This window comes from Pseudoalteromonas sp. McH1-7 (genome assembly GCF_013366255.1).
Taxonomy (GTDB): domain Bacteria; phylum Pseudomonadota; class Gammaproteobacteria; order Enterobacterales; family Alteromonadaceae; genus Pseudoalteromonas; species Pseudoalteromonas peptidolytica.
The window spans coordinates 1-57,671 of sequence record NZ_JABWPQ010000032.1 but is presented as its reverse complement, the minus strand read 5'-3'; the positions used below and the strand labels follow the sequence as shown (position 1 = coordinate 57,671).

General features: G+C 43.9%; 54 protein-coding genes. 22 read left to right on the top strand and 32 right to left on the bottom strand.

What is annotated here, in order from left to right; translation table 11 throughout:
- Window positions 1-131 precede the first annotated feature (131 nt).
- On the bottom strand, window positions 132-278 hold the full coding sequence (locus HUZ36_RS19295; RefSeq protein WP_170178652.1) for a hypothetical protein: 147 nt from the start codon (window positions 276-278) through the stop codon (window positions 132-134).
- A 285-nt stretch (window positions 279-563) separates the two neighbouring features.
- On the opposite strand from HUZ36_RS19295, the gene HUZ36_RS19290 reads away from it, so the two are divergent.
- Window positions 564-1,406, top strand: coding sequence for a diacylglycerol/lipid kinase family protein (locus HUZ36_RS19290; protein WP_125253590.1), 843 nt, complete (start codon window positions 564-566; stop codon window positions 1,404-1,406).
- Window positions 1,407-1,447: 41 nt separating this feature from the next.
- Here the strand turns inward: HUZ36_RS19290 and HUZ36_RS19285 are convergent, their stop codons facing one another.
- The gene (locus HUZ36_RS19285; protein WP_125253591.1) at window positions 1,448-2,362 is read right to left on the bottom strand and encodes a DMT family transporter; all 915 of its coding nucleotides are present in this window, start codon (window positions 2,360-2,362) and stop codon (window positions 1,448-1,450) included.
- A 108-nt stretch (window positions 2,363-2,470) separates the two neighbouring features.
- Here HUZ36_RS19285 and HUZ36_RS19280 point away from each other — a divergent pair, with 108 nt between their 5' ends.
- A complete protein-coding gene (locus HUZ36_RS19280) occupies window positions 2,471-3,946 on the top strand; it encodes an aminotransferase-like domain-containing protein (protein WP_176033734.1) in 1,476 nt (491 codons plus the stop codon).
- On the opposite strand, the gene HUZ36_RS19275 is transcribed toward HUZ36_RS19280, so the two are convergent.
- On the bottom strand, window positions 3,939-4,724 hold the full coding sequence (locus HUZ36_RS19275; protein WP_176033733.1) for a DUF2884 family protein: 786 nt from the start codon (window positions 4,722-4,724) through the stop codon (window positions 3,939-3,941). The genes HUZ36_RS19280 and HUZ36_RS19275 overlap by 8 nt on opposite strands.
- A 287-nt stretch (window positions 4,725-5,011) precedes the next feature.
- Between HUZ36_RS19275 and HUZ36_RS19270 the strand changes: the two genes are divergently transcribed.
- Window positions 5,012-5,197, top strand: a complete 186-nt coding sequence (locus tag HUZ36_RS19270) for a PA3496 family putative envelope integrity protein (RefSeq protein WP_010604204.1) — start codon at window positions 5,012-5,014, stop codon at window positions 5,195-5,197.
- A gap of 152 nt (window positions 5,198-5,349) precedes the next feature.
- On the opposite strand, the gene HUZ36_RS19265 is transcribed toward HUZ36_RS19270, so the two are convergent.
- From HUZ36_RS19265 to HUZ36_RS19255, 3 genes are all read right to left on the bottom strand, one after another.
- Window positions 5,350-5,796, bottom strand: a complete 447-nt coding sequence (locus HUZ36_RS19265; protein WP_176033732.1) for a c-type cytochrome — start codon at window positions 5,794-5,796, stop codon at window positions 5,350-5,352.
- Window positions 5,797-5,889: 93 nt separating this feature from the next.
- Entirely contained in the window at window positions 5,890-6,354 is a 465-nt protein-coding gene (locus HUZ36_RS19260; protein ID WP_125253595.1) for a DUF2721 domain-containing protein, read from the bottom strand.
- A gap of 12 nt (window positions 6,355-6,366) precedes the next feature.
- Entirely contained in the window at window positions 6,367-6,873 is a 507-nt protein-coding gene (locus tag HUZ36_RS19255; RefSeq protein WP_125253596.1) for a TlpA family protein disulfide reductase, read from the bottom strand.
- Between the two features lie 120 nt (window positions 6,874-6,993).
- On the opposite strand from HUZ36_RS19255, the gene HUZ36_RS19250 reads away from it, so the two are divergent.
- Window positions 6,994-7,422 (top strand): YqaA family protein, encoded by a 429-nt coding sequence (locus tag HUZ36_RS19250; protein WP_176033731.1) that lies wholly within the window; start codon window positions 6,994-6,996, stop codon window positions 7,420-7,422.
- A gap of 21 nt (window positions 7,423-7,443) precedes the next feature.
- Here the strand turns inward: HUZ36_RS19250 and folX are convergent, their stop codons facing one another.
- The 6 genes from folX to HUZ36_RS19220 all read right to left on the bottom strand — a co-directional run bounded on the left by folX (window position 7,444) and on the right by HUZ36_RS19220 (window position 14,143).
- A complete protein-coding gene (folX, locus tag HUZ36_RS19245) occupies window positions 7,444-7,812 on the bottom strand; it encodes a dihydroneopterin triphosphate 2'-epimerase (RefSeq protein WP_176033730.1) in 369 nt (122 codons plus the stop codon).
- 7 nt (window positions 7,813-7,819) lie between these two features.
- The gene (gene folE, locus HUZ36_RS19240) at window positions 7,820-8,374 is read right to left on the bottom strand and encodes a GTP cyclohydrolase I FolE (RefSeq protein WP_125253598.1); all 555 of its coding nucleotides are present in this window, start codon (window positions 8,372-8,374) and stop codon (window positions 7,820-7,822) included.
- 6 nt (window positions 8,375-8,380) lie between these two features.
- Window positions 8,381-9,097, bottom strand: coding sequence for a dihydromonapterin reductase (gene folM, locus HUZ36_RS19235; protein ID WP_176033729.1), 717 nt, complete (start codon window positions 9,095-9,097; stop codon window positions 8,381-8,383).
- Between the two features lie 80 nt (window positions 9,098-9,177).
- Window positions 9,178-10,014, bottom strand: a complete 837-nt coding sequence (gene nadE, locus HUZ36_RS19230; protein ID WP_176033728.1) for an ammonia-dependent NAD(+) synthetase — start codon at window positions 10,012-10,014, stop codon at window positions 9,178-9,180.
- Window positions 10,015-10,075: 61 nt separating this feature from the next.
- Window positions 10,076-10,705 (bottom strand): YceH family protein, encoded by a 630-nt coding sequence (locus HUZ36_RS19225; protein WP_125253601.1) that lies wholly within the window; start codon window positions 10,703-10,705, stop codon window positions 10,076-10,078.
- A gap of 87 nt (window positions 10,706-10,792) precedes the next feature.
- Window positions 10,793-14,143 carry an ATP-binding protein gene (locus HUZ36_RS19220; protein WP_176033727.1) on the bottom strand — a complete coding sequence of 1,117 codons (3,351 nt, stop codon included), beginning with the start codon at window positions 14,141-14,143 and terminating at the stop codon, window positions 10,793-10,795.
- A 182-nt stretch (window positions 14,144-14,325) separates the two neighbouring features.
- Here HUZ36_RS19220 and HUZ36_RS19215 point away from each other — a divergent pair, with 182 nt between their 5' ends.
- A complete protein-coding gene (locus tag HUZ36_RS19215) occupies window positions 14,326-16,611 on the top strand; it encodes a penicillin acylase family protein (protein WP_176033726.1) in 2,286 nt (761 codons plus the stop codon).
- A gap of 37 nt (window positions 16,612-16,648) precedes the next feature.
- Here the strand turns inward: HUZ36_RS19215 and HUZ36_RS19210 are convergent, their stop codons facing one another.
- The gene (locus tag HUZ36_RS19210) at window positions 16,649-17,716 is read right to left on the bottom strand and encodes a GGDEF domain-containing protein (protein WP_176033725.1); all 1,068 of its coding nucleotides are present in this window, start codon (window positions 17,714-17,716) and stop codon (window positions 16,649-16,651) included.
- 157 nt (window positions 17,717-17,873) lie between these two features.
- On the opposite strand from HUZ36_RS19210, the gene HUZ36_RS19205 reads away from it, so the two are divergent.
- Together HUZ36_RS19205 and HUZ36_RS19200 are read left to right on the top strand one after the other, a co-directional pair.
- Entirely contained in the window at window positions 17,874-19,400 is a 1,527-nt protein-coding gene (locus HUZ36_RS19205) for a carbon-nitrogen hydrolase family protein (RefSeq protein ID WP_125253605.1), read from the top strand.
- A gap of 2 nt (window positions 19,401-19,402) precedes the next feature.
- The gene (locus tag HUZ36_RS19200; RefSeq protein ID WP_128731190.1) at window positions 19,403-19,717 is read left to right on the top strand and encodes a DMT family transporter; all 315 of its coding nucleotides are present in this window, start codon (window positions 19,403-19,405) and stop codon (window positions 19,715-19,717) included.
- On the opposite strand, the gene HUZ36_RS19195 is transcribed toward HUZ36_RS19200, so the two are convergent.
- Window positions 19,704-20,573: an EamA family transporter gene (locus tag HUZ36_RS19195; protein WP_176033724.1), complete on the bottom strand. Its 870-nt coding sequence runs from the start codon at window positions 20,571-20,573 to the stop codon at window positions 19,704-19,706. The two genes, HUZ36_RS19200 and HUZ36_RS19195, sit on opposite strands and share 14 nt — an antisense overlap.
- 318 nt (window positions 20,574-20,891) lie before the next feature.
- On the opposite strand from HUZ36_RS19195, the gene HUZ36_RS19190 reads away from it, so the two are divergent.
- Window positions 20,892-21,278, top strand: coding sequence for an MAPEG family protein (locus HUZ36_RS19190; RefSeq protein WP_125253608.1), 387 nt, complete (start codon window positions 20,892-20,894; stop codon window positions 21,276-21,278).
- On the opposite strand, the gene HUZ36_RS19185 is transcribed toward HUZ36_RS19190, so the two are convergent.
- Window positions 21,256-21,966 (bottom strand): pseudouridine synthase, encoded by a 711-nt coding sequence (locus HUZ36_RS19185; RefSeq protein WP_176033745.1) that lies wholly within the window; start codon window positions 21,964-21,966, stop codon window positions 21,256-21,258. The two genes, HUZ36_RS19190 and HUZ36_RS19185, sit on opposite strands and share 23 nt — an antisense overlap.
- Window positions 21,967-22,043: 77 nt before the next feature.
- Between HUZ36_RS19185 and HUZ36_RS19180 the strand changes: the two genes are divergently transcribed.
- Window positions 22,044-22,349, top strand: coding sequence for a DUF6482 family protein (locus HUZ36_RS19180; protein ID WP_128731192.1), 306 nt, complete (start codon window positions 22,044-22,046; stop codon window positions 22,347-22,349).
- 19 nt (window positions 22,350-22,368) lie between these two features.
- Here HUZ36_RS19180 and HUZ36_RS19175 read toward each other — a convergent pair whose 3' ends face one another.
- Window positions 22,369-23,250: a dTDP-4-dehydrorhamnose reductase family protein gene (locus HUZ36_RS19175; RefSeq protein WP_176033723.1), complete on the bottom strand. Its 882-nt coding sequence runs from the start codon at window positions 23,248-23,250 to the stop codon at window positions 22,369-22,371.
- A gap of 115 nt (window positions 23,251-23,365) precedes the next feature.
- On the opposite strand from HUZ36_RS19175, the gene HUZ36_RS19170 reads away from it, so the two are divergent.
- Window positions 23,366-24,700 (top strand): hypothetical protein, encoded by a 1,335-nt coding sequence (locus tag HUZ36_RS19170; protein WP_176033722.1) that lies wholly within the window; start codon window positions 23,366-23,368, stop codon window positions 24,698-24,700.
- Between the two features lie 33 nt (window positions 24,701-24,733).
- Here the strand turns inward: HUZ36_RS19170 and HUZ36_RS19165 are convergent, their stop codons facing one another.
- The 7 genes from HUZ36_RS19165 to lptM form a co-directional block, all read right to left on the bottom strand.
- A complete protein-coding gene (locus HUZ36_RS19165; RefSeq protein ID WP_176033721.1) occupies window positions 24,734-26,245 on the bottom strand; it encodes a peptide MFS transporter in 1,512 nt (503 codons plus the stop codon).
- An 83-nt stretch (window positions 26,246-26,328) separates the two neighbouring features.
- Window positions 26,329-27,030, bottom strand: coding sequence for an HAD-IA family hydrolase (locus tag HUZ36_RS19160; protein WP_176033720.1), 702 nt, complete (start codon window positions 27,028-27,030; stop codon window positions 26,329-26,331).
- Between the two features lie 2 nt (window positions 27,031-27,032).
- The gene (gene xerC, locus HUZ36_RS19155; RefSeq protein ID WP_176033719.1) at window positions 27,033-27,956 is read right to left on the bottom strand and encodes a tyrosine recombinase XerC; all 924 of its coding nucleotides are present in this window, start codon (window positions 27,954-27,956) and stop codon (window positions 27,033-27,035) included.
- Window positions 27,953-28,576, bottom strand: a complete 624-nt coding sequence (locus HUZ36_RS19150; RefSeq protein ID WP_147389220.1) for a DUF484 family protein — start codon at window positions 28,574-28,576, stop codon at window positions 27,953-27,955. Before HUZ36_RS19150 ends, xerC begins: the two co-directional genes overlap by 4 nt.
- The gene (gene dapF, locus HUZ36_RS19145; protein ID WP_125253616.1) at window positions 28,573-29,403 is read right to left on the bottom strand and encodes a diaminopimelate epimerase; all 831 of its coding nucleotides are present in this window, start codon (window positions 29,401-29,403) and stop codon (window positions 28,573-28,575) included. Before dapF ends, HUZ36_RS19150 begins: the two co-directional genes overlap by 4 nt.
- A 127-nt stretch (window positions 29,404-29,530) precedes the next feature.
- Window positions 29,531-30,784, bottom strand: a complete 1,254-nt coding sequence (gene lysA / locus HUZ36_RS19140) for a diaminopimelate decarboxylase (RefSeq protein ID WP_176033718.1) — start codon at window positions 30,782-30,784, stop codon at window positions 29,531-29,533.
- A gap of 1 nt (window position 30,785) precedes the next feature.
- The gene (gene lptM, locus HUZ36_RS19135; RefSeq protein ID WP_128731199.1) at window positions 30,786-30,962 is read right to left on the bottom strand and encodes an LPS translocon maturation chaperone LptM; all 177 of its coding nucleotides are present in this window, start codon (window positions 30,960-30,962) and stop codon (window positions 30,786-30,788) included.
- A 155-nt stretch (window positions 30,963-31,117) separates the two neighbouring features.
- On the opposite strand from lptM, the gene cyaY reads away from it, so the two are divergent.
- The 7 genes from cyaY to add all read left to right on the top strand — a co-directional run bounded on the left by cyaY (window position 31,118) and on the right by add (window position 38,077).
- Window positions 31,118-31,438 carry an iron donor protein CyaY gene (gene cyaY / locus HUZ36_RS19130; protein WP_125253619.1) on the top strand — a complete coding sequence of 107 codons (321 nt, stop codon included), beginning with the start codon at window positions 31,118-31,120 and terminating at the stop codon, window positions 31,436-31,438.
- A complete protein-coding gene (locus HUZ36_RS19125) occupies window positions 31,438-32,094 on the top strand; it encodes an alpha/beta hydrolase (protein WP_176033717.1) in 657 nt (218 codons plus the stop codon). Before cyaY ends, HUZ36_RS19125 begins: the two co-directional genes overlap by 1 nt.
- A gap of 45 nt (window positions 32,095-32,139) precedes the next feature.
- Complete coding sequence (locus tag HUZ36_RS19120) at window positions 32,140-32,988, top strand: DUF2914 domain-containing protein (protein ID WP_176033716.1); 849 nt, start codon at window positions 32,140-32,142, stop codon at window positions 32,986-32,988.
- 104 nt (window positions 32,989-33,092) lie between these two features.
- A complete protein-coding gene (hemC, locus tag HUZ36_RS19115) occupies window positions 33,093-34,031 on the top strand; it encodes a hydroxymethylbilane synthase (RefSeq protein ID WP_128731202.1) in 939 nt (312 codons plus the stop codon).
- On the top strand, window positions 34,032-35,849 hold the full coding sequence (locus HUZ36_RS19110; RefSeq protein WP_176033715.1) for a uroporphyrinogen-III C-methyltransferase: 1,818 nt from the start codon (window positions 34,032-34,034) through the stop codon (window positions 35,847-35,849). It begins immediately after the preceding gene.
- Window positions 35,846-36,949 carry a heme biosynthesis HemY N-terminal domain-containing protein gene (locus HUZ36_RS19105; RefSeq protein WP_147389215.1) on the top strand — a complete coding sequence of 368 codons (1,104 nt, stop codon included), beginning with the start codon at window positions 35,846-35,848 and terminating at the stop codon, window positions 36,947-36,949. Before HUZ36_RS19110 ends, HUZ36_RS19105 begins: the two co-directional genes overlap by 4 nt.
- Before the next feature lie 132 nt (window positions 36,950-37,081).
- A complete protein-coding gene (gene add / locus HUZ36_RS19100) occupies window positions 37,082-38,077 on the top strand; it encodes an adenosine deaminase (RefSeq protein WP_176033714.1) in 996 nt (331 codons plus the stop codon).
- Window positions 38,078-38,097: 20 nt separating this feature from the next.
- Here add and HUZ36_RS19095 read toward each other — a convergent pair whose 3' ends face one another.
- From HUZ36_RS19095 to ubiD, 3 genes are all read right to left on the bottom strand, one after another.
- Window positions 38,098-38,508, bottom strand: coding sequence for a CBS domain-containing protein (locus tag HUZ36_RS19095; RefSeq protein ID WP_404824210.1), 411 nt, complete (start codon window positions 38,506-38,508; stop codon window positions 38,098-38,100).
- A gap of 152 nt (window positions 38,509-38,660) precedes the next feature.
- Window positions 38,661-39,374 (bottom strand): NAD(P)H-flavin reductase, encoded by a 714-nt coding sequence (fre, locus tag HUZ36_RS19090; RefSeq protein ID WP_147389213.1) that lies wholly within the window; start codon window positions 39,372-39,374, stop codon window positions 38,661-38,663.
- A gap of 77 nt (window positions 39,375-39,451) precedes the next feature.
- Complete coding sequence (ubiD, locus tag HUZ36_RS19085; RefSeq protein WP_125253627.1) at window positions 39,452-40,924, bottom strand: 4-hydroxy-3-polyprenylbenzoate decarboxylase; 1,473 nt, start codon at window positions 40,922-40,924, stop codon at window positions 39,452-39,454.
- A 456-nt stretch (window positions 40,925-41,380) separates the two neighbouring features.
- Here ubiD and HUZ36_RS19080 point away from each other — a divergent pair, with 456 nt between their 5' ends.
- Window positions 41,381-43,993 carry a sensor domain-containing protein gene (locus tag HUZ36_RS19080; RefSeq protein ID WP_176033743.1) on the top strand — a complete coding sequence of 871 codons (2,613 nt, stop codon included), beginning with the start codon at window positions 41,381-41,383 and terminating at the stop codon, window positions 43,991-43,993.
- Here HUZ36_RS19080 and HUZ36_RS19075 read toward each other — a convergent pair.
- Both HUZ36_RS19075 and HUZ36_RS19070 read right to left on the bottom strand, forming a co-directional pair.
- On the bottom strand, window positions 43,990-44,775 hold the full coding sequence (locus HUZ36_RS19075) for a tetratricopeptide repeat protein (protein ID WP_176033713.1): 786 nt from the start codon (window positions 44,773-44,775) through the stop codon (window positions 43,990-43,992). The two genes, HUZ36_RS19080 and HUZ36_RS19075, sit on opposite strands and share 4 nt — an antisense overlap.
- 91 nt (window positions 44,776-44,866) lie before the next feature.
- Window positions 44,867-46,258: a M20/M25/M40 family metallo-hydrolase gene (locus tag HUZ36_RS19070; protein ID WP_176033712.1), complete on the bottom strand. Its 1,392-nt coding sequence runs from the start codon at window positions 46,256-46,258 to the stop codon at window positions 44,867-44,869.
- A 163-nt stretch (window positions 46,259-46,421) separates the two neighbouring features.
- On the opposite strand from HUZ36_RS19070, the gene dbpA reads away from it, so the two are divergent.
- The gene (gene dbpA / locus HUZ36_RS19065) at window positions 46,422-47,804 is read left to right on the top strand and encodes an ATP-dependent RNA helicase DbpA (protein WP_176033711.1); all 1,383 of its coding nucleotides are present in this window, start codon (window positions 46,422-46,424) and stop codon (window positions 47,802-47,804) included.
- On the opposite strand, the gene HUZ36_RS19060 is transcribed toward dbpA, so the two are convergent.
- A complete protein-coding gene (locus tag HUZ36_RS19060; protein ID WP_176033710.1) occupies window positions 47,793-48,377 on the bottom strand; it encodes a DNA-J related domain-containing protein in 585 nt (194 codons plus the stop codon). The two genes, dbpA and HUZ36_RS19060, sit on opposite strands and share 12 nt — an antisense overlap.
- A gap of 71 nt (window positions 48,378-48,448) precedes the next feature.
- Here HUZ36_RS19060 and HUZ36_RS19055 point away from each other — a divergent pair, with 71 nt between their 5' ends.
- The gene (locus HUZ36_RS19055; protein WP_176033709.1) at window positions 48,449-51,286 is read left to right on the top strand and encodes a response regulator; all 2,838 of its coding nucleotides are present in this window, start codon (window positions 48,449-48,451) and stop codon (window positions 51,284-51,286) included.
- On the opposite strand, the gene HUZ36_RS19050 is transcribed toward HUZ36_RS19055, so the two are convergent.
- From HUZ36_RS19050 to trxA, 3 genes are all read right to left on the bottom strand, one after another.
- Window positions 51,283-52,545 (bottom strand): methyl-accepting chemotaxis protein, encoded by a 1,263-nt coding sequence (locus HUZ36_RS19050; RefSeq protein WP_128731211.1) that lies wholly within the window; start codon window positions 52,543-52,545, stop codon window positions 51,283-51,285. The genes HUZ36_RS19055 and HUZ36_RS19050 overlap by 4 nt on opposite strands.
- Before the next feature lie 243 nt (window positions 52,546-52,788).
- On the bottom strand, window positions 52,789-54,048 hold the full coding sequence (gene rho, locus HUZ36_RS19045) for a transcription termination factor Rho (protein ID WP_010604247.1): 1,260 nt from the start codon (window positions 54,046-54,048) through the stop codon (window positions 52,789-52,791).
- Window positions 54,049-54,253: 205 nt separating this feature from the next.
- Window positions 54,254-54,580, bottom strand: a complete 327-nt coding sequence (gene trxA / locus HUZ36_RS19040; RefSeq protein WP_125253634.1) for a thioredoxin TrxA — start codon at window positions 54,578-54,580, stop codon at window positions 54,254-54,256.
- 91 nt (window positions 54,581-54,671) lie between these two features.
- On the opposite strand from trxA, the gene rhlB reads away from it, so the two are divergent.
- Together rhlB and gppA are read left to right on the top strand one after the other, a co-directional pair.
- Window positions 54,672-55,949 (top strand): ATP-dependent RNA helicase RhlB, encoded by a 1,278-nt coding sequence (gene rhlB / locus HUZ36_RS19035; RefSeq protein ID WP_176033708.1) that lies wholly within the window; start codon window positions 54,672-54,674, stop codon window positions 55,947-55,949.
- Between the two features lie 52 nt (window positions 55,950-56,001).
- Window positions 56,002-57,510: a guanosine-5'-triphosphate,3'-diphosphate diphosphatase gene (gene gppA / locus HUZ36_RS19030; protein ID WP_147391396.1), complete on the top strand. Its 1,509-nt coding sequence runs from the start codon at window positions 56,002-56,004 to the stop codon at window positions 57,508-57,510.
- The last annotated feature ends 161 nt before the right edge of the window (window positions 57,511-57,671 follow it).

The following is a 57,671-nucleotide window of genomic DNA, read 5'->3' as shown; positions in this document are numbered from 1 at the left end:
ATTGTGCCAGAAATTAGCGGTTTGACAGGGGGATTTTATCAAAAGTACTGGTTGAAGTGATGCTTTTGTGGTCTATTTAAACAAATGCTGACGAGAGCATGGCGGGTTGGGACGCCATGCTCTGTGCAGACTTACTTATACATAATCACGTCTTTTAACGCTAAGTGTTGACCACAGACTGCGAGCCACTTCGTCAAATTGAGTCGACGTTGTTTCGTTGCTTGCGTTTGGTTAAGCGTGTTTTGTGATGGGCTGCAAGGCGCAGCTGAATTAAGCATGTCTGGCTCCTAATTAAACTATGGTTGAAAACAAGGCTATTTTGCACGCAGTTTGTTCAAATTTAAAACGATAAAAATTACTGTTTTCGGATAAAAATAACTAATGTATTTTGTATTTTTCCCTGTTTGTAAAATTGTGATTTTGCATATTTATGCGAATGGGTATTTATCTTGTGTTCGATTAACTTCAATTAAATCATTTGTTTGGTTTTCTTTGTTTTGTGTGCCAATTGTTTTATTGGTTGTTTATTCATATAAGTTGATTTTTTGTATTTGAGAGGCTTTATGCTGGTGGTGGTTAACCCTTTATCGGGTGCTGAGGGAGATGCGCAGATCGCATGGTTAAAGCAACAATTAAAACAACAGCAGATAACGGCAACTTGGTTTAATACCACCGGCAACTTTGTATCAGACAGAGATGCAATAGTAAAAGCGACGACGACAGGGACGACAGTAGTAGTAATTGGTGGAGATGGCACCTTACACTTAGTTGCCAACGCCATCGCTCGGCGTAATAATCCACTCGCCTTGCTTCCTGCTGGTACGGGTAATGATTTTGCACGGCAGTTTAACTACTCCAAAGCACAGTGGCGAGCTGCCGTATTTTCAGATCAAGTTACCAATATTGACTTGGGTAAAGTAGATAGCCGCTGGTTTGTTAATGTTGCAGGCGTTGGGTTTAACGCGCATGTAATGAATAACTTGGGGCAAAAGAAGCGCTTGGGAAAGCTTAGCTATACCTATGCGGGATTAATTTCGCTATTTAGTGCAAAATCAATCTGCTATCACAGTAAAACATGGCCTGAGCACGGTATGATGCTGTTGCTCGCCAATGGTAAACACTTTGGTGCAGGGCTAACTCCTGCGCCTATGGCCAGCTTGAATGATGGGCAATTGGAGCTGTTGTGGTTTACACCGAAAACACATTGGCAGCGGGTGGTAGTATTTGCCAGTATGTTGCTTAAGCGCCATATTGGCGCGAAAAATGTGCATCACGACCGTATTACCGAACTTTGTATAGCACAAGCGGGATATGATATTGAGGCCGATGGTGAAATTGTTGGGCGCACACCAGCAACCATCACATGTTGCCGCCAAGCGTTGAGCATAAAAAAAGCGCCATCATAAAATGGCGCTAAAAAGTAAGAAGCCAAAGTATTGGTAAAACCTCAACTTCTAACTGGGGACCGAATGGACAACCATGTGTAAATGCGATCCAAAGGAGTTAATACAATTGCATTGCCAAGGATGACCAAAATAAATCCAATGAACGTATTTTGTTGCCATTCAAAGCCTTCAAACAAAGTGCTCAACGCTACAGCAACAAACGGAAATAACACAATTAAATAACTGGCTTTCTCTGGACCAATATTCTTGAGCAAAGAGAAATAACAACCAAAAGCAATGACGGTGCCAAATACACTAAGATAAATAAGTGACCACCAATAAGATGCAGGAGCTTGGTTGATAAATTGATGCTCACTGAAGGCCACATAAGTGGCCAGCATGATGGCGCTATATAGCATACCCCAAGCATTTCCTGCCATTACATCAATTTGCTGGTTTGAGTTACGCACGCTCACCATATTGCCAAGTGACGCGACTACTGTTCCCGATAGAGCTAATAATAACCCCATGAAGGCATCGCTTTGCAAATCAAATGCGACCAAATCGTGCCAAAATAAGCTGACTATACCAAGCGTGCCGAGCGACGCACCAAAGTAAATACGTTTGGCAATTGGCTTGGCAAAAAACAGCTTTGTATTAATGATATTGACGACTAGCAATAAAGAAAATGCAATCGAAGCCATTGCCGAATTTAAATGTGCTTGAGCCCAATACAGAAATAAATAGTTAGCACCAAAGTTACACAGAGCGAGTAAAATAAAAAAGCCATGATCGCGACGGCAAAAGCGCATCGGCACCCGTTTGTAAAAAACAAATACCCACATACAGATCGCCGCAAGACCAAAACGGTAAAATAGCGATACAAACTCATTAACGTTGCCTAGCTGATACTCGATGGCCAGCCAAGTTGAGCCCCATATCAACACGGTAATAGTATAGAGAAACAGATTTTTCATGATCGGCTCTAAATTAAAACAACAGTAGATGTGCGTAGTGTACGCTGCTATTCTGTATAAGCTATATACAGAATTTGTTATTTTAAACCTATACAGATTATTTTATTTATGAGTACAGTGATCGAGCGTCAGCAATCCGCTTTTTTATATCAACAAGTAATCCAAATGATTTTATTAATGGCGGAGCAAGCGTCTATTTTGCCGGGAGAAAAACTGCCATCACTTCGCGCAATGGCGCAAAATCTGAATGTCAGTATTCCAACAGTTAAGCAGGCCTACCAAACACTAGAGGCGCAAGGAAAGGTCATCGCGAAAGAAAAGTCAGGTTATTTCTTATGTGAAGATCCTCCTGTAAAACATTCACCGAAACGCGCAAGATTGCCAGCCAACCCTGTCGTTGTGAATAAACAGGCATTGATTGAGCAGGTGTACTGTGGCATTCATCAATCGCACGCTGTGCCACTGGGGATTGCAAATCCAATTGCGATCGCAGGTACGGAGCAGGTGCTCGCAAAAATCATGCGCCGAGTGATGAAAGAAGCTGGTAGTGAGTTGATTAATTATGGTCCGATGGATGGTTTGGATAGTTTAAAAAAACAAATAATAAGGCGTTATTTGGATATGGGGCTGGCAGTTAGCATGGATGAGCTGGTTATTACTAATGGTGCTCAAGAGGCGCTAGCAATTGCGCTACAGGCGGTAACAAACCCTGGTGATGTCATCGCTATTGAGTCGCCATGCTACTTCGGCATTGTTGAGCTAGTAGAAAACTTAGGGCTGAAAGCAATTGAAATACCTGTGTGCCCTGACGATGGTATTTGGCTTGATGATTTAGAGAAAGCTTTGGATAAACATGATATTCGTGCTTGCGTCTTTTCTACCAGTATAAGTAACCCGCTGGGAAGTTATATGCCAGATGCTCGACGTGCGCAATTAGTGGAGTTACTGGAGCAGCGAGAGGTGGTGCTGATAGAGGATGATGTATATGGCGATCTCTACTTTACCGAACAGCGTGGTATACCTGCGCAGGCATACAGTAAAAAGGGGTTAGTGATCACCTGTGCTTCTTTTTCAAAAACGGCAGCACCAAGCTACCGAGTTGGCTGGATGGTAGCGTCGCAATTTAGTGCAAAAGCGAAGCGTATCAAACGCGCATTGAGTTGTTCATCCTCTTTGATGAACCAATGGGCTTTAGCGGATTTTCTCAGCTCAGGAGGATACGAGCGCCATTTAAAGCTCGTTCGCAAACGGCTCATTGAAAATCGCGATCGCATGATCCTTGCGGTAAATTTTGCATTTGGGGATGAGGTTCGTGTTAGTCGCCCCAAAGGTGGGTGCGTGCTGTGGCTAGATTTGGGTAAGCAAGTAGATGGCGCTGTTTTATTCCAGCAAGCGTTAGCAGCAGGTATTAGCATTACACCTGGCACGCTTTTTAGCGCGAGTAAAAAATATCAAAACTGTATTCGTATAAGCTATGGCTTACCATGGTCAGATGAATTGGAACAAGCCATTGTGACATTGGGTAAACTGGCTGAAATACAAAGAAAAAGGGGGGATCTGACCCCCTTTAATGGTATTACTTAAATTTAAATAACTGATAGGCGGACATCTCAGGAATAGCGTTTGCAACAATGGCTTCGTGATGGGCTATCTGCTCAAACTCACCACATAAGCTGTCGGCTTTTTGCTCGATGGCTTTTGCTTGTTGTGTCACTTTGGTCTCTATTTGTGTCGCAAAGTCTTCCATACGTTGCTCAAAAGCACTCATATCACCATTTGAATTTGACATTTCAGTGCCAATCGTCACAAGTAAGCTGCCGATTGATTGCATCATCGCTCCTTTGATAACGGTTTCTACTTTTTCATTAAATTGCTCATCAAAGTTACTACCAAAGTCATCGAAGGTTTGTTTGCCCATGACGAATGCACCTTGCTGGTAAAATGTACCGTGTACTTGGGTTTCAAAATCGTTTATCACTGCATGAATATCATCGAGATTGGTAAGGTTGAATGTTGTGGCAACCTCGTTGAGCGCAACTCCTGCTAGTTTGATGCCCTCAAAGGCGATATTGGCGACTTGGGGCAGCCGACCCCTTAATTGTTCACTATATTGTGTTAGCATCGCTTGTTGTTGTTGATTGAGGGGGATGGTGTCGCCATTGAGCGTAAGGGTTCCTTGACTGGTGATCTCTGCTGTTGCATGGCTTGCTGTGGTGATAACTAAATTATCCGGTGTGATACGAACGTCATTTTGAAACTCGACTTCACAATTTTCATCGTTAAAGGTAACGGTATGCTGTTCATGCGCTGCAACCGTGGTGCTCATCATTGTTGCGGCGGTTAGTAAGATAATTTTATTCATAGTCAATCCTTATTGGCTCAGTGACAAATATGACATTACAAAAAAGGTGCCAATTAATAAGTTTAATATAATCAGAATGTTGTGGTTTTTAGGTGTGGAATGAAGTGTCTAAAAAATAATGGAATTGACTAAAATTTAGCTATTCTTATCACTTTCTACAATCCGATAAAAATTTTTTATTGTGAAGACAAAAAAGTCTCACTTTTCAGAATGCAAATTTAACGCTAAATAGTGATCTTGAGAGACGGTTCTCATTTTATTAATGACTATATTATTTGGAGTAAGTTGTGGGTAAGACATTCTCTTACGATGCGCTTGATGATGATTTTGCTGATGATGAATTTGAAAAGTTGGGTCGTAACCAACATGATAAGCAAAAACGTAAAGTCAAAAGAAAGCTAGACGACTACTTAGAGCAAAAACGCCTACGTAGAAATCTAGGCGACGATGATTTCGACTATATTGACGATTGATATTGTACGTCTATCACGAATAAAGTTGTGAATACTATTATCGCTAGATAATAGGGTGGTTGGATGAAGTAAGGCCAGAGGTATAAAGGCCTGAAACGGATTACACACCAGCTCACAGACCTCATAAGCAGCCGCATACGCGGCTGTTTTGTTTAGTCTTTGAATGACTGGTGACAGTCTTTGCAGCCCTTCGCCCAGTCTTTAAATGCTGAAGCGATGATCTTCTTATCACCTGATTCTGCAGCTACCGCTAGTGCTTGTGCATATTCGGCAAACTTTTTGGCTTTGCCATCAAACTCAGCACGATCTGACCAAATGGCCGGCAGTGCGTCAGTGTTTCCTTTATCTGAACCTTCGATAAAAGCTTCCCATGGCATTTTTGATAATTGTGCAGCATTTTGTGCGCGTTGCTTAAATGCTTCGGCATCGAAAGGTACTTTGCCCTTTAACATGTCCCCCATGTTACCGATTTGGAAGCGGATCAGCTGGAAAGATGCTTGACGGTATTGAATGGCATCTTCCGCAGATTCAAACATGGTGTTCGCCTGTGCGGTTGCCGCAAGGCAGCTTAATAGTGTGACGGTAAGTAGTTTCTTCATAGTCGTAAACCCCTAATTATTTTCCCTATTGTCAGTGTAACTTTTAAATACAAGCAAACAATTGCGATGAATGTCATCGATAATTTACCGATGTTAGCTCTCAATATCTTTGAATATCATACCTCGACGCATGCTACGGGTAGCAAGAAAAATTTCTGCTAGCAAGGAAACAAATGCACCAATCAGTAAAACCATTGCAGCGATAAAGCAAGCTGACAGCGTAATGCCAAGTGGCATACTGTACAAGTGTGACATGAACAGGAGCATAACCACGGCACAAACTAAAAGTGCACTAAGGACGCTCATACTAAATGCGATATGAATAAAGCGAGAGCGCTTTAATAAAGCTCGCATTTCACGACAAAAGTGCATTTTTAGCTCTTCGTCTTGTGTGCTATTGATTTTTCTATCTAGCAAGCGCGCTCTGTCAGTAATTCTCGCTAACCGATTTGACAGTACCCCTAGGGTCGCTGCAATCCCTGTTATTAAAAACACCGGTGCTACAGCGGTTTGAATCACTTTTGCCATGGTAAGAATGCTAACAACATCAGGCGTCATGGTAGTACCTCATTAATTCCAGCGTAGTTTTGATAATGTGTTTGGCTGCTCGCCAATAAGTGTCTGTAATACGTTATTTTGCTCATCGAGTAATATTAACCTGGGTATCCCTTTATTTGCATAGCTGTTGTAAATCGTACGGTTAGGATCAGCGACAAAGTGGATAGGTAGTGCTTGGGTATCATTGAACTGTTTCAGTGTAGTCTGATTTTGCTCGCGGCCAATGGCAATAATCGTTAAATTTGACATGTTGAGTAATGAAGACGCTTGCAACTCGTCCAATAGCCGCTGTGAGTCAGAACACCAAGTTGCAAATAATATCACCAGTTTTTTGTGCTCAGCTTCAAATGCGACTTTGTTATCGTTAATATCGGTTAGGTTTAGATGTTTAAAGCGCTCGCCCACTTGAATATAGGTTTGATACCCAGATGCAATCGGTGCTTCATGAGACGTGCTGCATCCGTTTAGCCCGGTTGTGAGCAAAGTAGCAAGCAGCAAGGGTTTTATTATTGTTTTCATGCTTTGTCCTATGAGCGTGTGAGTATTTTTGAAGTATGGCGTGTATTTAAGTATATTGCCCCACTTGAATAATTTCTTAAAGCCTAATTGCTAGCGCAGATTGGTATCACCTTCGTCACTATGATTTATCTTTCGTTATTTGGACTTGCGTTTATTGCTGCTACCTTACTTCCTGCCTCCTCTGAGCTAGCACTCAGCGGCTTGGTGACACAACAACAAGGTGAGTTGCTGTGGTTATGGGTTGCGGCAACAACTGGTAATTTGCTTGGGAGCTGTGTGAATTATTATTTAGGGTGGTTTATCGTCAAGTGGCGGGATAGACGGTGGTTTCCAATTTCTCAAAAGCAGTATGATGCCGCATGTGCCCACTTTAACCGCTATGGTAAGTTTTCATTGTTATTTGCGTGGTTGCCTATTATTGGCGATCCGTTGACCGTGGTGGCAGGTTCTTTAAGAACGTCATTTACTTGGTTCTTTTTATTAGTGGCGCTTGGAAAAGGAGTACGCTATGCGCTCGTGATATTCCTTGCCTTACAGGTGATGTCATAAGGCAAGGAAGGGCAACGTTATTTACCGCTTATTTCGGTGCCAATCGAGAGTCAAAGAAACCGAGTCTGCAAATCTGAGTGCATGAGGCTTATCCACAGTTACTTTTGCATAAGTAACATCTTCGTGACGATGGCACTCAGACAGAATGTCGGCAACCAACTTTTCAAGTAACAAAAAATGCCCTGCTTCAACCACGGAGATAACCGCTTTAGTCACGGTTTTATAGTTCAGCGCGTGGGTGACATTATCGTGGTCTAAGCATGCCGTATCCGCCGGATAGTGGATCTCAAGGTTGATAACGACATCTTGCTTTTTTTCTCGCTCTTCTGGGTTAAAGCCAATAAAAGTGCGAAGTCTTAGATTTGTTACTTTAATGATGGCATTGGACATACAGTACTTATCCTTTCACTAACTGTAAAAACTCGTTACGTGTTTTAGGGTCGCTTCTAAAGTTACCAAGCATGACCGAGGTGCGCATGCTGGAGTTTTGCTTTTCTACGCCACGCATCATCATGCACATGTGTTTAGCTTCAACAATGACACCGACCCCTTTGGCGCCTGTTACTTCTTCCACAGCTTTGGCAATTTGGTGGGTAAGTTGCTCTTGGATTTGAAAGCGTCGTGCAAACATGTCAACAATACGTGCAAACTTTGATAATCCAAGTACTTTGCCATTTGGAATATAAGCAATATGGCAACGCCCCACAAAAGGCAGAAGGTGGTGTTCACACATGGAGTACAGTTCAATATCTTGGATCAGTACCATGTCATCTGCATCTGAGGTAAACACAGCATTATTGGTGATTTCATCCAATGTTTGTCGGTAACCTTGAGTCAGATACTCCATTGCCTTTGCTGCTCGTTTGGGGGTATCTAGTAATCCCTCTCGACCCGTGTCTTCGCCAACGGCTGCTATGATTGATTTATAACTCTGTTGTAATTCGTCTTGCATAATGCGCTACCTCAAATGACGACCGCCGTCGATTTGTATCGTACGACCCGTCATGTAATTACTATTTAAGATCATTTCAACGCTGTTAATGACTTCTTTGCTCCCAGGCTCTATTCCCATGATAGACTTTTTCAATGTTTTTGCTTTGTATTGTTCACTATCATCTTGGTTAAAGATAATCAGTGAAGGTGCAATGCTATTAACTTTGACCTTAGGTGCAAATTTGGCGGCAAATGATCGCGTTAGATTATCTAGTGCTGCTTTGCTTGCGGCATAAGCAATATGTTTTGGGCTACCTTTTTCTACTACGTAATCAGTAATGTGGATCACATCACCAATGGCATCGTCGGCAGCCAATAACTCGCCTAATGCTTGATTAATCAAATAGGGTACTTTTGCATGTATTCGCATCATGTTGTCAAACAGGGTTGCGTAGTCAGGGTTATTGGCTTCACAATCCCAACTTGATGCGTTGTGAATAATGGCGCGTAGTGTGTTTGTGCGTGAGCGAATGTCCGTGGTCAGTTTGGTAATTGTATCTGGCTGATCAAAATCAGCATGAATACAAGTGACGCCTTGTGTCTCTAACTCATCGATCACTTGGTGCCTGGTTCTATAGGTTAATATGACCGGCTGTTGGCGCGTGATAAAATGATGCACCATAGCAAGTCCAATGCGCTGGGCGCCGCCAGTTATTAAGATAGGTGCAGCTGCTTGGCTCATAAATCAGTCACCTTGAGAGGTTAAGTAAAGTAAAGTAATGGCTGTGGTGCAATGCAAGCACTGCACCGTCAGAAATTGAGTTATAACTCGTCGTAAACCGTTGGGATAGGTTGGCGTTTGTGCTGTGTTCGCTGATAAATGGTAATGAGCTTTTCACTCACTTCATCACTGATAGGTTTGCCCTCAAGGAAGTCATCTATATCGTCATAACTCAAGCCCAACGCCTCTTCATCAGCAAGACCTGGGCGGTCACACTCAAGATCAGCCGTTGGCGTTTTGTGTACTAGGCCAGTTGGCGCGCTTAGGTATGCGGCTAACGAGCGAACTTGACGTTTCGATAGACCAAACAGCGGGGCGAGATCACATGCTCCGTCACCAAATTTAGTGTAAAAGCCGGTGATATTCTCTGCACTATGGTCAGTACCAACAACTAGGCCACGAGTAAGGCCGGCAATTTCATATTGCGCAACCATGCGCTGGCGTGCTTTGACATTGCCTTTGATAAAATCGACGCTGGTTTGAGATGGTAGAGTGAGCGCACTTCCTGCCATTGCGCCCAACGCTTGCTCGTGCATAGCGTCGGCACCAGGTTTAATATTCACGGTTAAGCGCTGGCTTGGCTGAATAAAATCAAGTGCAAGTTGAGCTTCATCTTCATCTGCTTGGATACCATAAGGTAGACGCATAGCGATAAATTGATAAGCACCCGTTTCATGCTCTGCGTTAAGTTCATTAATGGCTAACTGGCATAAGCGTCCGCAGGTTGAAGAGTCGACACCGCCACTGATCCCAAGTACGAGAGTGAAGCAGCCAGAGGCTTGTAACCGCGCTTTCAAAAAAGCGATCCGTCGTTTAACTTCAAATTCTGGGTCAATAACAGGCTGAACTTTCATTTCAGCCATGATTGCTTCACGCATACTGGTTCCTCAATACTTTCAGGGGCTATAAGCTTATATTATGTTGTGATGAGCGTGTTTTTTAAAGTCCTAAATGCTGTTTGATTGTAGCCAGCTCTTGTTTTAGCTGCTCTATCTCAGCCATTAAGCTCTCAAGCTCTGTCTGGCTTTGTACTGCTGGCTCTGAATCGCTGGCGATGGCGCTGGTTTGTTCTGCTTGATCGCCGAATAAATGTTGGTACCTACTCTCTCGCTTACCGGGTTCTCTAGCAAGTTTCATAACGTGTTCGTTTTGCTGCATAGTGGCAAGTGTGGACTCAACCTCTTGGACCGATGAAAATTCGGCTAAGCGATTACTACGAGTTCTCAATTCGCCAGGTGTTTGCGCGCCTCGCAACAGTAACAAGCAAACAATGGCCTTTTGCTTAGCGTCTACCTTCAAGTGGCCAAAGTCACTGTTACAAAAGCGTTGGCTATACTTATCTACGCGACCAGATAATGCCTCGTCACAGGTGATCAGGCGTTTCTCTTGCAAGCGCTTAAGGGTGTCTAAAACTTGATGTTGAGAAAGTTCCATCACCGGATCACGGTTGGACTTTTGGTTACATGCGTTGGTAAGGCCGTTAAGAGACATGGGATATTGTTCAGGAGTTGTGACTTGCTTTTCAATCAAACTACCTAGTACACGTTGTTCATGAGCATCGAGTTGCATCGCTTTCCTTATTATCATTATGGTTGCTAGCATCGCCTTGGTAAGGATTAATATAACGCTAATCAATCAGGTAGCAAAGTAGGTGAGCTAATTTTGTTGTGTAATAGAAGAGTCAAATCGGCTGTCTTCTGGTGGCAGCATCTGCCATATTTTCGCTTTCAGGTCATCAAAATTAATTGGCTTACTGAGATAGTCATCCATGCCGGCATTTAGGCACTTTTCTCTATCACCTTGCATCGCATTGGCGGTGAGTGCAACAATCACACAACCTTGATGTACTTTTCCAGCAACGCCTTGGCGTATTTGTTGGGCAGCTTGGTAACCATCCATAATAGGCATTTGGCAGTCCATAAATATCAGATCATAAGGTACTTTTATTGACTGTAGGTGGGTAAGTGCCAACTCGCCATTTTCTGCGCATACCACAGTGATACCTAGGCGTTCTAACATAGTGGTAGCAACAGTTTGATTGATTTTATTGTCTTCAACCAGTAATACGGTGCGACCGAGCAGCGGTTCTTCATCATTGGAGGTATGGTTACTACTGGACTGCGTCGGATCGGTAAATGTTGCATTGAATACACTGAGTGCGGCATGGGGAGTTATTGGATAGTAAACGCGCTCACAGTAACTAAAAAGATCGATGGCAAGATTATGTTGCTCCTCAACTGCAACCGCATGCACCACCTTGAGTTCGAGCAATGCTGTTTTTAGTGTTTGTTGTTGTGTGAGTGGTGCTGCACATAGCTGTTCGGCATCTAAAATGACGGCTAGATGTGATGGAGGGCTGTGAAGCTGAGTGAGCAGGGTCTCTATTTGATCAACGCGAAGACAAGTAATGTTCCATGGTTTAAGTAGTTTATTATAGTCTTCAGCTGCTTGAGTTAATACATACAAGGTCGCGTCGTCAGCATGTGTCTGTACAGGGATAGGTTGCGCTTGATTCAACAGTACATGACAAGAAAAAGTACTGCCAATACCTTCTTTACTGAATGCTTGCAAGTCGCCACCGAGTAATTGACTAAGTTGCTTTGCGATGGTCAGTCCAAGTCCGGTACCACCATATTGGCGCGTTGTTGAAAGATCTGCTTGTGTAAATGAGTCAAACACCTTATTAAGTTTTTCTTTAGAGATGCCTATCCCAGTGTCTTCAACACTACACCACAAGTGTGTTTGCTCACCAATTTGTTCAGTGTGGCAGCTGAGCGTAACCGACCCATTATGAGTGAATTTGATGGCGTTACTGAGTAAATTATTGAGTATCTGTTTAAGCCGGTTTGGATCAGTTTGCGCCTTTCCTACCTTCATTCCCGACAAGTCGATATGTAATTTGTTGTTATTGGCATCCGCCGTGCGCACAAAGCTGCACAGCATATTGCTTAGCATTTCTATTAAATCAAACTCAACCAGCTCAATTGTGAGTTTTCCCGCTTCGATTTTGGAAAAGTCGAGAATATCATTAATGATTGTGAGGAGTGATTTTGCAGAGCTATGCGCCAGAGTAAGCTGGTGGTGCTGAGTTGCTGTTAGCTCTGAATGCATGGCAAGTTCTATCATGCCCATTACCCCATTCAGTGGGGTGCGGATTTCGTGGCTCATACTAGCTAAAAACTCTGCTTTCATCTTTGCTGATTGTTCAGCAAGATCTTTATCTATAATGGCTTGGTTTCTTGCTCGTTGATGCGCCTTGTTGATAAATAAGCTACCGAGCATCGCGGCAATAGATTTGGTGAGCCGAATATCACTTTGCCCCCATGCTGGATTGTCAATTTCATACTCTGAACACAGCACACCTAAGGTATTATTTTTATGGCTTATGGGACAGCAAAGCATGGCTTTAATCTCAAATGGCTCAAGGTAAGTTGCAGATAATGCCAGTGTTGCTGGATGATTTTCAGCTTGTTGCGCGACGATCAGCTGTCCAGTTTCTATTTCATTAAAAAAAGCAGGTGCAATGGCTTTTCGCCATGGTGGGAAGTGCACTAGATTATCTACCGTAGCATTAGAGAAGCACACAGGAATAAGAAGCGTTTTATCATCATTAAACTGCCAGATACTGACTTTATTTGCCTCTACCCCTTTTTTACATGTTTCAGCGCATAGCGAAAAGGCCTTATTTAGCTGGTTATTCAGTAGTGCCTCGTGAGAACTTAAATAAGCCAGTAGTTCATTATTTTTAGCAAATTTGTCATGCTCCATTTCCATTAACTTGCGCTTGTTGATATTTTGGATTGAACCAAAAATATGGGTCGTGCGCTTGCCTTTTCGTACTGAGCGCGCTTTTACTAAGACCCATAATTCGTCCGCATTCAGGGTGTGAATGATGAACTCTCCTTCAAACTCGGTACCGGTTTTGATGATGCTATCAATACACTCTTGCAGACGTCTTCGATGCAATCCAGCTTTAAAAAACTCTGTGGTATTCATCCATGTTGGTTGAAAGTGCCTAGGCACACAGAAAATGCTTCGCGTTACATCTGACCAAATAATATCACGCGTACTCACATTGATTTCCCATGCGCCTACTTCAGCTAATATGCCCATGTTAGTGAGTGCTGCGCTGTTTCGTTGCAACTGGGTTAGTAATCGGGTGATAAAGACAAACGCAGCGATAAAAATGATAATAAGTACGATGATGGCGAGCCGAAAAGGCCATATTGAAGCGGCTTCTGGCTGCCAGCCTATCCTCGGGGCTGCATATAATTCCCACTGCCCTGATGGCACATTGACGCTAAAAGCGATAGGCGACAAAGAATGAATATTGCTGTTGCCGTAAAAATACTCGCCTTCTTGGCCTTTACCATCAACGCCTTGAATCGCAACAAGGTATCGGCTTTCCAGTGCCATTAAGTTGGTTTGTTGATATAAACTCTCCATATCCAGCACGACGGATAACAATCCCCAAAACTGTGTTTTATCCTTGAACACAGGGATTCTAGCAATGAGCCCAGTCCCACCTTGTAATAGCTCTAAAGGTCCAGCCATTACTATTTCGCGACTTTCTTTTGCGAGTAAAGCGCCATATTTTTGTGTGGGATGAGTGCGGTAGTCCAGGCCTATGGCTTTTTCATTACCCTGTAGTGGATAGACATAATCAAGCCGCATATCTGGGGCTGCACCAATATTTCTGAGTACTTGACTGGTCTCGAATAGGGGTCTTGCCAGTTGCTCAAAGCGAAGTTGTGAAAGCGTGGTTTGGTCGGCAAGTGCAATTCCAAGCCCTCTAACCAGTTGCACATTTTTGGTGAGCACACCTTCTATCTTGGTACGATATACATTCACTTCTTCGGTAGCTCGGCTCTTTTCCATAGCAACAAGACGGCGATAATTAACCTGATCAACATACCATGCTACGGCTATGATCAAGACGAGCAATAGCCAGAAGCTAGACTTGATAAAGCGAAACTTAAGCGGTGAAGTTGATAGTTCTGAAGTCATGGGGCTATTGTGTTTAAGACGATGCTTTAACTATAGTTCAGTACACGCAAAGCGAAATCTAATTGAAAAATAAAATGCTTTAACTTGATTGTCTTATGGTTATGGCAGAGTTGGTCTATCAGTTGATGACGTGCTATATCTTCTAAGCCTAAATTGCGTAGCTGAAAAAGTTAAGGATATTCATGTTTACTTGGATTAAACGATTTACTGTTGTTGTACTCTTGTTATTGCTAATTGGAACGGCAGGCATTTATGGTGCTTTGGCGCTAAGCCTTCCTGCGCTAGATGGAAAGGGAAGTGCTGTGGGGATTGATGCGCCTGTGGTGTTAGCTAGAGATGCGCTAGGCCAGGCTGTCGTGTCTGCAAGCTCCCGAGCTGATGCGGCTTATGGACTTGGCTTTGCGCATGGACAGGATCGTTATTTTCAGATGGATTTATTAAGGCGTAATGCTGCAGGTGAGCTTAGTGAGTTATTTGGTGCTGCAGCAATCAAGCGCGATGAAAAGATGCGCTTTCATCAGTTTAGAAAACGGGCAAGACAAATTGTGATGTCTTTACCACAATCACATAAGCAAATCCTAACTCGGTATACGCAAGGTGTGAATGATGGCCGTATACAGTCGGGGTTTACCAGCTTTGAATACCTGTTATTGGGCGCCGAGCCACAAGCTTGGCGGCCTGAAGATAGCCTGTTGACTATCTTTGGTATGTACTTGGATTTACAGGCTGGCACCTATGAACGTGACGAAGCACTCATCGTATTAGAGCAAAAATTTGGCCATGAGATGCTTGACTTTATTCTACAGCCAAGTCGGTATCAAGCCGCATTAGATAACAGTGTAATAGACTCAGCAGTTGCGACTATTCCAACGTTACCGCAGCCGCTGAGCACTTACCTTCCCAGCGCAATCGCAGATCAGCCGTTGTATGGCAGTAACAATTGGGCAGTGACGGGCGCGTTAACAAAAACTGGCGCTGCTATGCTCTCTGATGATATGCACTTGGGCCTGAATGTACCTTCAATCTGGTATCGTGCACAATTAAACTATCAACATCAAGGGCAGGCTGTGCAGGTAACCGGAATTTCTTTACCTGGTGCACCTGCCATTGTCGTTGGTAGTAATAATAGTATTGCTTGGGGGTTTACCAATAGTTATGTCGATATGGCTGATTGGGTAGCGTTAGCTGCTGATACTAAAACCCAGCTTATTTCTGAAGTAATTAAACTGCCTGATGGTAGTGAGCATATTTATCAATTAGAAATGAGTGCCTTTGGCCCTGTGAAGCAAATCGGTGATGATAAGTATGCACTTAGCTGGGTTGCACATCAGCCTTATGCCGTTAACTTGGAATTAGTGGGAATGGAGCTACTGGCAGATGCAGCGGCGGCGGCGACTCATGCAGTAAAGGTCGGTATTCCAGTGCAAAACTTGATGGTTGTGGATAAGAAAGGCGCTGCCGCATGGACATTAATGGGGGCGGTACCTGCTAGAAAAATAACCCACGATACTGCTGCTGCAATGCGTTCATATGAGCAAGCATGGCAAGAGAACGAAGTGAATCGTCCTGTCGTGCAAAATCCATCTAACGGTAAATTATGGACTGCTAACTCTCGAGTTGTCTCTGTAGAGGATGATCAGCGCTTTGGTGACGGTGGCTATGCTCTGGGTGCACGAGCGGTACAGATCCGTGATGGCCTTATGGCAAAACAAGCCTTCACTGAAAACGACTTTTATCAATTACAATTAGATAACCAAGCTTTATTTTTAGCACCATGGCATGAGTCACTTGTTGACTTGTTACGTCACCATGAGCCATCACAATACCAACAAGACTTGGCAAAGCTCGACGCATGGCAAGCTTGTGCTTGTGCTGACTCTGTCGGGTATACACTAGTTAAGTATTACCGTAGTGCACTAATTGACACCTTGTACGCACCGATAGAAGCTGGGCTGCAACAAGAGCAACTGTCATTAAAGCCGGTGAAGCGTTACCTAGAGCCTGGGCTGTGGCAGTTGTTAACGCATCAGCCTGATGATTGGCTTGGTCAATATGACTCTTGGCAAGATTTACAGCTTGCGGCCTATGAGTTGGCGAAGCAAAGACTGCGAGATGCTTATGGCAGTAATATGGCTGCATGGCGCTGGGGAGAGGTGAATGCACTGCGGGTGCAACATCCATTTTCGCAGCAGATCCCCATGCTCAGTGGACTATTGGATATGCCGACCGTACCAGCATTTGGTGATACGTTTATGCCAGCTGTACAAGTTTCAGCCTTTGGTGCCTCACAGCGCTTTATCGCACAGCCAGGACATCTTAAAAACGCGATTTTAACAGTCGCTGGTGGGCAAAGTGGGCACCCACTCTCGCCTTTTTATCGTTCAGGCTTTGCTGAATACAGCGCTGGAAGTAATACGCCTTTGTTACCGCAGCCTTTGACTCACGAAATACGTATTTCACCGCAATAACCTTATTTTAGTCATGTTCAGCAAGGGTGGGGTGCAGTTAACTCGTTTGGGTGGTAGATATCGAGGGCGCAGTTGTAATGCAGTTGCGCCCTAATTCTTTGCTGCGATAAAGCGCAGCATCTGCATGATGAATAGCCTGCTCAAAAGACTCGCTGTGATCCCAGTTGGTGATACCGAAACTCATGGTGATTTTGATTATGTTATTCTCAAACTTGATACTTTCAATGGCTTGGCGTAATTGCTCGATGCGTCGCATTGCTTCATCGCCAGAACAAGGCGCCAATACAATCAAAAACTCCTCACCGCCCCACCTCACAGCGATATCTGCTGGCAGCATATGTGATTGTATTGTCTTTGCGACAGTCTTTAAAATCTTATCCCCCTTACCATGACCAAAGGTATCGTTAATTTTTTTGAAGTGGTCAATGTCAGCCATCACTAAACATAATGGTGAGTGTGTGGATATGCAGCTTTCTTTCGCATGGGTGATAAGCTCTTTGGCATAGCGGCGGTTAAACATTTTGGTAAGCGGGTCATGCGCAGCCAGCTCTGCTAGCTCATCGCGTTGCTGTACGGTCATTTTACGAATATGGCTAATGGTATAAATCATTGGAATACCACATATCAGTACATTAGCAAAGTGCACATACGGCACCAACTCTTGGTATCGGTAATGGTAGATGACATCGTCAAATAACAATTTTAGCGTGGCAAAAAGCGTGATAAGCACGACAGAGTAAATAACCGCGTGCCTGAGCTTGAGCTGATAGTCCAGCAGCATCAAACAAGAAACAGTCCACAAGTAATATTGAAACCCAAGAGACATTCCTAAGTAGGCACATACTAAGGTGGCGTGCAATGCGACCTCTAAGCAGAATACACGTAGTGCGAGAGAAGGTTTGTTGTTATCGATGAGTTTAATACCGATATACCACATAGTGACGCTACCAATATTGACAATAGCAAGCGTCTCCACTTGAAGATGCCAAAATGCCCCGATCAGCACGACATGCAGCCACATACAGTACAGCGCGACACGACGCAATAAGGCAAATTTCAGTGCCTCGACTTGATCTGGCCTGCTGTAAGGGTGGTGTTTAGTCAAACCTAAGCTCTTGAGTTATACACAATAAAACAAGTATAGAAGGTTAGTTTTGATTTGCTGCTTATTTATCCTAAGCTCAGGTTAATCTACTCAGTATCGAGTAAGGTTAACTGTGATAGAGTAGAGATAGGAAGGTAACCTAAGCTTTGGAGTTGACATGTCTATAGAAAAAGCGCGGATCACGCTATGTAACCTAGAAAAGTCCGATTATGACCAGGTGAAGCAGTTAATGGATGAAGCCTACCCTGATCTTGGAGGCGCATGGCCAAGCCACACAATCTTTAGGTTAATTGACCAATTCCCTGAAGGTCAAATTGGCGTGAAGGATGGTGAGCGAATTGTTGGTATCGCGCTGAGTGTGCAAGTCGATTATCAAACATTCTCGAATCCACATACTTACGAGGATATTGTGGATGCACATAGTCGAATTTTTAGTGATAGTAATGCAGATGCGTTGTACGGTCTAGATGTCGTTATCGCCAAAAGTCATCGCGGGCTGCGGTTAGGACGCCGGTTGTACGATGCCCGAAAAGAGCTGTGTCGTCAGTATAACTTGCGGGCGATCCTCGCTGGTGGTCGAATCCCATTATACAAGCAATATCGCCGCAGCATGTCGCCGATGGAATATATCAATAAAGTAGATCACAAAGAACTTCATGATCCTATTTTGAGCTTTCAGCTGGCTAACGACTTTCAAGTCAAACGTCTACTCAAGCAATATTTGCCGGAAGATCAAGATTCAGAAGGTTACGCGACGTTATTAGAGTGGAACAACATATTGTTTGAGCCGACAGATACAGTTATCGAGAGCAAAAAAACCATTGTGAGAGTTGGTGCGGTACAGTGGCAAATGCGTCGTGTGGAGTCGGTAGAGGAGTTGATGCAGCAAGTGGAGTACTTTGTTGATACGGTGTCAGATTACCAAAGTGATTTTATCCTTTTTCCAGAGTTTTTTAATGCTCCCCTGATGGGACTTGGCCAATACAAAAATCAAACTGAAGCTATTCGTGCTTTAGCCACTTATACCGAGCGATTTCGTGAAGCAATGTCGCAAATGGCAATCGAATATAATGCCAATATTATCACCGGCTCAATGCCATTGCTCGAAGGCGATAAGCTTTACAACGTCAGTTATCTTTGTCACCGCTCGGGTAAGGTCGATGAGCAACGTAAAATTCATATCACCCCACATGAAGACTATGATTGGGTGATAAAGGGTGGTGATAAAATAGAGGTGTTTGATACCGATGCCGGTCGTGTCGGGATCCAGGTTTGTTATGACGTCGAGTTTCCAGAGCTTTCTCGCATTATGGCTGAGAAGGGTTTAGACATCTTGTTTGTGCCATTTTGGACTGATACCAAAAATAGTTACCTGCGCGTTAGGCATTGTGCGCAAGCTCGAGCAATAGAAAATGAATGTTATGTGGTAATCGCGGGGAGTGTTGGTAACTTACCACAAGTGGAGAGTTTAGATGTACAGTATGCGCAATCGGCAGTACTCACACCATCAGATTTTGCTTTTCCACACGATGCTGCGCTTAACGAAGCCACTCCCAATACCGAGATGCTGCTATTCAGTGATTTGGATTTAGATAAGCTCAAAATATTGCATAGTGAAGGAACTGTGCGTAACTTACGAGATCGCAGAAAAGATCTATATTCGGTGGAGTTGAAAGCGCAGTAACGATGGCATGGATTTACTTAATTATGGCTGGCTTATTTGAGATAGGCTGGCCGGTTGGTTTGAAAATGGCGCAGCAAGCAGAGACGAGATGGCTAGGAATTTGTATCGCTGTCGGCTTTATGGCGCTCAGTGGATGGATGTTATGGATGGCACAAAAACAGATCCCGCTTGGTACGTCTTATGCTGTTTGGACAGGCATTGGTGCTGCGGGGACATTTTTGGTCGGGATCGCCTTTTACGGAGATCCCAGTACCTTTATGCGTTATTTGGGTGTGTTGCTGATTATCAGTGGCGTCGTGGTACTTAAGTTAGCATAACCAAAACTGCGGCGATGGCGATCAGCACCAGTCCCGCTGAATCACGCTTTTTTATCGGTGCCTTGAGCCACAAAACAGAGATAAGTAATGTAAAAAAGACCTCTACTTGGCCGAGTGTTTTTACATAAGCAACATGCTCAAGGCTCATGGCGCTAAACCAACCAATAGAACCAATACAGCTACTGACGCTAATTGCAGTGGTCAGCTTTCGGTGCCGCCAAAGTATCAACCATGACTGAGGCTCTCGCAGTGTCATATAAATACTCAACATCAGTGTTTGGCATAATAACACCAGCAGTAACGCCCAAGCTGCACTATGAGGAAAAGGTAAACCGGCGGCAATACTGGCCTCACGTACCCACAATGAAGTAAGCGCAAAGCAAGTGCCGCAAGCAAGCCCGATAAGTGCGGTTTTACATTCTACAGTGCGTAAACTAAAGCCACTGAGTAGCATCACAGCAATCGCGCCAATAAAAACGCCAAACCACCCGAGTAAAGTTAAGCTAGAACCAAAAAACAGCACACCTAACATAGCCGCAACCAACGCTTCGCTTTTTGCCAGTCCAGCACCGATGGCATAGTTATTTTGCTTGAAAAGCACGACCATCAATCCCGTTGCTAAGATTTGCATGACGCTGGCACCAAAGACATAAAAGAGAAAATGTGTGGAAATGGCAAGCGGTGCTACTGGGTTGAATTGGTAGAGTAGCCACAAATATAACAGGGCTAGGGGACTTGCAAGAATAAATCGCGCGAGGGTAACACTGGCCGTTGAGGCACTGGCGCTCAACTGGCTTTGAAAAGCATTTCGCCAAGCTTGCGAGAAAGCGGCTAACAGCGTGAATACGATCCACATTATACTTGAGCTCTAACAGTCGATGATGCAGCTCAGCATACAATAAAGACTCAATTAAGCATAAATGAATTATAATAATAGTGAAAATAATTTATTTTACTATCAATGGACTAGCCCAATTTTACTTGTGCAGTCTGACGACAAAATAGCGCTGCGACAATTTGCCACATTTTAAATCTGAAAAATCGAGCTAAGATTAATATCGATGCTACGAGATTTGGCCATAGGTAAGAACCGTTGTTCTAGCTTATGGCTTTTCTTTTTTTAACTATTCTGCTCTACTGAGAGTCGCGATATTAATAGTTGAAGGAGTATCTTTTGAACATCTTAATTATCTGTGCAATTCTTGCCATCTTATTACCTTACTTTGCCAAAATTCCAGTCGCAGTGGCAATGAATAAAGAAGGTGGTTACGACAATAAACACCCTCGAGAGCAACAAAAAAGATTAACGGGGCTTGGTGCCAGAGCGCTTGCGGCACATCAAAATTGTTTTGAGTCATTAGCCGTTTTTGCAGTGGCCATGGCGGTTGCATTTGGCACCCAAACTTATACTCCTTTGATTGAGTGGTTAGCCATCGGGCATGTTACGGCTCGGGCGCTGTATTGTGTGCTTTACTGGCTGAATATCGATGTACTTCGCTCTATTGTATGGGCACTTGGTATGGGATGTGCTGTTGCAATCATTGTTGTGTGTGGGTTGTAGTTTGGGCAAAGAAGTCAGCTGCAATTTCTTTTATTTCACCACTATCAATCTGTAATTGTGTCAATTGTAGTGCTGCAATCCGGACGCGATGCAAATCAATAACGTGGTAGCCACAATAATGCGCCATTTTTCTTATTTGCCGATTGAGGCCTTGGCGCAAAATAATCTTAAATCGATCGGGGGCAATTTGCTCTACCACACACGGTAAGGTGACTTGTCCTTTGATTGGTATGCCTGCTGCCATTTTGGCGCAAAATGCAGTATCAATAGGCTTGTCGACTTGTACTTCATATTCCTTTTCCTGATGTTGATCCGGATGGATCAGGCGTTGGCATAGCTCACCATCATTGGTAAGTAGTAATAGCCCTCGGCTATCTTTATCTAGTCGGCCAATTGGGTAAACACGACAGGACTGAGGTAAAACATGATAAATACTGTGCGGGTCGTGTGGCTTTACTTTACAGTCAATACCGACCGGTTTGTAATACGCAAATAGTCGTCTAGGTTCGGGCTTAGTAACAGCAATATTATCGACAGTAATATGGTCTTCAGGTGTGATGTGGTCGATATGATTGGCTAGGCGACCATTGACCATCACGCGTTGACTATCAATTAGACGCGAAGCCTGTCGCCGTGAGCAGACACCACAATGGCCGAGATATTTTGCTAAACGCATTGGGTAGGACATAAACTGAATTGAACTGTTATTGAGCACCATGCGTATTGTAATGTATCTACTTGTAAATTTGGATCTCTTTGCTGAGCATGGCGATATTATTTTCAAAACTAAAACACCATCAACCACTACAAAAAGTCATTGTTCATTCGATAGATTTGGCGCTTTATCAGGTGAGTGTAGTTGTAAACAACGTAGAGTATTATGTCAAAGAGGAAAATGGTGAGTTTTTAAAAGCACATAACCCACTGCAAATTCAAAAACGTCTGTCTGATATTAGCTACGTGGAAATGGTGATAAGGCATCAAAGTGCCTACGATGAAATGATAGGGCATCCCGTCTCGGCTAGCGATAACACCTTGGAAGTTCCCTTCGGTCGAAATGGGCTGTTTTAGCCCACCGTCAGGTTATGCCTCATTGACAACGAGGCATATGAGTAGACAGTACGTCTGCAACAGCCGTTGCAAAGTCACGCTGGTGATTGATCCCATACTGTAACAACCTAGTGTCTTTGAGCGCACAGTTTTTTGGCCGCTTGGCGTCACCACTCGGTGTCGCTCGTGAAGTCACAAGATGGCTTGGCACATCTAGTATTTGCGCCATGATCGTCGCCATCTCGTATTTAGTGAATGCTTGATTGCCACTAATATGGATGATTCCTGTCACGTCTGGGTTGGCGATAACATCATTGAGCGTTAATGCAATATCATCGACATGTGTTGGATAACGGATAGCCCAGTGGTCATGGCTAGCACTTGGGGAATCAAGTAGCTGCTGGGCAATAATAGTGACCGCAGACTCTTCCAATGTCGTCACTTCTCCATATAACACCGGCACCCTAACAATGGTATGTAACTCACTGTCCGCTATAATTGCTCGTTCTGCAGCCTGCTTTGTTTCACCATAAAAATTAATCGGGTGCGTTGGGTCTGACTCAAGGTATGGGGGGGATGTACCGTCAAAAACATAATCGGTACTGATAAAGAAAAAGCGGATCCCCCGTTGGCGGCATGTTTTAGCTAGAAACTCTGTTGCAGCCACATTGAGTGCCAACGTCCCTTGGTGGTCACGCTCACAGTACTCGGGTCTTCTTTCGGCAGCGGCGTGGATCAAGTAGTCAGGCTGGTGTGTGTCTAAAAAGCTTAGCACCGCTGTTTGATCTCCTAAGTCTAATTGGTGTAACGGGGCCACTGCACGGCTAAAACCACACCCAATAACTGTGTGGTGGTGGCTTATTTTTTGGCACAGTGCGCGACCAAGTAAACCTGTTGCACCTGTGATCATAACAGTCGACATGATGATGCTATCCTTCATGAAAAAAGAGTTTGTACAGTAGCAAAATCGCAATAAAAACTACAGGTTCATATTGGTTTGCGTTAAGTTAATGTCAGGACAAAGAACAAGGAAAAAAATGAATAAAAAAGTTTTGTTGGCAAGCCTAGTCATATTCTCCTCGCACGTACCTGCTGCACAAATATGGATGAAAGGCAGTGACTGTGACATTAACGAGAGTGCAACGGTTATCAATATTTTTCGGCAGCACTTTGATTCAATCACAACGTTAATGGGAAAAGAACCCCGTAGAGAGCAAATAGAAACAGTCGCCACTGACTTGCTAGATGGAGTAAAACGGTCACTATTTGAGGCGCTGATCGAGAAATCTGAAGAGCAAGGTCGCGACTTAATCATAGACAAAGTGGTACTAAAAGAGAGGTTAAAAGATAATGGAAAACTTGTCGCTGTATCAGGGCGCATATTTGCTTATCCTGTGATAGCATGCCGCACAAAAACAGCCATCACGGCTGATAATTATGAAATGATTACCGCGACTGCTTTTTCCAAAAAGACACACACAGTTTCATCTCAAATTACAATTGATCTTAACGCCAAGCGTGCTGAGCAAAAGGTGACCCAAGTTAAAGATACCGCAATTACACCCACAGAGGTATTTGGGGTAGCCTTGGGTGATACCTTTGCTACCGCAGAGCAGCAAATAGGGCGCTTTACACTCGTATGGCCGGTTAACAGTCACCAAAAACTAGCCACGATTGGCCGTAACCACGCATTCTTGTTTGAACACGACAAGCTGGTAGGTTATCAATATGCGTTTACCTTATTGCCCGTAGCATTGGCAAACTTAATTAATATCCACGATATTGATGCCAAGGTGCAAGTCGAAGATGAGTCTCTTGCTATTATCAATCGACCTTTGAGCCAACATCATGTCTCTGTGCTAACTGCACGCTATGCTAATGTCGCTTTCTTTCAAGAGGGGAGATATACCAAAACTCCAAACACTAAGTTGTCTGAGTTAACGATAGGTCGCTTTCACATTGATGAGCCGACTACGCCACCCTGTTATCAAGGTAAAACAGATATAGACTTGTTTATCGAGCAGCAGCAATCTCATCTTATTCAATGGCAAGATGTTGAACGCAAAACAATATTGTATACGGGGTGCCATCAGCTTATGGAGTTGAACAAGTTAGGTAAAGTAACCTCAGTAAAACTACAAGAAGCATGGTCTTTGCGTAATGCCAACTTGATTGGTTTGGCATCAATATCTCAGGTGCTATTACCATGGCAGTTTTATGGTATTAGTTATCTTGATCCACAAAGTGCGGCGTCAAAACTAGGTAAAGTTGAACGTTTTTATGACACCATAGAGGTGGCTGCACCCAAGTGGGTGGGTCACTTTAAGGCATACGAAGGGCAGTTGGTTTCAGCTGAATTTGAGAAGATGTAGGAGCATGACGCCCCTACACTTACATCATGGCGGTTAAGCCGTTTGCTCAGTGAGCGGCTTTTCAGATTGTTTCTCCCAATGCTTGGTTTTTAATCCAAGCACACCTACAAAAACACCAATACCGATTGTGAATAGTGCAATTTGCAGATAGAGGTTTGGAAGATCAGCGATATTATTAGGGTCGAAGCTGCCTGCTAGTAGACCTGAGAAAATATTGCCAATAGAGTAAGTTAGTACGAATACCCCCATCATCTGTCCAGCAAAGCGCTTTGGAGATAACTTACTGACTGCACTAAGTGCAACCGGACTTAGACATAGCTCGCCAACCGTATGAAGAAAATAAGTTGTGATCAGCCACATAGGTGCTACTTTCAAGCCCTGTGCAGCATATTGAGAAGCGAAAAACATGACAATAAAGCCACTTGCCATAATAAGTAATCCGATTGCACATTTAATACTGTAGGTCGGCGTTATCATGCGCTTAGCTAAGTTAATCCAAAGGGCGGCAAAAAACGGTGATAGGATAATGATGAAAAAAGCGTTAGTTGACTGAAACCAAGCTGTAGGAATACTGAAGCTGCCGATCAGGCGGTCTGTATAATCTCGGGCGAATAAGTTCAGCGATGAACCTGCTTGTTCAAAGCCAGACCAAAAGCACGTTGAGGCTACGCAAACCAAAAATAATGCCCACATACGGCGCTTTTCATTGTCATCTAAGTTACCAGCAAAGTAAATGTAGCCATAGTACAAGAAAAAGGTGATCGTAAAGGCGATAGCGACATATTTTGCCAGTATAACGGGGTCGATGATCAGTACACCGGTAAAGGTGGCAATTGTCACAGCAGCAACAGTCGCAACGGCAAGGGCGATTGCACCCCATGCTTTAGTACTTTGGCTGGCTGACATAGGGTTGGTTGGAACATGGCCAACAGTTGCAATGTGACGACCTGTTAAGCGGTAAGTGATAAGGCCAATAGCCATACCAACAGCCGCAGCGCCAAACGCCCAATGCCATCCGATATTTTCCATAAAATAGCCACAGACCATATAGCCAATCACAGAGCCTAAGTTGATACCCATATAGTAAATGGCATAGCCACTATCTCGACGGTTGTCTTCATCACTATAAAGTTGGCCAACCATTGCGCTGATGTTTGGCTTTAATAATCCAGTCCCACAGGCAACAAAAATGAGCCCGACAAAAAAAGAAAATTGGCTGGGTATGGCAAGAATAATATGGCCGATCATAATGATAATACCGCCATACCAAACGGCACGTTGGCCACCGAGCAAGCGGTCAGCTATCCAGCCTCCAGGCAACCCTAAAAAATAGACTGAGCCGGTATAGAGACCATAAATTGCAGCAGCTGATGCAACTGTAAAACCAAGTCCTTCTTGTTGTAAGGTGGCGGTCATAAAAAGAACGAGCATGGCGCGCATGCCATAGTAACTCATGCGCTCCCACATCTCAGTGAGAAAAAGAGTGAGTAGGCCTTTGGGATGGCCAAAAAAGCCCACATCACTTGTGGTGTCCTGTGATGACATAATTTACTTCCATTATTATCGTTTTTTGGAAGTCAATATTAGTACGTTATTCGAGCACTGAATGCAACCACAGTAGAGAAACATTACATCATGTTTTTTAACATCTGTATGTTATCTATTTCTATATTTGCTAATCCTTGATAGCGGTATTGAGTAAAGTTATTGCGCAGCCAGACGCTTGATGCACCTGCGCGATGTGCACCTTGGACGTCCGTATCTAGGCTATCACCTACATGGAGTAACTGTTCTGGTGTAATATTAAAATGCTGACAAGCAAGGTGATAAAGTTCAGGGTGAGGTTTAGCACGACCATCAATGCCAGCGCGAAGCACTAAGTCAAAGCTATTCCTTAGGTTAAATTTCTCTACCTCTACATTACCGTTTGTGATGGCGATAATATGAAACTTACGACGTAATTGTGTGAGTAAGTCGATAACGGAGTCGCTGACGACAATATTGCTACGGGCATCTGCAAACGCTTGGTAAGCACGTTGAGTAGCATCTGCTGCTGCATCATGTTCATATCCCAGTATGGTGAAACCGAGATGGAGAGCAGCTTGACGCCATCGAGTGGCGTTTTCCGCCAGCGTCCGGTCTTGTTTGAGCGCTTGATCACGACACTGTAACCAAAATGTTTCCCCTTTGGCACGCCATTTTGGGATAGCGTTGAGGTGATCGGTCATTGCTTGAACCGCAGCAATAATAATTGGGCGGTTATCGTATAGCGTGTCGTCTAAATCAAAACTAATCGCGCGGATAGTTGAAATAGGCTTATTAAATCGCATGATTACTCGTCTTTTTGTTTTTTCGCTCTAGGGTGAGCACTATCATACACTTTTGCTAGATGTTGAAAATCTAAATGGGTATAGACCTGCGTGGCTGACAAACTAGCGTGACCAAGCATTTCTTGGACTGCTCGCAAGTCGCCACTAGACTCAAGTAAATGGGTGGCAAAAGAGTGTCGCAGTTTATGTGGATGAATAGGTGTACTTATCCCTTGCTTCAGCCCCCATTCTTTCATCCTTGCGCGCACATGCCGTGGACTTATCCGGCGCTTTAATTTGCTGACAAAAAGCGCAGGCTCTTCTGGCGGAGCATACTGTGAACGGATATTCAGCCAGTCGTCTAATGCGTTGAGCGCTTTGCCCCCAACGGGAACAATACGGGTTTTACCACCTTTACCTAACACTCGGATCTCGCCATCTTTCACATCTAATAGGTTTGCACCAACTAACTCGCTCAGCCGTAACCCACTGGAGTACATTAATTCCATCATGGCTTTATCACGAACAGCTAAAGCATCATCTGATGGAATTTCTAATAATTGCCCCATTTGGTCGACATCAAGGTTTTTTGGTAATGGCTTTTGAAATTTAGGGCCTCGGATCCCTTGTGCCGGGTTTACGACAGCTTGCTTTGATTGCGATTTTAGTTTTAGAAACTTGTATAAACTGCGGATACAACTGAGTTTAAGGTTGATGGTTCTGGGGTTGTAATTTTGGCTTCGCAGTTTCATGCTGTAGCGACGGATCTGTTCGCCACTAACTTGTTGCCAAGCACTGGCGTACTGGCAAAAATATAAGGCTGCTTGAGTGAGTTGCGTCCGATACTGGTTCAAGGTGTGCTCAGAGTAGTGCTTTTCATGGCGAAGGTGTGCCATAAAGGCGGTGATTGGCTCTGCCCATTCATCGGTTAGCGGCGTTTGGGTCATGCCAGCGCTTCGAGTTTTAGCGTTAACGTTTGGATAAATGCTGCGATCAACATATTATCATGCTGTGGTGAGAAGTGTTCAGCTGAGCGGCTAGCAAACGCGAGAATGTAGTTCCCTTGTTCCGATGCCGAAATGCGATATAGTGCAACGGAGCCAACCTCAAAGTCGCTAAATAGTTGTGCTGCAAATTGCTGGCTGATACGACCGAGATAGCAGTTACTGCTGGTTAGCTTCGCTGTAACCAATTCAGACACTGAGTCGTCAATACTGATAAGCTTACATTGAATGTCGCTGTAGGCATCAAAGCGTTGTGCCAATGTGTCATTAATCGCGTTTAGCTCCGTACAGCGCATGATGGCCAGCTGGCATTGCGTAAGCTGCTTGAAGATCAGCTCATTGGCCGTTGCATGTTCAATCATGTCGCGGATCTGCTGTTTTAGCGTGTCGACTTCCTGTCGCAACAGGCGCTGTTGATGCAAGGAAAGGTCAGGTAATCCTTGCTGTTGGTGGTGTAATTTCAACTCCAACATAAGATAGGGATGGCGCAATAAAAAGTCAGGGTGCGCGCGTAGGTATTCTACAACGTGTTGCTCTGTCACCTCGCTTTCTTTTTGGGTCATATCGCTATTTGTCCGTCAAAAACGTGTTCCGCCGGTCCGGTCATTTTCACCACTTGGCCTTGACCTGCCCAGCGCACCTGCAAGCTGCCGCCAGGTAGGTCAACCCTAACCGTTTCATCCAGCTTTCCTTGCATAATACCGGTAACTACAGCAGCGCAAGCGCCAGTGCCACATGCCAAGGTTTCACCCGCACCGCGTTCCCACACCCGTAACTTTATATACTCTCTAGATACGACTTCCATAAAGCCGATGTTGGCTTTTTGTGGAAATCGTTCATGGTGTTCTAGTAAAGGACCAAGCGTGTGAACATCTGCGGTGTCAATACTGTCCACAATGATTACACCATGTGGGTTGCCCATCGATACGGCACTACAGAACACGGTATGTTCATCAGCTCTTAAAATATAGGTGTTTTCTTGCTTATTTGCACGAAACGGAATGGCTTGTGGATTCGAATTTGGCTTGCCCATATTGACTGTCACTTGACCGTCTTTCTCGATGTACAGAGTAATATTGCCCCCTTTGGTGGATACATTCACCTTGTGCTTATTGGTGAGTCCCTTCATCCGTACGAAACGGGCAAAGCAACGAGCACCATTACCGCATTGTTCAACTTCATTACCGTCAGCATTAAAAATACGATAATGAAAGTCCAAGTCGGGAGAGTAAGGCGCCTCGACCATTAATAACTGGTCAAAGCCAATGCCAAAATGGCGATCTGCAAGCTTTTTTATTTGGTCTCGAGACAAGAATACATTTTGAGTGACATTATCTATCACCACAAAGTCATTGCCTAAACCGTGCATTTTTGAAAAGTTTATAAACATAGAGTGGTTATCTTTTGGTATAAAACCATGTCCTCACTTTGCTAATACTTTGCCATGGATACATCGACTAGGGAAGCGGCTTAATGTAAAGCTTTATGCTGCCCCCTAGGTTATGTACTAAGTTGGGTTATTGTGGCAGTAGTTGTTCATATTGCCACAGAGACTCTAGTGGTTCTCTTTGGCGAATTAAGTGATGCTGGTCGTTATCCACCATAACTTCTGCACAACGAGGGCGAGAGTTATAATTTGAGCTCATGGTAAAGCCATAGGCACCAGCACTGCGTTGTGCTAATAGATCACCTGCTTTTAGTTTTAGTACTCGGTCTTTACCTAAAAAGTCACCTGTTTCGCATACAGGGCCAACCACGTCATAATTTATCGACTCTACATCGTCTCGCGGCGTGACTGGCACAATATTTTGCCAAGCTTGATATAGCGACGGGCGCAGCATATCGTTCATGCCGGCATCAACAATTGCAAAGTGCTTGTGTGCAGTTGGCTTAATAAATTCGACTTTAGTGACTAGAACCCCCGCATTTGCCGCGATGGCACGACCGGGTTCAAAAATAAGTTCTAGATCAGTAAATTGCTCCAGTCTGGCTTTAATTTCTGCAGCGTATGCACTCGGGTGCGGTGGTTTTTCACCATCATATGGTACACCAAGGCCGCCACCAATATCCAAGTGATGTAAGTAAATCCCCGCTTTTTCCAGCTGTGTGATTAGCGCAAGCACTTTATCTAAAGCGGCTAAAAATGGATTAACCTCAACTAACTGAGACCCGATGTGGAAGTCGATCCCAACTACTTTTAAGCCAGGTAGGGCATAGGCGAGCTGGTACACATCAAATGCAGCCTTGATATCAATACCAAACTTATTTTCTTTCAAGCCCGTCGAAATGTAAGGGTGAGTCTTCGCGTCAATATCCGGGTTTACGCGCAATGAAATAGGCGCGATTTTATCTAGCCTAGTCGCTACTTCACTGATCCGGTGAAGCTCTGCAATCGATTCAACATTAAAACACTTTATACCAGTATCAAGCGCAAACGCGATTTCATCTTCTGTTTTTGCGACACCAGAAAAGACGACTTTTTGTGGATCTCCACCGGCTTTAAGTACACGAGCAAGTTCACCCTTTGACACAATATCAAAACCAGAACCAAGCTGAGCTAAGACATTCAAGACGGCAATATTGGAGTTTGCTTTTACTGCATAGCACACTAAGTGGGGATGACCGGCTGCGGCATCCGTAAAAGCGTGATAATGCCTAGCGAGGGTTTTTTTCGAATAGACATAACAGGGAGTACCATATTGCTTGGCTATATCGCTAATCGAGACATCCTCTGCAAATAACTTACCATCTCGGTAATTGAAATAATCCATTTTAACGCTCCTGTTGTTCTGCTGCAGGCTGGTTTGCTTGTTCTACTTTCGATTGGTTTGATTTTTTAGCCTGTTGCTCAGGCAAATAAAGCGGACCGCTTTGACCGCAACCCGATAATCCGATTAAAGTAGTAAAAACAAGTGCCGTTACGCTAAATTTATAAGGTGTCGCTTTCATTAGATAATTCGTGTCAGTGCCTTTATAATCGCAGAGTAACAGAATTGATAAAAAAAGCAGCTTTTCGCTATTGAAATTTCGTCTTCATCAAATTGCTCAAATAGCGAGTTAAGCTTAGGCACCATGCCGCAGTGCGTCAGTAAGAGGAAATCACGATGACAGAAAGTGAATATCATGAGTTAGCCGATGCGCTAATGTTGACTATTGAAGAGCAGATCGATGATTGTGACGCTGATTTAGATTACGAATCAGCAGCGGGAATTCTAGAGATTATTTTCCCTGACAAGAGCAAAATTGTTATCAACAAACAAGCACCATTGCACCAAGTATGGGTGGCGACTAAGTTTAATGGTCATCACTTTGAATTGCGTGGTGATCAGTGGATTGATAATCGCTCCGGTGCTGAGTTTTGGCAATTTATGAGCGACGCAGCCACGAAGCAAGCAAACACCCCTATAGAGTGGCAGCACGATTGATGTTGGAGTTTGTAGAACACCCCGCCGTGGGAGAGCATAAAGCGAGCATCATTTGGTTACATGGCTTGGGCGACTCAGGTAATGGCTTCTTACCGATTGCACCTGAGCTAAACTTACCAGGTGAATTAGGCGTAAAATTTATTTTTCCACATGCACCAGAGCAGCCGGTCACCATAAATGGTGGTATGGTCATGCGTGCTTGGTATGATATTAAATCATTTGATCTGGATAAAAGAGCGGATGAGCAAGGTGTGCGAGACTCTTCAGCTCAGGTTGAAGCGTTAATTCAGGCACAGTTAGATAAAGGTATTCCAGCTAACCGTATTATTCTTGCTGGGTTTTCTCAAGGTGGCGTGATTGCGCTTCATCTTGCACCGCGTTTGGCTGTAAAACTAGCTGGTGTCATGGCACTATCCACTTATATGTGTGTGCCTGAAAAACTGAGTGCAGAAGCGAAGCAAACTGAACTTGCGATTTTTATGGCACACGGTAGTGCAGATCCAGTGGTTCCAATGTTTGCTGGTGAACAAGCCTTTAATACATTAAAGCAGCAAGGTTATGAGGTAAGCTGGCAAGACTATCCCATGGAGCATCAGGTTTGTCTTGAAGAATTAAAAGCCATTCGTGCTTGGCTTATTGAAAGACTGAGTGATTAATATCACTTAGTATCACATGCAGGTGACAGATACAGGAGCAAAGCAATGTCACAAAAAATTGTCATAAAAACGTCGGTGAGTAAGCAGCCTTCAAAGCCCTCAGCGGTGACCTATCAATGGCACTGGAAGCGCATTTTTATGGCAACGGTGGCATTTGCTGGCATTGCAACTGCGGGTGTCTACGGTGTCGTCAACAGTGTGAATGCTGACGAAGATGATGGCCAAGTTGTCGCCGCCACGATTGATATCGACAGCGCTGATGATATGGCTGTAGCGTTAGACACGAGTGAGGCTCTACCTAGTGTAGCGCAAGGAACAGCTGACAATGAATCGCCTGTTACAGCTGTGCTTACCACGAATACCGCTTCAGATCTTGCATTGAATGAAGTGGTGCAGCAACCTGTTGGAGAAACAGAAACAGAAACAGAAACAGAAACAGAAACAGAAACAGAAACAGAAACAGAAACAGAAACAGAAACAGAAACAGGGCAGATAAAGCGATTTAACCCAGATGCGCAGGTAGCAAGCGTAGCGCTGGGAGCAAAGATTGATACACAATTTATTAGTCGAGCGGTGTTAACCACGATGGTTGATAATCGCGAGCCGACTAATGTACTCAAAGACATTATCTCCGCAGCGCAAATCAAAGAGAAACTTTACTTTTTCACTGAAGTACATGCTCTCAAGGGGGAGCTTGTATCGCACTTGTGGTTTCATCAAGATGAATTAATGGCTGAAGTTGAACTACCTATTGAAGCGATGCGTTATCGAACCTACTCGAGTAAAAATATTATGCCGAGTCAAACTGGCGACTGGCGAGTTGAAGTAGTAACGAATGCTGGACAGTTATTAGCACAGAAGTCATTTCGCATCGTTGATAATACACAGCAATGATCTGACCCACTCATGCTGAGGCCGTTCATTTGTGCGGCCAAGTTACCAAATATAAGAATATACAGCGACGCTTTGAGTTGCTGTACTAACGCAAAAGGCAAATCATGACAGAACAAGTTTCCGTATTACGTATTGCGACTCGTAAAAGCGCGTTAGCGCTTTGGCAAGCTGAGTTTGTAAAAGCTGAACTTGAAAAACACCATGCAAACTTAAAAGTAGAGCTTGTGCCAATGTCGACGAAAGGCGACAAAATCTTAGATACACCTTTGGCCAAGATCGGCGGTAAAGGGCTTTTTGTAAAAGAGCTGGAGCAGGCAATGTTAGAGGGCAGAGCTGACATTGCTGTGCACTCAATGAAGGACGTGCCTGTTGATTTTCCTGAAGGGCTAGAACTGCACACTATTTGTGAGCGAGAAGACCCAAGGGATGCGTTTGTATCTAATACTTATGCGTCACTGGCAGAGCTACCAAAAGGTGCAATAGTGGGCACTTCTAGTTTACGACGCCAGTGTCAAATTCGAGCGGCACGTCCTGATCTGGTAATTAAGGACTTGAGGGGGAATGTGAACACCCGCCTAGCCAAGTTGGACGCCGGTGAGTTTGATGCCATTATTTTGGCCGCAGCGGGACTTATCCGTTTAGAAATGATTGATAGAATCGCAAGCTATATTGAGCCTGAAGCTTCGTTACCGGCAAATGGTCAAGGCGCGGTGGGCATTGAGTGTCGTAGCAATGATGCACAGACCAAAGCCTTTTTAGCACCACTTGAACATACTGACACGCGCATTCGTGTACTTGCTGAGCGAGCAATGAACCGTCGTTTAGAGGGGGGCTGTCAGGTTCCAATCGGTGCGTACGCTGAAGTTTCGGGTGATCAAGTACACTTACGAGGTCTAGTCGGTGCAATTGATGGTAGTGAAATCTTGCGTGGTGAGTGCCGTGGTACTGTCGCAGAGGCTGAGCAACTTGGCATTCAACTCGCCGAATCGTTACTTGCACAAGGAGCAGACAAGATTTTAGCTGAGGTTTATAAGGACGCTTAAATGAAAGTTGCGCTGACTCGACCTGTTGGAAAATCTGAGCCGTTATCTGAGTTATTGTCACAGCAGCAGATAAGCTCTGTGATTTGCCCTGTACTAAGGTTAAATGAAGTCGCGGTTAGTGACGCGGCTCAGGCGATGATACATGAAGCCGAGTTAGCCATTTTTGTATCACCAGATGCAGTGCGCTATTTTAGCCAATTAGCAGTACCATTAGCGGGGCATTGCGCAGCCTTTGCTGTTGGTGAAGGCACGGCCGATGCTATACAGCAAACTCTTAATATCAAGGCTAAATATCCTAAGCAACCAGACTCTGAAGGGTTGCTTGCACTTCGGCAGCTGTCGTCGGTTGAGGGTAAACGTGTATTGTTGGTTAAAGGCAAAAGTGGGCGTCCCGTTATTGCCCAAACCCTCAAAGCAAGAGGTGCCATCGTTGATAGCTTGGCGGTGTATGAGCGCACAGCGGTAAAGGATACCTCGGATAGCTGGTTAGACCACTGGCGAAGCCAGCAGATTGAAGGTATAGTCATTACCAGTAACAGTGCAGCGGATGCGATTTTTAATACGCAGTCGTCAGCAAGTAAAGATTGGTTGGCTCAGCGTACTTTCTTTGTTGTGAGCCAACGTATTGCTGAGCATGTACAGCAATCCTATAACATTGAACAGTCTCAAATTGTGGTATGTCATGGCCCTGATAATCGTGCCATCGCAGGGAGTATCATCGACTATACCAGGCAGCAAGGGCGCAAAATGACTCAGTCTGAATCGCAAACAAAGCATACAAATACTCAGCAAACACAAAGAGCAGTTGAGCAAACGGTCGCATCACATCAAGCAAAAACAGGAGTGAGTAAGGTTGCGCTCTTGGCGTTACTCGTCGCGCTTGGTAGTGGTACTGGTGCTGGCTATGTTTATCTACAGCAACAACAACAGTTGCAACAAACGTTATTGGCTAATCAAGCAATTAGCGCGGAAAATCAGCTCCTAAGTACACAATTGAATGGCGCTAAATCACAACTTCAGCGGGTAGAAAAAGTGCTCGACTCGCTGCAAGGTGATGTCACAAAGCGATTGGCTGAGCAACAGCAAAATGTGGATACACAGCTTATGCAGACGCTTGCTAAGGCGCAGCAGCAAGTAAGTGGTGCAGTTGCCTCAGAAGCTTTATATTTACAGCGCTTAGCTACGTTTAAGGTTGCAGCAGAACAAGATTACCTTGGTGCTGTTGCTATCCTTGAGCGGTTGTTAGAGAGCTTAGCGTCTGAGTCCAACACCGCAGTGGTGAAACAGGCGATTGCCACCGACATTGCTACCTTGAAAGCTTTGCCCAAACCACAAACAGAGTCGCTCTATTTCGAGCTTCATGGCTTGCTGTCTCAGGTTGACGTGCTAACGATTAAAACCAAACAGATCCCCCAAACGAGTGTGAGTGAAGACGCTGTGTTATCGCAACAGGTTGATGATTGGAAAGCAAACTTACAGCGCTCTTGGCAGAGATTAGTTGATGACTTTATTACCATACGCCATCATGACGAAGTGATCATCGACCCGCTCCTTGATAAGAATGAACAGCTACTTATTCGCGCTCAGCTACGTGCTTATTTGACTCAGGCGCAAACGGCACTAATGGATCAACAAGCAGGCATTTATTTTAGTGCCCTTGATGGTGCAGCCGAAACACTGGCGCGTTATTTTGACACCCAGCACCCCTCGGTGAATGCGATGCAACAGGCGCTGCACAAACTAAGCCGCAGCGAAGTGCAACGCCAAGATTCTGTTGAACTAGCAACGCCTGCGGCTGTGAAGGGGTGGCTCAAATGATGGCAAAAATCATTACTTTCGTACTCATTTTCATTGCCTTAGCTGCGAGCCACCTACTGATTGATGAAAAAGGCTATGTGCTTATCTCCTTCAATCAAACTACGATTGAAGGCAGCATAGTGTCTTTCACTATCTTGTTATTACTCGCTATCACAGCTTTAGTGTTGCTGGGTAAGATAGTGCGTTGGTCGTGGCGTCACCTAATAAATACCAAAGGTCACTTTTCAAGAAAGCGTAAATTAAAAGCGCAGCAAGCTTGGGATGAAAGCTTGTGGCTATTAATTAATGGTGAAGTAGAGCAAGCCGCAACGTTGTTAGCAAAAACGCCGCAGCCAGATGAGCGTCAAGACTATGTTCGCGCCATCGCTGCAAAAGCAGCTTTGAAGCAAGGGGATATTGTTAAAGCCAATACTGAGTTAGAAGCGATATCCGATGATAACCAAGGACAGCTTGCGACGCTGTGGCTTGAAGCCAATAATAGTGAGCAAGCGTTGGCTTTATTAGATGACAAAATGTCAGCGGCGAAGCCAACCGCTGCGGTGCTAAGTGGGTATATTGCAGCATGTGTTGAGGCGCAGCAGTCTGAACAAGCCACGACACAAATTGCAAAGTGGCATAAAAAGCTAAATTGGAGTGATGCACAGTGGCAAACTCTGTTTGAGCGCTTGTTTACAGCCACACCAGAACAAGCTGACACTTTGTTTAATATGCTACCTAAAGCTGTAAAGGCACATGCAGTACCTGCGCTAACCAAAGTTAAGTTACAACAGGGGCGTATTGCAGAAGTCACTGGAGACTTGAAGAAGTTATTGAAGCAGGGTCAATATCATCAATTGGCTGAATATCTGCAATACAATACACAGGCTAACGCAGAGCTTAAATTAGCCTTACAACAACAGTTGAAAAAGCACCCTGATGATAAAGAGCTATTGTTTGCACTTGCGTGCCTTTGTAACGCAGAAGCGGATTATGAACTCGCCGCTAAGATTTTTGACTCATTAAGTGCCCACCCATGGGAAGCGCGCTGGAGTAAACAAGCTCAGCTCGCCTACGAAAAAATACATACCTACGAAAAAGCGTATTTAATCGCAAAATCGTAACAAACAGCCTGCCCAGCGATGTGCAGGCTTTTTTGTATTAAAGTTAGCTATACTCAAGACTGACATTTGTCCTTGCTATCTTAGGTTAGGTGCGTATGATCCCAAAAATTTTAACTGCAAATCGAGCCTCTTATGATCAATAACACACTTCCGCTATTAGATTTACATCGCCACTTAGATGGTAACGTTCGTGCGACAACGATTTTAGAACTTGGCCAGCAGTTTAATATGGAACTCCCTGCTACAGATATTGAAAGCCTGCGCCCCCATGTGCAAGTGTTAGACAATGCCCCCAACCTCATGGCGTTTCTTGAAAAACTAGATTGGGGTGTAAAGGTACTAGGTGACTACGATGCTTGTCGCCGTATTGCGGTGGAAAATGTTGCCGACGCAGTTGCACAAGGTATTGATTACACTGAGTTAAGGTTTAGCCCTTACTACATGGCAAAAACCCATAATCTACACCCGCAGGGCGTGGTTGAAGCCGTAGTCGACGGAGTGCAAAGTGCAGTCAAGGGTCAAGACATTCAGGTTAACCTGATTGGCATTATGTCACGCACATTTGGTGTTGAGAAATGCCAATATGAGCTAGACGCGCTACTTGCCTTTAAGGAGCGGTTAGTTGCGATTGACCTCGCGGGTGACGAGCTGGGCTTCCCTGGCGAGCTGTTTATTGAACATTACAAACAGGTTCGTGATGCTTATCTTGGTGTGACCGTGCATGCTGGCGAAGCTGAGGGCGCGGTAAGTATCTGGCAAGCTATTAAGGAGCTTGGTGCAACACGTATCGGTCACGGAGTTAAAGCAATCCATGACCCTGCTCTGATGGACTATTTACGTGATAATCGTATCGGGATCGAGTCTTGCCTAACCAGTAACATCCAAACAAGCACTGTCGAAAGCTTAACCACGCATCCGTTAAAAGCATTTTTAGATCATGGCGTGTTGGCAACCATCAATACTGACGATCCTGCGGTTCAAGGTATTGAGCTAGATAACGAGTATAGCCATGCAGCTGCGGCGGCAGGTCTAGACTTGAGTGATATCCATAAAGCGCAGCGCAATGCAGTTGAGATTGCTTTTTTAAGTGAGGCCGATAAAAAAGCCTTACTTGCAAAGAAAGCCTAAATTGAACTAGCTGTGTGGGATTATCCCGCACAGCTAAGATAACTTTCTTTGAGTGCCGCAACCACTTGGCTACGCGTCACAATTCCTATGACTTTACCTTCGTTTATGACAGGATAAACCTTAGGGCTATTTTGCTGCATTCGCTGTGCTAGGTCGACAACGGTTGTTGCAGCTTCAACACTCAGGGCAGGCGTTGCCAGTAAATCTCCTACCTGCACTTTACCATCGCAAAAGTAGCTGGAATTAAGCAAAGGCTTGAGCATTTGCTGTTCTGATACAAATCCAACCAGATGACGCTGTGTATCTACCACAGGAGCACCAATTAAATGATGCTTTTGCAGCAAAGTAATGGCATCAGTAAGTTCAGTGTCAGCGGTTAGTGTTGGAAAATCGGGTGACATAATGTCACGAACATAGAGTTTACTCATCATACTTCTCGCGGTCTTTGTGTGTACGAAGAGAATAGCGGGCGAGTGACTTTTGGTAAAATGGATTGTTTTGATTGGTTTGTTCTGTTTTTTCAATGTGTGACTGACGACCAGTCACACATTGAATAAATTGCTATTAAATAACTTAGTTCTGGTTACTTAATAAACGCGAAGGCATCTGCGTACATAAACTCACGCTCTGCGCCATGGTTGATAAAATCATCACGCACGATGCCAATCATGTCAAAGCGCCCAGCCATATAGATGCTGTATGGCTCTAACGAAACAATATCTTTCATCACAGCTTGATGTACATAGCCGCGATGGCCTTGCCAAGCATCGCTGGCATTTTCTACTACAGGAATAAATTGAAAGTGTTTGTTGGATGATGCCCAAGCTTCCATTTCTGCTTTTGCATAAAGTGCTGACTCTTCTTTTACGCCCCAGTAAAACAGTACGGGTTGGTCGTATCCCGTTTCAGCCAGATAGTCAGCCATTGATTTTACGTAAGAAAATCCTGTGCCGCCCGCCAGTAATACTACTGGGCGGTTTTGATCCGTGCGTAACTGCGAGATGCCAAGACCCACCTCTAACTGTACGGTTTGCTTGGTATCAAATGCCTGACGTAGGTGCTCTAAAGATTGCATGGCATAAGAGTCTGCACCAGAGGCACCGATATGTAATTCCAGTTGATCTTGAGTCGATGGGCTACTGGCGATAGAAAAAGCGCGCTTGTCTTTTTCTCCAAGTACGACTTGCAGATAATGACCGGCTTCAAACTTGACTGTCTCTTCAGGTTTTAAAATAACTTTGTGAACAAATTCTGTAAGAGGTGTAATAGAAACAACCTCTGCTGCTAATACTTGCATACCTTACCTTTATTAAGCACGTGGCTAAAGTCTGTGCACTCTAGCATAGCTAAGTGAACAATGTTAGATGATATATGTCATTTGATGTCTATCCCGAGACTGTCCCAGATTTCATCAACACGTTGTTTTATCGTAGGATCCATCACAATAGGCTCCCCCCACTCGCGGTCAGTTTCTCCTGGCCACTTGTTTGTGGCATCCATGCCCATTTTGGAACCAAGTCCTGACACAGGCGAAGCAAAATCTAGGTAGTCAATAGGTGTGCTTTCAACTAGGGTGGTGTCTCTTGCAGGATCCATGCGGGTGGTAATAGCCCAGATCACATCATTCCAATCTCTTGCATTGACGTCATCATCACAAACAATCACAAACTTGGTGTACATAAACTGACGTAGGAAAGACCATACTCCCATCATGACGCGTTTAGCATGCCCCGGATACTGCTTTTTCATGGTGACGACCGCCATACGGTACGAGCAGCCTTCTGGTGGAAGATAAAAATCGACGATTTCTGGAAACTGCTTTTGTAGGATGGGAACAAATACCTCATTAAGGGCAACACCAAGAATCGCTGGTTCATCAGGTGGACGGCCAGTATACGTACTGTGGTAAATTGGATCTTTACGATGGGTAATATGAGTGACCGTCATCACAGGGAAGTCATCTACTTCATTATAGTAACCGGTGTGGTCGCCATACGGACCTTCTGGCGCGAGCTCGCCCGGTTGAATATATCCTTCTAAGACGATTTCGGCACTTGCTGGAACTTGAAGTTCGTTCGAGATAGATTTGACGACCTGAGTTTTGCTACCACGCAGCAACCCTGCGAATGCGTATTCACTCAGAGTATCCGGCACCGGCGTAACGGCGCCTAAAATAGTTGCTGGATCGGCGCCCAGTGCAACTGAGACCGGGTATGGTTCGCCCGGGTGCTCTTTACACCACTCTTGAAAGTCTAGTGCGCCACCTCGATGTGAGAGCCAGCGCATGATTATTTTATTTTTACCGAGTAGTTGCTGACGGTAAATTCCTAAGTTTTGGCGCTTTTTATAAGGGCCTCTGGTAACCGTTAAGCCCCAAGTAATCAAAGGTGCAGCATCACCGGGCCAACAGTGCTGGATAGGTAGCTTGGTTAAATCAACTTCATCACCACTAAGTACAACCTCCTGACATGGGGCTTTTTTTACCTCTTTGGCGGGCATATTTAACACTTGTTTAAATACCGGTATTTGACCCAGAGCTTCTTTAATCCCTTTGGGTGGCTCAGGCTCTTTTAAAAACGCGAGCAGTTTGCCAACCTCTCTTAGCTCGTTGACATCATTTTGCCCCATACCCATAGCAACACGTTTCGGGGTACCAAAAAGATTGGCTAAAACGGGAATATCGAAGCCGATAGGGTTTTCAAATAAAATGGCGGGGCCGCCGGCACGAAGCGTTCGGTCGGCAATCTCAGTCATTTCTAGTTTAGTAGAAATAGGTTGGGTGACGCGAACAAGTTCCCCTTGCTTTTCAAGCTGTTTTATAAAATCACGTAAGTCTTGGTATTTCATTGGCGCACTATGAGTTAAGTTTGGTTTAGTATATCAACTAAGTATATTTTTCCTAGCTGTACGAGTTGGAAGCGTAAATGGTTTAGCAAGCAAATTGACATTATTGCGAATTAGACCATATTTTCAGAATGCACCGTCTTGTCAGTTGGTTTGGTCAGGTGTATAAATTGTTATCTAAAGACGAGTGTGTTGAGTTTTTTTTCATGAAAAAAACAAAAGTCTACATGGCCTGAGGTTTGGATAAGGAATACGCTAAAACTGGCTGCTAAAAAAGCATCATTTATCCAAAGTATAGGATACTTAATGCCAAAGTTAACGCAGTCTGCGTTGGGTTTACTCCCTTACATGGAGCGAATTTTAAGCGCAGTTGGTGTAAGATGTCGCTCACATGCCCTTTGCTCTATAGCTGCTGCAGTTAGATAAATCGATATCCTAAGGGGTCAGAGTTTGAAGTTGTTGTCGAAAATGCTTGGATGTCTGCTGTCGCTTGTTTGCTTGGGCGCAGGTGCAACTGAGCTGCCATATTATACTTTTTCCAACCATAGTGCTGTGATGCTAATCATTGACCCTGCCACAGGTAAAATTGTAGATGCCAATAAATCAGCAGCAGCGTTTTATGGTTATAGTGAGGCAACGTTAGAGCGTAAAGCTATTCAAGACATCAACTTATTTACTGCCGAACAAGTTGCTAATGAGCGTCAAGCCGCATTAAATGAGGGGCGTAATTACTTTATCTTTCAGCATCAAGTCGCCGATGGCAGCATAAAAACGGTGAGCGTGCATTCCACACCTTTTGAAGACTTAAATGGCAACCCCAAGTTACTGTCAATCATTCAAGACATGAGCGAGCAGCGCAAATTACAACAAGACCTATGGCACTATCAAGCTAACCTTGAGCAACAAGTCCTGTTGCAGACGGAGAAGATCAAGCAAGCCAATATGGTACAAGTGGTGCTGCTAACAGCCGTAATTGCGGTTTTGATCCTCTCTATGGCGGTGTTGATGGCAGTATTGGTGAGGCTTAAGCGTTCTAATCAGCGCTCACAAGCGCAAGGGGCAAAGCTTAGTGCTATCTTCGATAGCATTAACGCCTACTTGGTTTTTACTGATGAAACCCATCACATAGAGGCCGTGAATGGCGCGGTACTAAAAGAGTTGGGAGAGTTTGATAGTTTAAAATCCCAATCTATCTATACCTTATTTGACGTGCTGGATTCAGAGCGCCTATTAGAAGAAGGCACGATAGAGTGTAAGTTAGATGAGCGCTTTGACTATTTAAACGTAAGGGTATTGTGTGCACCTGTTGTGAGTGAAAATCAGGCTAGGCTCGGGTTTATCTACGTTATACAAGATATTACCCTAGAGCTTGAGAATGAACGTGAGCAACGCTTAGCCAGCACAGTATTTGCCACAACATCAGAAGGTGTGCTGGTATCCGACAAACACAATCATATTCAGATGGTAAATCGTGCCTTTACTGAGATCACCGGCTACAGCGTAGACGAAGTTATCGGCCAGACACCGGCATTATTAAATTCAGGCAGGCATGATGATAGATTTTTCAACGGATTGTATGAAGACTTAATTCATAAAGGTCATTGGGAAGGGGAAATTTGGAACAAGCGTAAAAACGGCGAAATTTATCCAAGTTGGCTACAAGTGTCTTCTGTATTTAACGAAGCGCGAGAAATTGATATGTATGTTGCGCTTTTCAGTGATATTACGTCTAGAAAGCGCAATGAGCAGCTAATGTGGCAGCAGGCTAACTTTGATAGTTTGACGGGGCTGGCCAATCGTCATCATTTTCATGTGAAGTTTGACCTAGCGCTAAAGCGCGCTGCGCAATTAGACGAACGGATTGCGATTTGCTTTATCGATCTCGATCGATTCAAAGCAGTTAATGATACCCTTGGTCATCATATCGGTGATTTATTGCTAAAAGAAGCAGCAAGTCGTATCCATGAGTGCGTCCGCAGTTCTGACACGGTAGCGCGTCTCGGTGGCGATGAGTTTGCATTGCTACTGCAAGATGTCAGCTCAATTAGTGACTTGGAGCATATCGCGACAAAAATATTGCGGGCATTGGCAAACCCATTCCATTTGGAGGGACATGAGGCCTATGTGTCCGGCAGTATGGGGATCACTTTGTACCCTGATGACGGGGCTGATCGTAAAGTGCTATTGCGCAATGCCGACAGTGCGATGTATAAAGCAAAAGATCATGGTCGTGACTGCTTCCAATTTTATACCTCGGCTATGCACCAACATGCAAAGGCAAGAAGTGTGCTGGAAAGCGCCTTACACAAAGCGCTGTCAAACAGAGAGTTATCATTAGTATACCAACCGATTTTCGCCCAACTAGGCAGCGCAGAAGTAGTGGGCTGCGAGGTATTACTGAGGTGGAAAAGTGAATTATTAGGACATGTTTCTCCTGAGCAGTTTATTCCGGTATGCGAGGAATTAGGACTTATTTTACCCATCGGTGAATGGGTGCTTTATCATGCTTGTTCACAGGCTAAAGCATGGCAAGACAATTATGGCAATCCTCTTTTTATTGCGGTTAATGTGTCCAGCATTCAATTTAAACGTCAAGATATGGTTGAGCTTGTCAAAAAAGTATTGAGAGACACAAAACTGGAAGCAAAGTATCTGACATTAGAAATTACCGAATCGGTGTTAGTTGATAATTCAGATAAAATATTGGCACAGTTAAAGGCGCTGCGAGCGTTGGGAGTTGAGCTGGCCATTGACGACTTTGGAACGGGGTACTCCTCTTTGAGCTATTTAAAGCGATTCCCCTTATCTAAGTTGAAGATAGATAGAACTTTTATCCGCGATCTGCCTGAAGACGAAGAGGACAAAGCGTTAGTTAGTGCTATTATTTTGATGGCACATAAACTCAATCTGAAAGTCATCGCTGAAGGGGTCGAAACTCCAGCTCAGTGCATGTTCTTAAAAGGGTTGCTATGTGATATGACACAAGGATATTTTCACTCTAAGCCGTTAAACCAGTCGGACTTTGAAGAAAATATACTGACAACTGCCTATCATAAGCAAAACCACAACTAGTTATTCGTAGTCTGGCAGTGATGGGTTTTACACAGCGTATCTAACGCAGCTTTGGCCTTGTGATTTCCTTGCTTTGCGGAAAGCTGTAACCAATGGATTGCCGCTGGAATGTCTTTAACACCTCCTTCACCATCACGTAGCATAGTTGCGTAGTTATATTGTCCCCATGGATTGCCAGATTTAGCTGTATCGGCAAACCCCTGTCTTGCGGCTTCAAATTCTTCTCGATGATAAGCTCGAATCGCATCTTGGTTTTGTGCCGAAATGTTTGGCCCATGGTAAAGCGGTTTAGGCTTTTTAAATCTTGGCCTGACTACGCCGCCTAAAACATGAATACCAACAGGGCGATAGACTGACATTATCGTTTCATTATCTAGTAAATCCAGTAATTTACTTTTTTCTAGAGTCTGCTTTTGTGGTTTAAAGTAGCGGTCTGTCATTAGCATACTGACACGAATATCACGGGTAATATTGCGCATGGTACGGTAGGTAAATGCACCTGCTTTTACTTCTATATGGTCATCGGATAATGCGGTAACTTGCAGCACTTGGAAAGCTGGTTCATAAAGGTGCTTAGACCGTTTTGCAGTATCAAAGATAATAATATCATCCACCTCAGGTGCGTTTAATAAAGAACGATAACTAGAGATTTCCTGTTGCTGTCGGTGGTAAAAGTAAAGGCAAACAGTTAAAGCGATAAACACGGTGACAACCAGCTTATTGCGACTGATAAAGTCGAAGAGTGTGTCATAAACCGAAAATAATAAGTTTTTGATTTCCATATACTAATTATAATTGCATCAAAAGGTGTTGTTAAAATAGACAATAGATGAGAAAGGAACAAGCCTACTTGTCCCTTATAAGTGTAAAAATTTATTTCCCCGCCATCTTGGTTTTGGCATCTGCCGCCATCAAAGCAAAAACGGCGTAAGTCGCAGTATTCTGTTTCAACTTGGCTGGATCGACCTTATCAAGTGTGTCGTCTGCGGTATGATGGTAATCAAAATAATCTGTGCCATCTTGATGCAGTGCAAAAATAGGCGCCGAGGTGCTATTTTTTAGCGGGATAAGATCAGGCCCACCATGTGCGCTATTTTTACCTATGTATTTCACACCTAAAGGTGCTAGCTGCGCTGCGATTTCTCGTACCACTGGTAATGACGCTGCATTCACATTGGACTCAAACGCATACACCACATCCGCCCCAAAGTCGGACTCAGCTGCTGCAACAATGTTATCTAGGTCTGCTTTATGTTTTTTAAAGTATGCTTTTGCACCCCAAAGGCCTAGCTCTTCAGCGGCAAATAACACGACACGAATACTACGTTTTGGACGCTTAACATCGGCAATATGCTTGGCAGCAGCCATGGTAAGCGCAACACCTGCACCATCATCCAAAGCGCCAGTGCCCAAATCCCAAGAATCCAAGTGACCACCGATCAGCACATATTGTGCAGGAAATTCAGTCCCGGTAAACTCACCAATGACGTTGTAACTAGTACCTTGTCCCAGATCTTCAGTTTGAATATTCAGTGATACCTTCACGTCGTGACCGGCATTAATAAGTCGTGCTAATTGATCTGCATCTGGATTGGCAACAGCCGTTGCAGGGATCTTGGTTACCCCAGTCTTATAGTGGCTACCTCCGGTGTGAGCAAAGCGATGGTGGCTAGTACTTACGGAACGCATCATATACGCAATGGCACCTTTTTTTGCAGCTTCAACAGCACCACTATTACGGGCTCTGACAGCAGGGCCGTAACCGTTGCCATCTATATCGCGGTTCATACGGTAGTTAATGAAGGCTATTTTCCCATTTAGGCTGCCAGCGGGTGCTGCAATGAGTTCATCTAATGTTTCAAACAGTACCACCTCAGCGCTTAACCCCTCAGTTGGCGTGCTAATGCTATTTCCCAGTGCTGTAAGGTGTAGTGGTTGCTCACTTGGTAGAAGAATTTTTGCTGACTCATGGTAGCGACGCCACTCTGGGAAAGTGGCTTCTTCGACCCAAACCTTGTCAAAGCCTAGTTGCTCCAAATGTTTCTTTGCCCAGGCAACTGCTTTTTTATCGTTTTCAGTACCTGGTAATCTTGGTCCAACTTCCGTAGTCAGCGACGTTAACAGTTGCCAGCTCAGATTGCTTTGACTTGCCGCTTCTCTAACTTGCTTAACCTGCGCCAGTTGCTGTTCGCTGAACTCTTGGGCTTGAAGTGCCGAGCTTAAGCTCATCGTCAAGACAGCTACCAGTAGTGATCTAAACTTCATGATGATCCTTGATAAAATGAAATGTGCGCAAGAATTAAAGCATATATTGGCGTATAAATCCGATTATTACGGTGATGAAATTGGCAGCAATGGCAATAAGCGATTAGAGAATCTATGTAATTGGTATAAAATGCTAGATTAAGATAGCGAATAGGAAAGCACAGTGTCGATAACCTCTTTTTCTCAACTTCCTTTAAACCCAGCCTTAGCAAAACGCCTTATCGATCTTAACTATGTCATACCAACGGCCGTGCAATCTGCTAGCTTACAGCCGGTGCTTGAAGGGCAAGACTTGGTTGTTAAAGGGAAGACGGGTTCAGGTAAAACGTTGGTTTTTGCATTAGCTATATTAAATAAGCTACAGCTACAGACCAGTGATGTGCAAGCACTCGTTCTGTGCCCAACCAGAGAGCTGGCCGATCAGGTAGCACAAGAGATTAAAAGTGTGGCAGCAATGATCGGTAACGTGAAAGTACAAACGCTATGTGGTGGGGTGTCTATTGAACCACAAATGAGGTCACTGCAGCATGGTGCTCATATTATCGTTGGTACGCCTGGTCGAGTGGAAGAGCATGTACTGAACGGCTCACTCATACTGACAGAAGTGCAGACCCTAGTGTTTGATGAAGCTGACCAAATGCTGGATATGGGCTTTACTGAAACGTTAGAAAGCATAGCAATGTACCTGCCGCAAATGCGACAAACTCTGATGTTTAGTGCAACTTATCCAGATAAAATCATGAAGTTGGCGACGCAATATATGCGCTCGCCGGAGCTGGTTGAAGCACAAGAAGAACAGGTGCATCACAGTATTAAGCAAACCTTCTATCGATTAGATAATAATAAAATGCGCTTTAACGCCCTGAGAGTTTTATTGATGCAGCACCAACCTCAGAGCTGTATTGTGTTTTGTAATACTAAAGCTGAGACTAAGCGATTATTTGAAGAACTGCGTCAGACCGGGCTCGCATGTGTTGAATTACATGGAGACTTAGACCAAGGAGAACGAGAGTGGTCTTTGCTTACCTTTGCAAATAAAAGTGCCAATATACTGGTGGCAACGGATGTAGCAGCCAGAGGGCTAGATGTAGATGAAGTTGAACTGGTCATTAATTATCATTTGGCACTAGAACCTCAAACACATGTGCACCGAGTGGGGCGCACAGGTCGAGGAGAGCATAAAGGCGTCGCACTGTCACTGTATGGTGAAAAAGAGACGTTTAAAGTGGATCAGCTTATTGAGCTCTATGGTCAGGCACTAAAGCATGGCACTTTACCGAGTCATTCACTGTTAGAAAAATCAGCTTATAAATCTAATATGGTTACCTTAATGATTGAGGGGGGCAAGCAGCAGAAACTGAGAAAAGCAGATATTGTTGGTTGTTTAACTGGTGAAGACGGCATAAGCTTTAAGCAAATAGGTAAAATTAATATATATGACGTTCAGGCATTTGTCGCGGTAAAACGTGAAGCTGCAAAGCCTGCACTGCGCAAGCTTAATAACAGTAAGATCAAGAATAAGCGTTATAAGGCACTACGTGCTTAGGGCGTGCTTAAGTATTTCGTATTCATTCATTAAGCATTTAAACGTTTCCTCATCACCTGACTTATCTGGGTGGTGAGCAAATGCTAACTTTCTCCATGTTCTACTTAGTTGTTTACGGTCATAATCTTTTGGTAATTGCCACTTGATGATGATGCCTGCCAGTTCATGACTAGAGACTGCGTATGGCTGCCCAGCATTTGTAGATGCAAATTTGCGCCAGAAGCTATCTAGGAGTTGACTCACCTCTTCACTGCTTGTTTCATAGTGCTGCCAATCTAAATAGTAGCTCCTGAGAGGGTCATGTTGTGCGAGTTGATGGCTATCGCAAAGTGGTGAGAGGTGAATATTCAGCGCTTCAATATGCAAGTACTGGCCGTCCTTAATAAGCTCTTGCTGCAATTGATACAGTGCATTCATAATTAGGAAGTTTCGTTTAAACAAGTCTTTACTATCATCTTTATCCAAGCGAGGAAGTACCTGTTGTGATAACAGTTCTGCTGCAATGGTATGGACTTTCCAAGACCTCTTTTGACAAATTAGTCTAAAAATAACATCTGTAAGCGGATTGAACATTGTCGCCTCATGAGTCTTGGTGTATCTTCACACTACCACGCAGAGTAAATGATAAGCAATGGAGAGCAGCAATGAATTTATTGGGGCAGATTACGTCTTGGTCTGCGATCGCCTATTTCGTTTGTTTCTCCGCTACATTCAATGCACAAGCAACTTTAAATAATGCCAGCCTATCTGAGCGAATTATTGAAATGAAGCGCAGTGCAGATTGGCAACACATGCAAATATTAGGTATGGAGTTGCTTCGTGAGCCGACTTTAAATGGTGCGGCCAAAATAGACGTACTTTTAAGCTTAAGTAAAGCTGCTTATGATAGCAATCAATTTAAAGACGCTCTAAATTACTTATCTCAATTGGAACTTGCTACTAGAACAAAAGTACTGAGTGACAATCACTTCAAAGCGGTTAAGCTACAAGGTATCAGTAATTTTTACCTCGGCCATTACCAACAAGCTATTGATTTTTATACTCGTGCTTTGGCATTAGCAGAGCAAAGAGATATGCCAATAGAAACTGCTAACTTACACAGTAACCTTGGCTTAGCTTATTTCAAAAACTTTTCACTAGACTTGGCATTGCAGCACTATTTGAAAGCGGATGAGCTGTATCAAGAATTTGGAAGTGCACAAGATCATGCTGATATTTTGCTAAATATATCAGGTGTCTATATTCGCCAAGCTGCTTATGAAAAAGCTGAAAGCATGCTACTTACAGCACTTCAAGCCTTTAACCAATTAAACGATGAATATGGTGCAGCATTGGCTCATGCTGATTTGGGCGTGTTGTATACCGAAACTAAGCGGCCTGAAATGGCTCAAGCCTCCTATCTAGCAGCGATTGATTACTATGAGGCCAAGAATGATGTCAGACATTTATCCTATGAGTATGTCAATCTTGCATTGCTAAGTTATTCACTAGGGCAGCTGGAAGAGGGTGAAAAGAACGCCAATTTTGCGCTTTATTATGCGGAAAAAGCAAAAAATCCAGCAAACCTAATGGAAGCACAGTTTGTATTGGCGAAGATATTGTTTGCTCAAGGTAAGTTGGAAGATGCTTTCACGAATGCCGAGCAGAGTTTGATAGCAAGTCGAACCATGCATGAACAAGAAAAAGAACGCACAGCATTGCGACTACTCGCGTTAATTGAAGCTGCTAGAGGTAATATCGATAAGGCAAGAAACTATGACTCGCAAAATATAGAAGCACAAAAGCGTTTGATGAATGAAGATGTGCTCAAACGCTTAAATGACTATCGGGCTAAATATGAAGCCAGTGAACTGAGTCGTGAAGTCGAAGTGCTAAAACAAGAGCAAAGGCTACAACGACTTAAAGAAGAGCAGCGCAGTCAGTTGCTATTACTCGGTGGTATTATTGCTGTACTTACTCTGCTCACTGCTTTTGCACTATATCGTCGTAAAGTAGAACAAAAAGCAAAGTTGGAACTCAGTCAAAAAGTGGCGCTTAGGACGTCAGAGCTGCAACAAAAGGCAGATGAGCTTAGAGCTGCGAACCAAGTTAAAAGCCAGTTTTTAGCTAATATGAGTCATGAGATTAGAACGCCACTGACTACAGTGCTGGGTCACGCTGAAGACTTACTTGCAGAGCAGGATCTCGGTACTCAGGTGCAAGCATCCGTGCAAACTATCTACAATCAAGGCCTCCACTTAAGAGATTTAGTCAATGATATTTTAGATCTAAGCCGTATCGAGGCTGAACGGTTGGCGCTTGAGGCGACTGAATTTTCAGTCTCAAGCTTAGTGGCTGATTTATGTGATATGTTTCAACAGAACATCCACAGTAAGCAACTGGAGTTTATTGTCTGCGATCAAGTGAGAAGTAAGGCTTATGTCAGGCTGGATTATATTCGAGTAAAACAGATATTAATAAATCTGTTGAGCAATGCACTGAAATTTACAGAGCAAGGTCGCATAGAGTTTAGCGTTTCGGAAGTGCCGCATGGATTGCAGTTTAAGGTTGTAGATACTGGGATAGGCATGAGTGAGCAGCAAATAGCGCGAATTTTTGAGAGCTTTCAGCAAGCAGACAATAGTATAACTAGACGTTTTGGTGGTTCTGGCCTCGGATTGAGTTTATCTAGCCAGCTGGCCAACATGATGAATGGTGAAATCACAGTGCAAAGTGCACTAGAGCTTGGCAGTACCTTCTCATTCTTTGTCCCCTGTACTGTTTATCTTAACTCGACAGTCACTGATATTCAGCAGCCACAACAGGCACAACCTCTACTGTCAGGGAACGTGTTGGTAGTTGAAGATCATGCAGAAAATCGACAGTTATTTTCACGTATGATTGAGCGTACAGGTGCTACGGTGACGGTAGCAGAAAATGGCGCGAGGGCGGTTGAGCAGTGCTTAAGCGACTTTCCAGATCTTGTGCTAATGGATATTCAGATGCCGAGGATGGATGGGGTGGAAGCGTTAAATATTATTCGTTCAGCGGGATACTCAGGGCCCATTTATGCGCTAACGGCAAATGTGCTCACAGAGGAAGTAAAGTCATATATTGATTCGGGCTTTAACGGCCATATTGGCAAACCAATTAATAAAAACGAGCTATTAAGCATACTTAATATTCATCTAAGTAGCGATCATGCGAGCAGTACACAGCAATCGATTAATATTGATCTCACCGATCTGCGCGATAGCTTTGCCAGTACTTTTGAACAAGAGCGGTATTTATTGATTGATGCTTGGCAAAATAAAGACTTTGTTGCGCTGCAAGCGAGTTGCCATAAGTTAGCGGGAGCCGCTTCTATGTTCGAATTCCCAGAATTGGCAAGCATTGCAATTGAGTTTGAAAAGGCACTTAAGCACCAAAGTGAATCACAGTATCAATCCCTATTCTTGGCGCTGTGTGATCAGCTCAAGTCTCAAGAATCGTTAGCGTCTTAAAATAACTCAATGTCGCCAGAGTCATCTTCTGGTGTATCCTTGTTATGCTTGTCGCCAACTGTGGTGAGTCGAGAGGTATCTTTTCTTAGGTCAAGCTCGGGGGTAAAGTCAGAGATTTTAAAAATTGACAACTTTTCATGGATGCTTTGTGACAGAGCAATAAGATCTTGATTAGAAACTGCTTGTATCTTTGTGCTGGATAGTGCATCTGAGTTGAGTAACACAACGGACTCTATACTTTCTTGTGCGGCATCTGATGCTTGTTTTTGTTCACCTACTTGCTGATGAATATCGTGAGACATCTCATTGATAAACAACATCGCATTTTCGATTTCATCCACCTCTTTTGTCGAAGCTTCGCTGAGCTTGACGGTGTTGTCTGTCTCTTTGAGTGCGGCCTGCATTAAAGCATAGACAGAATCTGTCCCGGATTGGATTTTACTAATAACTTGGCTAACCTCCCTTGTAGAGTGGCTGGTTCTTGCTGCAAGATTTCTAACTTCATCAGCTACTACGGCAAAGCCTCGGCCAAGCTCGCCTGCCCGAGCAGCCTCTATTGCAGCGTTTAGGGCTAGCAGGTTTGTCTGCTCAGCAATACCATTTATGACTTCAAGAACAGAGCTTATTTCATTACTATCAGTTTTGAGGATCTCAATTTGTTCACTGGTTTTTTTTATATTTTCAGCGAGGATAAGCAAGCTATCTTGGCTTTTGTCTGTATCTACTCGGGTTTTCTTCACCGCTATAGTGGCATTTTCAACAGACGTATAAATTTGCTCTAAACTGGTATCTAAACGTGCCGATATCTCCAGCATGGACTGAATCGAAGTGGCTAAATATTCACCGTGCGTATGCTGTAAGGTGGCTTTTTGTGTCATCGACGCATACGTGTCTCGTAAACTATCTGCCATCGGGTGCAGTCGAGCTGAAGATGCGTAAACCTCACTGATAATGTGCTCAATTACAGCAAAGCAGTCATTCATTAACAAGCAGGACTTGGGCGTTTTTTGGCTTTTTTCATCAAATCGATAAGTTAAGTCAACGCAGTTGTCATGCATGAAATTGCTGACAAGGTGATCCATATGCTGCTCAGCCGAGGCAATGTTTTTGAGTAACTGAAGCTGGACAAAAGCACTGCACAGCAGCGCAGAAAATATCACCATAATTTGCATGATTGTAGAGGTGAGCAGTGTCATTGCCAGGCTGACAGAAACGAGATTAAACGCTGTTATAGCTGCAATAGTACGACCAAGCTTCATGTTTGTCCCTAGATAATACCAATTTGCTTAATTAAGTGGTTTGTTCTAAATGAGAAATTTTTAACGCTGTTAGCGTCAGATTTACTCCTTCAAATTGAGCAAGTATTAAGTCAAATTGGTATAGTCACGCCGATAAATTTTTATAGCATGTGGTAGGTATAGAACAAAAACAGGAAGTTGGCGAACCAGAAACGTAAAAAGCCAGCATAAGCTGGCTTTTCAAAAACAAGACTACGAGTCTACTTACTTACGACGCATTGAGTCAAAAAACTCATCGTTTGTTTTGCTCATGGAAAGTTTATCAATAAGGAATTCCATGGCATCGATCTCGCTCATTTCATGCACAATCTTACGCAAGATCCACATTTTTTGAAGCTCATCAGTTTTCGTCAGCAACTCTTCACGACGAGTACCAGAGCGGTTGAAGTCGATAGCTGGGAATACGCGCTTTTCCGCAATCTTACGGTTTAAGTGTAGTTCCATGTTACCTGTACCTTTAAACTCTTCGTAGATAACTTCATCCATCTTAGAGCCGGTATCGATAAGCGCTGTTGCGATGATGGTTAAGCTACCGCCTTCCTCAACATTACGCGCAGCACCAAAGAAACGCTTAGGTTTGTGTAGAGCATTGGCATCAACACCACCAGTTAATACTTTACCTGATGAAGGGATAACAGTGTTGTACGCGCGGGCAAGACGTGTAATTGAATCAAGTAGAATGATGACATCCTTCTTATGTTCAACTAAGCGTTTTGCTTTTTCGATTACCATTTCTGCTACTTGAACGTGACGGTTAGCAGGCTCATCGAAGGTAGAGGCAATAACTTCACCTTGAACAAGACGCTGCATCTCAGTAACTTCTTCTGGACGCTCATCAATGAGCAGTACCATCAATGTCGCATCAGGATTGTTGTATGTGATTGACTGTGCAATGTTTTGTAGCAACATTGTCTTACCCGCTTTCGGTGGAGCAACGATAAGTGCGCGCTGGCCTTTACCGATTGGAGACGCAAGGTCTAGTACTCGAGCGGTAATGTCTTCTGTACTACCATTACCTCTTTCCATCACCATACGCTCGTTGGCATGGATAGGGGTTAGGTTTTCGAACAGGATCTTAGTACGAGAGTTTTCAGGCTTATCGAAGTTAACTTCATTAACTTTCAATAATGCAAAATATCTTTCGCCATCTTTTGGTGGTCTGATTAAACCACTGATGGTGTCACCGGTACGCAGGCTGAAACGTCTAATCTGGCTTGGAGAAACATAAATATCATCAGGGCCAGCTAGGTAAGATGCTTCTGAAGAACGTAAAAAGCCGAAGCCATCTTGTAAAATTTCTAAAACACCGCCGCCGTATATATTTTCGCCGCTTTTCGCGTGCGCTTTCAAAATAGCAAAGATAATATCTTGTTTTCTTAAACGAGCTACGTTTTCAAGTCCCATGGACTCAGCAAGTTTTACAAGTTCATTGATTGACTTGTCTTTTAATTCGCGTAAATGCATATTGGTGGGTTCTTTATTACAGTTGTCATTCTCGTTAGTTTTACGAGAGAGGTTGATTTGATAAAGCTTAAAGGTTTGTGGCTTTATAAGTTAGCAGCTAGGCGTCGGGTCGTCCAGTGTTTATACAAATTTTATTCTATTTAAAATGATACAGATCAGGCCGACAACTGCGGCAGTTACGCCGCAGAATGTCTAACAACCTGAATTATAGGTTGTTTTCTAGGAACTCAATAAGTTGAGTCTTAGATAGAGCACCAACTTTAGTTGCAGCCACCGCACCATCTTTGAATAGTAATAACGTTGGAATACCACGAATACCAAACTTAGGTGGAGTCGTACCGTTTTGATCGATGTTTAGTTTACCAATCGCTACACGGTCGCCATGTGACTCTGCAACTTCATCAAGGATAGGCGCAATCATCTTACAAGGACCACACCATTCAGCCCAGAAATCTACCAGTACAGGTTTATCAGATTTGATTACGTCAGCCTCAAAGCTGTCATCAGTTAGTTGGATAATTTTGTCGCTCATTACGCTCTCCGTTAGAATTAGGCGAAATATTTAATGCGTATTTAAACACTCTTGTTTCTTATTGCAAGTTTAAACGTTATGCTTTATTGCTATGACTAAGACACATTTGACCAATAAAAAATTCAATGACTTTGCTTTAGCACCGGAAGTGGTCGCCGGTTTGCAGGAAAATGGCTTCGAATTTTGTACGCCAATCCAAGCAAAGTGTATACCTTACATCTGTGAAGGCCGCGATATAGCAGGCCAAGCACAAACTGGTACGGGCAAAACCCTTGCGTTTTTGACCGCGACCTGTCATCGCTTATTGCAGACCAAGAAGGATAAAAAAACGCAACCTCGTGCAATTATTATGGCACCAACACGAGAGTTGGCTATTCAAATACACAAGGACGCGCAAGTCATTGCGCCACGTTGTAATCTTAAACTCGCCCTTGTATATGGTGGCGAAGATTATGAAAAACAACGGGGGCAATTGGAAAAAGGCGCGGATATATTAATTGGAACAACAGGGCGTTTGATCGATTTTTATAAGCAAGGTGCTTATAACCTCAATGATATCGAAGTGGTTGTGCTCGATGAAGCAGACCGAATGTTTGATTTGGGCTTTATTAAAGACATTCGTTATTTGTTCAATCGCATGCCAGGTCGTGAAGAGCGATTAAACCTACTATTTTCAGCAACCCTGTCATATCGAGTGCAAGAGTTGGCATTCGAGCACATGACAAATCCCATCCATGTACAAATTGAACCGGATGTCAAAACGGGTAAACGTATTCAAGAAGAGTTATTCCATCCTTCAACTGAGGACAAAATACCTTTACTACTTACGCTGATTGAGGAAGAGTGGCCAGAGAAAGCGATTATTTTTGCTAATACTAAACACAGCTGCGAAAACGTATATGAATGGCTAAAAGCAGATGGTCATCGAGTGGGCTTGTTGACCGGTGATGTAAATCAAAAGAAACGTCAGTCAATCCTTGCGCAATTTACACGTGGTGATGTTGATCTTTTAGTTGCAACGGATGTTGCTGCTCGTGGATTACATATTCCAGAGGTTAGTCATGTTTTCAATTTTGACTTGCCAGATGATAGAGAAGACTATGTACACCGTATCGGTCGGACGGGTCGAGCAGGTGCATCTGGTCATGCTATCAGCTTCGCCTGTGAGCAGTATGCGTACAACTTACATGAGATAGAAGAATACATAGAGCATGCAATTCCTGTGTCTCATTATGACAAAACAGCACTATTGAGCGATTTACGAGCTCCGCAAGTAAATAAACGCCGCCACTCAGGGCACGGCAACAATGGTAATAAACAACGTGGTGGTCGCCGAAATGGTGGCTATAGAAAGCCACAAGCCAAGTAAACTTGGACGGTAAAGTAGTAAGCGCTTAAAGCGATTTATTGAGGTTTTAAAAGTGGCAAAGACTGCTTCGAAGGAAGATATTTACGCTGTAATAGACTTAGGCTCTAACAGCTTTCATATGTTGATAGCAAAGCATATGGCGGGCGGTATCCATACGATCGGTCGTGTGAAAAGGAAAGTACGGCTGGCATCAGGGCTGAATGACCAAAATGAATTATCGTTGGAAGCAATGCAAAGAGGGTGGGAATGTCTAGCCCTATTTGCAGAGCGTTTACAGGACATCCCAACAAAAAATGTGAGTATTGTCGCGACAGCGACGCTGCGTTTAGCTGTTAACGCTAATGTTTTTATCGAAAAAGCACAGCAGATCCTTAACCATCAGGTAAATGTGATAAGCGGTGAAGCAGAAGCTAAAACTATTTATAAAGGTGTAGCTCACACTTCAGCATGCCAAGGGAAGCAGTTGGTGATTGATATCGGTGGTGCGAGCACTGAAGTTGTCATTGGCAAAGGCTTCAATGCTTTACTTTATAAAAGCTTGAATATGGGGTGTGTGACATACCTTGATAGATACTTCAGTGACGGCTTATTAAGTATAGAAAACTTTGATGCAGCAGAGCGAGCTGCAAAGCAGGTAATACAACCAATTCAAGCAGAGTATAAGCAACTAGGTTGGGAGCTGGCTATCGGCGCCTCTGGTACTGTTCAAGCGATCCAAGAGATTTTCGCTGCTATGGGCGAAAATGAACAGTTGACTCTCAGTAAACTTGAAGAAGTAAAGCTCAAAGCGATTACATGTAAAACCGTTGCGGCGCTTAGCTTGCCAGGGTTAATCGAAGAGCGTCGCTTGGTCTTTGTCTCGGGCCTGGCAATTTTGATTGCACTATTCAAATCATTGGATATTCAATCAATGGGCCTTGCCGGTGGGGCGCTTCGTGAAGGAGTGCTTTATAGTATGATCCCTGACTTTCAGGCTGTTGATATCTGCCAACGTACATTAGATGGTTTTACTCAACGTTATCATGTTGACACCGAGCAGGCGCAGCGCGTTTACGAAGTGGTATCTGAGATCATTGCTCAAGTATCGTCGAGCTGGAAGCTCGATGAGCAAGCTTGCCTTCATTTAGCAAAGGCTATCGCATTCCTTCACGAAATAGGCTTGTTGATTGACTATAAACAGTATCATAGACATAGCGGTTATATTTTGGCCAATACCTCAATGCCTGGATACAGTAAAGCGCAAAAGGATATTATTGTGGCTATAGTCAAAAATCATAGAGCCGATCTGGTTGCTAAAGATTTTGAGCAGCTAAGTTGTCATCTTGAGTATACTAAGCTGCTATGTGTCATAGTGCGCTTGGGGGTTCTACTCTCTATGCGCAGAAAAGATGATGTGCTACCCAAGGTGACAGTGCAAGCCAGTAGTAAAGAGAAAAAGTCTTTGGTTATGCAAATGCCTGATCCATGGTTATCCCTTCACCCCTTGATGCTAGCAGAGCTTGTCCAAGAAGCAGCTTACCTATCCCAATTTGGCTGGGAATTAAAAATAGAGCGCGTTTAGCGCTCTTTTTGTATGTGAAACATACAAAAACAACAGTGATAGAGTGATTTTTGTGCGAACAACGTATTTTTTGCAATTTTCTTCAAAAAAAGGGTTGCACTTAAATCGGATCTCCCTATAATGCGCATCCACCGACACGGGGAGCGGCGCTGAAAAGCAAC

Bases quoted from the DNA above. Each gene is read 5' to 3' on its own strand.
- HUZ36_RS19225 (WP_125253601.1), bottom strand. From the start codon at position 10,705: ATGCAACTCGATGCTCATGAACAACGTGTACTAGGTAGTTTGATTGAA.
- HUZ36_RS19185 (WP_176033745.1), bottom strand. From the start codon at position 21,966: ATGTCCTACCCAATGCGTTTAGCAAAATATCTCGGCCATTGTGGTGTC.
- HUZ36_RS19105 (WP_147389215.1), top strand. From the start codon at position 35,846: ATGATGGCAAAAATCATTACTTTCGTACTCATTTTCATTGCCTTAGCT.
- xerC (WP_176033719.1), bottom strand. From the start codon at position 27,956: ATGACCCAAACGCCGCTAACCGATGAATGGGCAGAGCCAATCACCGCC.
- HUZ36_RS19060 (WP_176033710.1), bottom strand. From the start codon at position 48,377: ATGTTCAATCCGCTTACAGATGTTATTTTTAGACTAATTTGTCAAAAG.
- HUZ36_RS19110 (WP_176033715.1), top strand. From the start codon at position 34,032: ATGAAAGTTGCGCTGACTCGACCTGTTGGAAAATCTGAGCCGTTATCT.
- HUZ36_RS19170 (WP_176033722.1), top strand. From the start codon at position 23,366: ATGAATAAAAAAGTTTTGTTGGCAAGCCTAGTCATATTCTCCTCGCAC.
- lptM (WP_128731199.1), bottom strand. From the start codon at position 30,962: ATGAAAGCGACACCTTATAAATTTAGCGTAACGGCACTTGTTTTTACT.
- hemC (WP_128731202.1), top strand. From the start codon at position 33,093: ATGACAGAACAAGTTTCCGTATTACGTATTGCGACTCGTAAAAGCGCG.
- nadE (WP_176033728.1), bottom strand. From the start codon at position 10,014: ATGCGTGAAGCAATCATGGCTGAAATGAAAGTTCAGCCTGTTATTGAC.
- HUZ36_RS19275 (WP_176033733.1), bottom strand. From the start codon at position 4,724: ATGAATAAAATTATCTTACTAACCGCCGCAACAATGATGAGCACCACG.
- folX (WP_176033730.1), bottom strand. From the start codon at position 7,812: ATGTCCAATGCCATCATTAAAGTAACAAATCTAAGACTTCGCACTTTT.
- HUZ36_RS19220 (WP_176033727.1), bottom strand. From the start codon at position 14,143: ATGACTTCAGAACTATCAACTTCACCGCTTAAGTTTCGCTTTATCAAG.
- HUZ36_RS19215 (WP_176033726.1), top strand. From the start codon at position 14,326: ATGTTTACTTGGATTAAACGATTTACTGTTGTTGTACTCTTGTTATTG.
- HUZ36_RS19205 (WP_125253605.1), top strand. From the start codon at position 17,874: ATGTCTATAGAAAAAGCGCGGATCACGCTATGTAACCTAGAAAAGTCC.
- HUZ36_RS19290 (WP_125253590.1), top strand. From the start codon at position 564: ATGCTGGTGGTGGTTAACCCTTTATCGGGTGCTGAGGGAGATGCGCAG.
- HUZ36_RS19265 (WP_176033732.1), bottom strand. From the start codon at position 5,796: ATGAAGAAACTACTTACCGTCACACTATTAAGCTGCCTTGCGGCAACC.
- HUZ36_RS19050 (WP_128731211.1), bottom strand. From the start codon at position 52,545: ATGAAGCTTGGTCGTACTATTGCAGCTATAACAGCGTTTAATCTCGTT.
- HUZ36_RS19280 (WP_176033734.1), top strand. From the start codon at position 2,471: ATGAGTACAGTGATCGAGCGTCAGCAATCCGCTTTTTTATATCAACAA.
- HUZ36_RS19165 (WP_176033721.1), bottom strand. From the start codon at position 26,245: ATGTCATCACAGGACACCACAAGTGATGTGGGCTTTTTTGGCCATCCC.
- HUZ36_RS19285 (WP_125253591.1), bottom strand. From the start codon at position 2,362: ATGAAAAATCTGTTTCTCTATACTATTACCGTGTTGATATGGGGCTCA.
- folE (WP_125253598.1), bottom strand. From the start codon at position 8,374: ATGCAAGACGAATTACAACAGAGTTATAAATCAATCATAGCAGCCGTT.
- HUZ36_RS19125 (WP_176033717.1), top strand. From the start codon at position 31,438: ATGTTGGAGTTTGTAGAACACCCCGCCGTGGGAGAGCATAAAGCGAGC.
- HUZ36_RS19250 (WP_176033731.1), top strand. From the start codon at position 6,994: ATGATTTATCTTTCGTTATTTGGACTTGCGTTTATTGCTGCTACCTTA.
- trxA (WP_125253634.1), bottom strand. From the start codon at position 54,580: ATGAGCGACAAAATTATCCAACTAACTGATGACAGCTTTGAGGCTGAC.
- HUZ36_RS19095 (WP_404824210.1), bottom strand. From the start codon at position 38,508: ATGATGAGTAAACTCTATGTTCGTGACATTATGTCACCCGATTTTCCA.
- folM (WP_176033729.1), bottom strand. From the start codon at position 9,097: ATGAGCCAAGCAGCTGCACCTATCTTAATAACTGGCGGCGCCCAGCGC.
- HUZ36_RS19200 (WP_128731190.1), top strand. From the start codon at position 19,403: ATGGCATGGATTTACTTAATTATGGCTGGCTTATTTGAGATAGGCTGG.
- dapF (WP_125253616.1), bottom strand. From the start codon at position 29,403: ATGTTTATAAACTTTTCAAAAATGCACGGTTTAGGCAATGACTTTGTG.
- fre (WP_147389213.1), bottom strand. From the start codon at position 39,374: ATGCAAGTATTAGCAGCAGAGGTTGTTTCTATTACACCTCTTACAGAA.
- HUZ36_RS19070 (WP_176033712.1), bottom strand. From the start codon at position 46,258: ATGAAGTTTAGATCACTACTGGTAGCTGTCTTGACGATGAGCTTAAGC.
- lysA (WP_176033718.1), bottom strand. From the start codon at position 30,784: ATGGATTATTTCAATTACCGAGATGGTAAGTTATTTGCAGAGGATGTC.
- HUZ36_RS19160 (WP_176033720.1), bottom strand. From the start codon at position 27,030: ATGCGATTTAATAAGCCTATTTCAACTATCCGCGCGATTAGTTTTGAT.
- add (WP_176033714.1), top strand. From the start codon at position 37,082: ATGATCAATAACACACTTCCGCTATTAGATTTACATCGCCACTTAGAT.
- HUZ36_RS19195 (WP_176033724.1), bottom strand. From the start codon at position 20,573: ATGTGGATCGTATTCACGCTGTTAGCCGCTTTCTCGCAAGCTTGGCGA.
- rho (WP_010604247.1), bottom strand. From the start codon at position 54,048: ATGCATTTACGCGAATTAAAAGACAAGTCAATCAATGAACTTGTAAAA.
- HUZ36_RS19150 (WP_147389220.1), bottom strand. From the start codon at position 28,576: ATGACCCAAAAAGAAAGCGAGGTGACAGAGCAACACGTTGTAGAATAC.
- HUZ36_RS19295 (WP_170178652.1), bottom strand. From the start codon at position 278: ATGCTTAATTCAGCTGCGCCTTGCAGCCCATCACAAAACACGCTTAAC.
- HUZ36_RS19120 (WP_176033716.1), top strand. From the start codon at position 32,140: ATGTCACAAAAAATTGTCATAAAAACGTCGGTGAGTAAGCAGCCTTCA.
- HUZ36_RS19180 (WP_128731192.1), top strand. From the start codon at position 22,044: ATGGCGATATTATTTTCAAAACTAAAACACCATCAACCACTACAAAAA.
- HUZ36_RS19260 (WP_125253595.1), bottom strand. From the start codon at position 6,354: ATGACGCCTGATGTTGTTAGCATTCTTACCATGGCAAAAGTGATTCAA.
- cyaY (WP_125253619.1), top strand. From the start codon at position 31,118: ATGACAGAAAGTGAATATCATGAGTTAGCCGATGCGCTAATGTTGACT.
- HUZ36_RS19175 (WP_176033723.1), bottom strand. From the start codon at position 23,250: ATGTCGACTGTTATGATCACAGGTGCAACAGGTTTACTTGGTCGCGCA.
- HUZ36_RS19255 (WP_125253596.1), bottom strand. From the start codon at position 6,873: ATGAAAACAATAATAAAACCCTTGCTGCTTGCTACTTTGCTCACAACC.
- HUZ36_RS19075 (WP_176033713.1), bottom strand. From the start codon at position 44,775: ATGGAAATCAAAAACTTATTATTTTCGGTTTATGACACACTCTTCGAC.
- rhlB (WP_176033708.1), top strand. From the start codon at position 54,672: ATGACTAAGACACATTTGACCAATAAAAAATTCAATGACTTTGCTTTA.
- ubiD (WP_125253627.1), bottom strand. From the start codon at position 40,924: ATGAAATACCAAGACTTACGTGATTTTATAAAACAGCTTGAAAAGCAA.
- HUZ36_RS19055 (WP_176033709.1), top strand. From the start codon at position 48,449: ATGAATTTATTGGGGCAGATTACGTCTTGGTCTGCGATCGCCTATTTC.